Source organism: Vibrio sp. 10N.261.46.A3, assembly GCF_041472995.1.
Taxonomy (GTDB): Bacteria; Pseudomonadota; Gammaproteobacteria; order Enterobacterales; family Vibrionaceae; genus Vibrio; species Vibrio coralliirubri.
In genome coordinates, this window is record NZ_JBFRRH010000074.1 from 57,672 (window position 1) to 109,962 (window position 52,291).

Here is a 52,291-nt window from a genome sequence, read left to right on the forward strand (position 1 = left end):
CGTTTGACCATCTTCATTTTTGTAGATGCCAACACCAAGGTTGATTTTCTCTGCACGAGAGTCTTTTTTAAACTCTTCAGTAAGGCCGAGGATAGGATCGGCGGGAGCAGCTAACACTTTTTCAAACATAATCTTCATCCATGTCAATTGAGAGGGGATAGTATCTATGGGTAGTTATACCTGTATGGAATTTTTAAGACAATACGAAGTGAACAGAAAGGCTAAAAAAAATCCATTTCAATCAGATTTATTGACTAAAGAGGGTATTTGATAACAAAACACCCTACGGATTAACCTATAGGGTGCAAGAAGTTAGTGGTTTTTGAATAGATTACGCTGGTTGAGCAATAAAGCTTTCGCGCTCGAGTTCGCTGGCGATATTTTTGCCATCTTTGTAGGTCGCGGCAATTGAAACAAACGCTTGTTCAACCGCTAGAAAAGCTTGGACGACTTGCGGATCAAAATGCGTCCCATTGCCCTCTAAGATGATCTGTTTAGCTTGTTCATGAGTAAAGGCTGGCTTGTAGACTCGCTTCGAGATGAGCGCATCATAAACATCAGCTAATGCCATTAAACGGCCAGATAACGGGATATCTTCACCAGACAACTGATTAGGATAACCACTGCCATTCCATTTCTCGTGGTGAGTCAGAGATATCTCTTTTGCGACTCTTAAGAAAGAGCTACTTCCCAACTGCTTTTCTGCAATAGATAACGCCTCAGCCCCAATCGCGGGGTGACCTTTCATTATCTCAAACTCTTCGTCCGTCAATTTACCCGGCTTCAATAGTACGCTATCAGGCACACCGACTTTGCCCACGTCGTGTAAAGGCGCAGATTTGTAAAGCAACTCGATGTAGTTTGGTGTTAACAAGCTTGAGTGGGTTTCTGATTTGCTGAGCTCTTGAGCGAGTACTTTGACGTACTCTTGAGTTCTTAGGATATGTGCGCCCGTTTCATTGTCTCGAGATTCAGCCAATGCCGATAAGCTCACAATGGCCACGTCACGTGTGGTTTTGACTTCGTTTTGCGCGGTTTCAAGGCTATCAAGCATGGTATTGGTCATAGATGCCATTGAGCCAAGCTCGTTGTAACCGAAAATGGGTAAGCGAACGCCTTGCTCGCCATTGGTGACTTTGTTTAATGCGTGCTCTTGGCTTAAGAGAATGCGCTTAATTAGCTTGCTCCAAAGCGTCATGATGGTTATCGCGTAGCCACCCAGTACCACAGCCAAATAAATGAACTCTTTGATCACGCTGATCTTGCCGGTGCCATCCAATAAGCGGTCAGGGTTGTGTTCTAGCCAGAAGATGTCTTTAACGGCAATCATCGTCAACATAGTCGTCAGTGTTACCAGAAGCACGATAACCAAACCAATCATTTGTTTAACCAGCGAACTCCTTTCACCAACCAGTTGGAAATCAAATTGACCAGTCGTCTCCATTTTATCCATTTGGCTGAGCTTGGCGTTCAATTGAAGAATGGTCCCTGTAAAGAAGCCAAATAGGCTCATGCCAAACAGCACCTTCAAATTACTATCTATGGTGAATTCATAACTTAAGTTGTAGTAGAGCGCGAAAGGCACACTTGCAGCAAAAAATAGCAGGGTATCGAGTTGCGCGAATCGGCCTTGCTTGACCAAGGTATGTTGCGCCAATAGGTAACGACGCGAGAGCCATAATAAGACAAACACAATACTGACCTGTGTGAAAATCTCTAACGTCGTTAAGCTCTCGAGCATAGGACACACCCGACTGCCATAGGTGCCAAACAGCACGCCAGCAATGACGTATAACTTAGTCGTTAGCGATTGATTGTAATTTGAAGTATCCATCGATAAGCCTTTGTTCTCATTCTTATTAGATTCACGCATTCATTGATTCACGACTTTAGAATTACGAATGATTAGCATAACTGACGTGAATAAGACCGGAAATTCTATCGATAGCTTTCGTGGATTGATACAAGAAACTGGTTTGTGTTAGAGATTTGTTAGCTAGGTGGGGGTTATTGCAGCATTTTTATGAAGATACTTGAATAGCCTCGGTCGAGGTTCGAGGCTATTCAGTCTGTGTACTGGGTTGGAATCGCGAGTGATTGAGTTCGCTATCTACTTTAACCCGTTACTTTTTGAGATTGATTTCAGCTTCGATTGAGCCGGTTTCAATCTCAGGGTGAGATGCTAGTTTGTCTGCAGCCCATTGGTTGATGTGTTTCAGAATAGCAGACACCGCGTGTTTTTCCGTTGGTGCTTGGTCTTGTTCGACATCGATCTTTTGCTTTGGATGTGAGCCTGTCGCATCTTCAGCAATATGGAGCCAATCTGGGTGCCAGTAATATGGCTGGCCGCTCGGTGTTGTCCAACTGTGAACACCGTTTGACTCTCCTTTATAACTTAATTGGTCTGCTTCTATTTTTTTCATTGTTATCTCGCATGTTTTTGGGTTACATCAAATTATTGAGGTAGAAAGCCAACTTAGCTCCTACCTTGGATACAAACTTAGCAAAGCTTACAAAGTTATCTGTGAACTAATTCACACTATTGTGGAAATTAGGTGCGATCATATGGATAGCAGCAATAGTTGCTGGCGTAAGTGATAAAATCACCGGCTCACAGAATTTCTCTAGGTAGTACAATTAGATGGCGCGTTATGAAGAGCTTGCAAAGGATATTCGAACTCAGATAGCCAACAATACGTGGCGATCCGGAGAGAAGATCCCTTCGGTACGCATGAGTTGTCGAAATTACAACGTCAGCAATAGTACTGTGTTACAAGCCTACCAGTTGCTAGAAAGCGAAGGGTGGATCATCGCTAAACCTCAGTCGGGCTACTTTGTAGCGCCAAGGCTGGACGGCGTTGATTACGCACAGCCACTCGTTAGTGAAAAGAAAGCCATTAATGACCGCTTATTTGATTTCTTGAAGTCGAGTTCAGCCGAAGGTGTGATTCCTTTCGGCTCTGCATTCCCCGATCCCGACCTGTTCCCGTTACCTACCTTGACTCGAAACCTTGCCAGCGCGGGTAGGAAGATGACTGGCGCGAGTGTGATAAATAACTTACCACCGGGCAGTGAGTCCTTGAGAAGGCAAATCGCACAGCGTTATCTGCAGCAAGGGATTACGGTTAATCATCAAGACATCGTGATTACGTCGGGTGCTATGGAGGCGCTCAACTTGAGCCTGCAAACGGTCACCAAGTCGGGTGATAACGTCGTGATTGAGTCTCCCGCATTCTATGGTGCTCTGCAGGCTGTCGAGAGGCTTGGGCTGAACCCTATTGAAGTGGATGTTTGCCCAATCAATGGACTGAATATAGAGCAGTTTGAAAACGCGCTACAAAACCAAGATGTAAAAGCGTGTTGGCTGATGACGACTTTTCAAAACCCAACGGGAACCAGCTTGTCGGAAGAGGCGAAGCGCCGTGTGGTAGAGATCGCAGAACAACACGAAACCTACATTATTGAAGATGACGTGTATGGTGATCTTTATTACGAAGGGCATAAGCCGAAGCCACTAAAGGCCTTCGATAAGACCGATTCCGTCTTGCTTTGTGGGTCGTATTCAAAAAGCCTATGTCCGGGTTATCGAGTAGGGTGGGTTGTGAACACGCGTTTTAACGATGCGATTCAAAAGTTACAGCTTCTTTCTACGTTATCGAGCAGCGCTCCTGTTCAACTTGGTGTCGCCCATTTTTTAACACATGAAAGCTACGACAATCACCTTCGTAAACTGCGTAAAAACCTTGTCGTCAGGAAAGAGCGATTTATCGATGCCATTAAGCAGTACTTTCCGCATTCAATAGAGATTGAAGAACCGGCTGGTGGCTACTTGATATGGATTCGTTTCTCTGAAAAATTCGACAGCCAACAGTTTCATCAACTGGCTATCGAGCAAGGTATTAGTGTCGCATCTGGTGATCTTTTCAGTGAGCAGGGCAGCGTAGATAACGCGATACGATTGAACTTCTCTTATGAACTGACAGAAGAGAAAGAACAGGCTCTCATCTGGCTTGGCAAACTGGCACATCAACTTACGCACTCGTAAAACCTTAAGTCCCTCATAAAAAAGACAATCATTCCAACTGTACGGGTTGTTTGTGGGGTAACTGTACGCCTAATTGACCAGAGAGTTGTGATTCAATAACGGTAGACCAAATATTGGAGATACCGTTATGTTGAAAATGACTATGGGAAATGAAGTTAAGCTGATTATTGTCGCGATTGTGTGTGCGCTTCTGCTTATTCTCGGCCACGTACTGCTGGCAAAAGCATTCGCTGATATGGCGTGGGCGGAATACACCACTGCCGCGATCCCATTCGTTATGATGGCAATCTGCGGTCTCGCAATAAAATACGCTATCGACCAAGATGTGGATTAGCTTATTGAAATAATGAGTCTAGATGGTAGTACGCAGAAACAGCCGTCGTCTCGTTTTATTCCGAACATAAAAAAACCTCCGCAAGTGCGGAGGTTTTTATTTGTTCTTAACTTTTAATATCGAATAGGTTTCGAATTAGAAGTTTGCAGAGCGTGGTGTACGTGGGAATGGAATCACGTCACGAACGTTGCCCATACCTGTTACGTAAGATACTAGACGCTCGAAACCAAGACCGAAACCAGCGTGTGGCACTGTGCCGTATTTACGTAGGTCGCGGTACCAGCTCATGTGCTCAGGGTCGATACCCATAGCAATCATACGCTCGTCTAGAATGTCTAGACGCTCTTCACGTTGTGCACCACCGATGATTTCACCGATGCCTGGTGCAAGTACGTCCATTGCTGCAACTGTTTTGCCGTCGTCGTTTAAGCGCATGTAGAAAGCTTTGATGTCTTTCGGGTAGTTCTTAACGATAACAGGAGCTTTAAAGTGTTCTTCAGCTAGGTAACGCTCATGCTCAGAAGACATGTCGATGCCCCACTCAACGTCAAACTCAAATTTCTTACCAGAGTCTAGTAGGATTTGGATTGCGTCAGTGTAGTCAACTTGTGCGAAGTCAGCGTCAACGAATTGTTCTAGACGAGTAATTGCTTGCTTGTCGATGCGAGAAGCGAAGAACTCAAGGTCGTCGCGGCGCTCTTCAAGAACAGCAGCGAAAACGTACTTAAGCATGTCTTCAGCCAGTTTCGCTACATCGTTAAGGTCTGCAAACGCAACTTCAGGCTCTACCATCCAGAACTCAGCTAGGTGGCGGCTTGTGTTTGAGTTTTCAGCACGGAACGTAGGACCGAACGTGTAAACCTTGCTTAGTGCACAAGCATAAGCTTCAGCATTAAGTTGGCCAGATACTGTTAGGAACGTCTCTTTACCGAAGAAATCTTCGTTGAAGTCTACGTCGCCTTTTTCAGTGCGTGGTAGGTTTTCCATGTCTAGCGTAGAAACACGGAACATTTCACCAGCGCCTTCTGCATCAGATGCAGTAATAAGCGGAGCAGAAGTCCAGAAGAAGCCTTGCTCGTGGTAGAAACGGTGAATCGCTTGAGATAGACAGTTACGTACACGTGCTACTGCGCCAATCACGTTTGTACGTGGACGTAGGTGAGCAACTTCACGAAGGTATTCGATAGAGTGACGTGTCTTAGCCATTGGGTAAGTGTCAGCGTCTTCAACCCAGCCTACAACTTTAACGTCAGTTGCTGCTAGTTCGAAGTCTTGACCTTTCGCAGGAGACTCAACAATCTTACCCGTTACTTCAACAGAGCAGCCAGTCGTTAGCTTTAATACTTCGTTTTCGTAATTATTAAGATTATTAGGAACCACGGCCTGAATCGGGTCGAAACAAGAGCCGTCATAAATGGCAAGGAAAGAGATTCCAGCTTTGGAATCACGACGTGAACGGATCCAGCCGCGAACAGTTACTTCACTGTCTACCGCTAGCTTGCCGCCAAGTACGTCTGTTACAGGCGCGTAAGTCATGTTGATTTCATTCTCCATTGAGGGACAAATTCAACTCAAAGTCTCTGGCATTGCTGCAAATAAACATACATTTGCACAATAATTAGCCGAAACATCAAGTTGTATAAACTTTTTAAATCGATTGAACATATTACCTGTCATACCGACAGCTTCAACCTTTATTCTTGCTTGGTGAAAGAAATATTGTGTCTACTGACGATAAATAGGTTTGAGGGTGTGTTTTTTGTTCGATCTTAGCGTCTGTCTTACCTTTCAACCTATGTGAGCTGTTGAACGAGCAAGACGTAATCGAAACCTTTGTTTTCAATAATGGGAGTGTGATTGTGTTGATACTCACTCTATATTGGCGCGGATTCAGTCATTTTCGACTTGATCACCTTCTTATTTCCCCGATAAAGCAACAAGAGGAGTTTAATATCTACGTGTTAATTACGCCGCCTTAGCCCCTGCATTCTCTCTACACCCGCACTTTTCGAGCGCTCGCTCATTCAAGAAAAACAGTCGATCAAATTATGTCTCAACAAGGCAGGACTGGCTGTACAAGTAAAAGAGAATTACATGCTTAATTATTTAAAAAAACACTGGTTATCAAACGTTAAAGGAGATTCATTATCTGGGATTGTGGTTGCACTCGCATTGATCCCTGAAGCCATCGCATTTTCAATTATTGCAGGCGTTGACCCTAAAGTAGGGCTCTATGCCTCGTTCTGTATTTGTGTCGTCACTGCTTTGGTTGGCAGTCGTCCGGGAATGATTTCCGGTGCAACAGGTGCTATGGCGTTATTAATGGTCACCTTAGTGAGAGAGCACGGATTAGAATATCTACTCGCCGCTTCATTTCTAGCTGGCGTCATTCAAATCGCGGCTGGATACCTAAAGCTTGGTAATCTGATGAATTTCGTTTCCAAATCGGTGATTACTGGGTTTGTTAACGCGCTCGCCATTCTAATTTTCATGGCCCAACTTCCTGAATTAATCAACGTTCCTTCAAGCGTTTACGTGTTAGTCGTTTTGGGTTTGGCGATCATTTATCTGCTTCCTTATTTTCCCAAGTTTGGTCGCGCAATACCTTCTCCACTGGTCGCGATTGTTACTCTGACAATCATTAGTTTGCTGTTCGGCTTAGATGTGAGAACGATTGGCGATATGGGCAAACTTCCCGATTCACTGCCTGTGTTTTTGATCCCTAATATTCCATTCACGTTTGATACGCTTGCAACCATCCTTCCATATTCGATTGCTCTGTCTCTGGTTGGTTTATTGGAATCATTGATGACGGCGACCATAGTCGATGATCTGACAGATACTGAAAGCAATAAAAACAATGAGTGTAAAGGGCAGGGAGTAGCGAACATCGTGGCCTCACTATTTGGTGGTATGGCGGGGTGTGCGATGATCGGTCAGTCGATCATTAACATCAAATCAGGTGGCTTAACCCGATTATCCAGCATGATCGCTGGAGTGGTTTTGTTGTTAATGGTGGTGTTTGTTTCTGATTGGTTGAAGCTGATACCGATGGCCGCTTTAGTGTCTGTGATGATCATGGTTTCAATTGGCACATTCTCATGGCGTTCTATTGTTGAGCTAAAAGACCACACACTGCCAACCAATGTAACCATGCTAGCAACCGTGGCGGTGGTGGTGTTTACTCATAACTTAGCGATAGGTGTTGCGGTTGGCGTGGTGCTGTCGGCTCTGTTTTATGCACATGCCAGCAAATCCATGGTGTTTATATCCGATGAAGTCGTGACCAACGAAATGCACACCATTCACCGAGTAAAAGGCCATGTCTTCTTTGCTTCGTCAGATGCGTTTGTCGACCTATTTGATTATGACAACGCGACCTCTTTAGTGACGATCGATATATCGGATGCGTCATTCTTAGATAATACCTCGGTCGAGGCGCTTGATAAGGTTGTGTTCAAGTTCCGTAAAAAAGGGGCTTACGTTGAAGTGTCAGGAATGGATAGCGTGAGTGCGAACCTGATAGTCAAACACGCGATGTATCACAAGCATAAAGACTTAACCGCGGTTTCTATTACGCACTAATCTTGGTTTAAGGTGCTTTTAAAGCCTGAAAGCCTGAACTAGACATTGTTATGAAGATAAAGCGCTCATTGTTGAGCGCTTTTTTGTTGTAGACGATTTATGACTTCTTCTTTGTACTCGACAAAGTAAACTGATTAATCAGTGACTCAAGGTGATCAGACAGTTCTTCTAAGTCATTGCTGATGTTGCGAGTTTCAGCCGCAGATTGCGATGTGTTGTTGGCGTGAGAGGTGATGGTTTCAACCTTTTGTTGAACATCTTGAGTCGCTTGTGTGGTGGATTGTGTTTGCTGCTGAATATTCTGTGCGTGAGCCAAGACTTGTTTCATCTCTTCGACCACACCATTCATTTCAATTGAAAGTGCGTCGATATCGGTTGAGCTTTGATGGGCTTGTTCGCAAACGCGATCGGCAGAAGTTAGCGACTCTTCACTGCCTTGCTGGAATTGATGAATGATTGACTCAATGCTGCCTGTTGCTTCTGCGGTTCGCGATGCAAGATGGCGAACTTCATCAGCCACTACCGCAAACCCACGCCCTTGTTCTCCCGCACGTGCCGCTTCAATTGCTGCATTCAAGGCCAGAAGATTGGTTTGGTCGGCAATGCCACGAATCACACTCAATATTGAAGAGACCTCTCCGGTTTGCTCATTGAGTGTCAGTATTTTGTGTTTCACTTCTTCTATGCTGCTAACGAGGTTTTTTATCTCACTGCTTGCGTCGTGTGCTTGGTTGGCACTCTTACACGCCACATCGGCGGTGTGGTTGATAAGCTCTGAAGCCGTTAAAGTCGCTTGTTCTACATTGACTTGCTGTGCCTGTATCCCTTCGACATTGTGTTGCACTTCAGCGGTTTCACTTTGCTGGTCGCTGGCAGCTTGCTCGGTAATTTGCGCGACGCTAGTCAATTGGTTAGCCGAGGCATTCAACTTGTGCGAGGTGCTTTGTACCTTTTCTAAGCTGTCAGATACGGTTCCCATGAACGAGTTGATGGAGTTAGCCAGCGTGCCAATCTCATCCTTGCTTTGTTCCGGCAGGCGAGTGGATAGGTTTTTATCGTTGCTGACTTGGGTCATAAAGCGAGAGGTCTGTTGCAGCGGGCGTACGATAATCTTACGAATTAATCCCATCGTAAGCACGAATCCGGCAAACGATATCACCGCCATAATGCCAATAGCAGCCATGGTTTGAGTGTTGATCAGCGAGTTAACATGGTTGAGGTTATATTCGAGGCGAATTGCACCCAAGACTTCACCTTCTGGTGCCATATGACAGGCGACACAATTGGTTCCTCGGTAATCTTCACTCGACTTCATTGGCAGAGCAATAACCAAGCCTTTGCCCCAATCAGCAGAAAAAGGTTCGATAACGGTTTCGCCCGCTAGCGCTCGTTTATCAATATCGTCAACCGGTGTTTGGTTGTCATTACCTGGGCCATATAACTCGCTGACAGCGTCGGCGCGTAAAACACGAACGTCTTCAATGCCTGCTTGAGCCAGTGCTTTCTGACGAAGGGTCTCTTTTTGTGCCATGGTGCCGGTGAGCATCATCATATTGAGGCTATCGAAGTAGTTACTTGCTTTGTCGTGAAGCTGCTCACTTAACACTGAGTTTACAAGTTGCTTTTGTTGCGAATATTGGAAATAGGTCGATATTGCCAGTAAAAAAGTGAACACGATGGCGAGGGCCACTAGGATTTTAAAGGTGATTGTTGAGCGCATAAGGTGTTTGTTTTTATTAATTATAATGACGCAAATACTGTACTAGTAAGAATTCCTACCACCTATGGGGTATAACGAATTGTGTGACCACACTCCGGTTGTGGTTATGTTTCTGTGATGTAGCGAGTTTGTGTTGTGTCTGATGTTGAAATGGAACGCGCTTCAAGCTCGTCACTGTTCTCAAAACATAGTGTGGTTCTTAAAACATCGTGTTGTGAAAAATACAGCTTTTATTGAAACAGACTGCTGTTTTGGGAATAGAGCGCTGTTATTGAAGTGCAGCAACGGGCTGTGAGTCTGCTGATAGTTAGAAAAGCCTTGGTTGTTGATTAGCTCGATGTATTTGTCAGCTTGTCTTTTATCAATAAAGACTATTATTTTAGATGGCTTAGTGGTTAATTTATATCCAAACGGCTGTTTTGTTCAATTTAATAGCAAAAATTGTGGTTATAGCATTGTGTTTCGAGGCTCATTCGATAAGATGAAAAGACCTCTATGATAGAGGTAGGGCAGCAACGGATACGCTGCTTCAAATACTATGGAATGTGACTTATTGGACACATACATGAAATTCAAGATTACATCGCCGATTATTGAACCTACGGAAGGTTCACCACATCAGTTAACGCTTACTCACGCTTCTCGTTTTACCTTTCTTAAGACAAGCTCTCCTTTGAACGCCCTGTTCGACAACGTCTCTGCACGCTTCTTTACCGCTTATCGCTCCTATTGTTATTCGTTTTATAACTTTATTTCTATCTGAACTCCTTTGTCATCCGCTCGATGAACGAAGACTCACATCTATAAAAACTAAACAAATAAGTTAAAAACAATGAATATTAAAATGATGGGTAGCTCCCTAATTATCGCTGGTACCGCTCTCGGTGCTGGTATGCTTGCGATCCCAATGGTATTAGCTCAATTCGGATTGCTTTACGGCACACTGCTTATGGTACTGATCTGTTTCGGTACGACTTACGCAGCATTACTACTTCTAGAAGCGACCATCAAAGCGGGTGGCGGTCTAGGATTAAACTCTATTGCCCGAAAAACCTTGGGTAAACAAGGTCAGTTGCTTACCAACGGCTTGCTATACGCGTTGTTGATCTGCCTATTAATGGCTTACATTCTGGGCGCAGGTGACTTGCTGAGTAAGTTACTGTCTAACTTTGGCGTCGAAATTACCGCGACTACCAGCCAAACCGTGTTTACCTTGCTTGCTGGCGCAGTAGTCGCAAGTGGTACTGGTGTGATTGATAAGCTCAATCGAGCATTGTTCTTCGTGATGCTTGCTAGTTTGTTTGCAACCATGGCTTTCTTGGCGCCGAGCATGACTCAAGAAAACTTGATGCAGGTAACCAGCCATGACCACGTTGATCTAATCAAAACCAGTGCCATCCTGTTTACGAGCTTTGGCTTTATGGTGGTGATTCCAACCTTGGTTTCTTACAACCACGAAGCGACAGACAAACAGTTGCGTAACATGGTGATTATCGGTTCTCTGATCCCATTAGTGTGTTACTTGTGTTGGTTGTTTGCGGTAGTGGGTAACTTGAGTGAAGAGCAATTCAGAAGCTTTGAGAACGTATCAGATTTGATGGCGGCGTTTGAGGCTCAGTCTCCTTGGGTGGGTAACGTTCTGTCTACCTTCACTGGCTTGGCGTTGTTGACCTCTTTCTTTGGTGTGGCGATGGCGTTGTTCAACCAGAACAAAGACATGTTCAACCAAAATACAGCGGTAACGTACTGCATTAGCTTTATCTTACCGTTGGCGGGTTCATTGCTTGCTGCAGACAAGTTCCTACAAGTGCTGAATTACGCAGGCATCATCTTGGTATTCCTAGCGGTGTTTGTTCCTCTGGTTATGGTCCACAAACAGCGTTTCATGAAAGTTGCTGATGACCGATACCGAGCAGAAGGTGGCAGCGCAATGATGTTGTTCTCACTGCTGTTTGGTTGTTTCCTGCTTATCTCACAAGTGATCTAGTTCTTTGGTCCATTATCTAAGATGTAAATCGAGCATCTTAGATATAAGTGGCCGGAATTCAGATACAAAAAAAGGAACGCATCGGCGTTCCTTTTTTATTATTTGCTCGTTACCAAGCAAGCTGTGTTAGAGGCTATTAGCAAACTAATGCTAATTAACAAACAACCTTAACAGCCAAACCACCTTGAGAAGTCTCACGGTATTTAGCGTTCATGTCTTTGCCTGTTTCTAGCATTGTTTCGATAACTTTATCTAGAGAAACAGTAGGAGCAGAAGAACGACGAAGTGCCATACGAGTCGAGTTGATTGCTTTAACTGCAGCAATACCGTTACGCTCGATACATGGTACTTGTACTTGGCCAGCAACTGGGTCACACGTTAGACCTAGGTTGTGCTCCATGCCGATTTCTGCAGCCATACATACTTGCTCAGGGCTACCACCCATAAGCTCAGCAAGACCAGCCGCAGCCATAGAACATGCCACACCAACTTCACCCTGACAGCCAACTTCAGCACCAGAGATAGAAGCATTACGCTTGTAAAGACCACCGATCGCGCCAGAAGCAGCGAAGTAACGGATGTAATCTTTCTCTGTCACTGTTTGGATGAACTTATCGTAGTAAGCCAATACAGCAGGGATGATGCCACATGCGCCGTTTGTTGGTGCCGTTACTACACGACCGCCAGCTGCGTTTTCTTCATTTACTGCGAAAGCAAACATGTTTACCCAGTCAACAACCGTCATTGGATCATTGGTTGTTTTTTCTGAAGTAATTAGCTGTTGGCGAAGTGCTGCTGCACGACGAGGCACACGCAGTGGACCAGGCAGGATACCTTCAGTATTCATACCGCGATCCATACACTCACGCATCGTTTTCCAGATGTTAGCGAAGTAAGTGCGAGACTCTTCGTCTGAGTGGAATGCTGCTTGGTTTTTCATAACCAGTGTACTGATAGAAAGACCGCTTTCTTTACACTGATTAACCAGCTCTTCAGCTGTTGTGAATTCGTAAGGTGCTTTGATTGGGTTTTCTTCTTCTTTGCCGAAGTTCTCTTCGTCAACGATGAAACCGCCACCAATTGAGTAGTACGTTTTTGAGTATGCAACTTCGTCACCAACCCATGCATGAATGCTCATGCCGTTCTCGTGTAGAGAAAGGTTGCTAGTGTGGAAGTTCATACCGCCATCGCGTGGGAACGATACTGTATGACAGTGCATGCCAACAGGAAGGCGCTCAGTTTCTTCTACGCGAGCAATGAAGCCAGCAATAGAATCGATATCAACACGCTCAGGAGTATTGCCAGCAAGACCCATGATGATTGCGATATCTGTGTGGTGACCTTTCCCTGTCAGTGATAGTGATCCATATACGTCCACGGTGATTTTAGTGATGTCGCGCAATTTTCCCATTGAACGTAGGTCATCAATAAATTCTTTACCCGCTTTCATTGGTCCAACTGTGTGTGAGCTCGATGGACCAACACCGATTTTATAGATATCAAATACACTAATCATAGCGATTACCTCAAAAAGAGAGCCTCCCAAGGGGAGTAGGGAGGCTCATTTATTATCATTATATTTTTTGTCTAATCTCGCGATATAAGATGGATGCCATCTTATAAAAAGGGCTTGAGATTAAAGAGCGCCGTAGATTACAGAACTAATAGCCGCTAGACCACATAAAGCTGTAAAGATTTGCACAGGTGCTGAAGTTTTGTACTTAGCCATAGCTGGTACTTTCTGCATCGCGAATACAGGCATTAGGAACAGGATAGCTGCAATCATTGGAGCACCCATTGTTTCAATCATACCTAGGATGCTTGGGTTAACTACCGCAACAATCCAAGTTGTAACAACGATGAACGCTAGAGATGCTTTCTCAATCTTAGAGATTGAAGAACCAGAGCGAGACTTGATTAGACCAACAAGACCTTCGTGAGCACCTAGGAAGTGACCGAAGTAGCTAGAAGTGATCGCTGCGAACGCTACAAGAGGACCCATGTAAGAGATAAGTGGAGACTCGTGAACGTTAGCTAGGTAAGAAAGTACCGAGATGTTTTGCGCTTGTGCTGTTGCTAGTTGCTCTGGAGATAGAGAAAGTACTACAGAGAATACGAAGAACATTACAAAACCCATCAGCATCATTGCTGCACCACCAGTGATTGCGTCAGTTTTCTTAACTGCGTCTTCACCGTATACACGACGTTGCTCTTTAGAGAACTGTGAAATGATTGGGCTGTGGTTGAAAGAGAACACGATGATTGGAATAGCAAGCCAGATAATAGAAGGCATTGTTGACCATTCTGGGCTTACGTCCATCATTGAAGTGTTCCAATCAGGAACTAGGTAAAAAGATAGCGCTAGTAGGATGAATACTAGTGGGTAAACCATTGCTGAAGTTGCTTTAAGCATCAGCTCTTTACCGAATACAACACCTGCTGTCATAGCAAGGATAAGTGCACCAGAAAGAAGAGGACGTGGAATAGATTCCATACCCATTTGGTTTACTAGGAAAGAATCAACCGTGTTTGTGATACCAACACCGTAGATAAGAACGATCGGATAGATAGCGAAGAAGTAAGCAAAAGTAATAATGTTTGCGCCAGTCTTACCGAAGTGCTCTTCAACTGTGTCTGTAATGTCAGCTTCAGGGTTTTTAGCAGACAGTACGAAACGAGCTAGAGATTTGTGTGCGAACCAAGTCATTGGTGCCGCAATTAGAGCTAGGATAACTAATGGCCAAAAACCACCCGCACCAGCTTTGATTGGAAGGAATAGTACGCCAGCACCAACTGCTGTACCGAATAGTGATAAACACCAGGTAAAATCTTTATAGTTAAACTTGCTTGAATCTTTAACGGCATTTGCCGAAGAAGTTGTTGTGTTCATGTTAAATTACTCATTTTTTGGGAACAGGAAATAAGTCGGGGCTAATTCTGCAGAATTTTCTTCTGCAAAAAATAGATCTAAATCATGTAATGAAACGGCGTGTCACATGATATGCGAAAAACGGATTTTTGATCACGAAAATAGCGTGCCACAGGTGATTTATGTTTATGCTTGGTATTAGTTTTATTTATGCGAAAGGCGGGGTTGTATAGATTTATACCAGGGAAACGTTTGCGTAAAATTGCATTAATAAATCTGTTCCATAGAAAGTCTGGATTTTGTTAACAGAGATTAAACAAAACGTAGTTGCTATGTAATTCGTTGCACTACATGTTGTTGCAGTGATTGGATGATTTGCGCCGTAACGCCCCAAATTAGGTGCTCTTGGAAAGGCATCGCAAAAACACGATGCTTGATTTGTTTGAAGTTAACAGTGTGGCTGTGTAACTTGGCTTGGTCTAAAACATAGGTGGCAGGCACCTCAAAAATAGAGGCAACTTCGTTCTCATCGATGATGGCTTCATAGTCAGGATCGACCATAGCAACAATCGGCGTCACAGAAAATTTACTAATGGTACTCAAAGCGGGTAATTGCCCAACAACTTTAACTTGATCCGATCGAATTCCTACCTCTTCATGGAGCTCTCTAAGTGCGGTGAATTGCATAGAAGGGTCAGAGAGTTCGTGTTTACCGCCAGGAAAACTGACTTGGCCAGGATGATGCTTTAAATGAGCCGCTCTTTTAGTAAAAATGACATGTAAACCATCTTCTCTTTCCACTAAACCGACCACCACTGCCGCTTTACGTAATTGATCGCCACTGATATGCGAAACACGCTCTACTGACTCTGGGTGATAGCCAACGGTAGGGTTTAGTTGGAATTGTTGAAGGAAGTTTTCTTTATTCATATCAAGCCAATATATTGATTATTATGATTTTAAGTATAGACATAACCGTGGGTTGATTACCAATATTGAGTTTTTCTTCATTCACTTTCCCTCTTTTAGTTATCAATTGGGCGTCATGAGAGGCTGTTTACCGATGAATCTCCTCAAAATGACGATTTTTGCTATATTCAACATGTGCATACAGGCGAGTAAGCGTTACCCATGTCATAAAATTGGGTGACGAAACGTAGATTTTTTGTTTAAGAATTTGATAACAATAACTTAGTGGACCATTCTAAAAAGAAATAGAAGAAAAGGTATGAGATGAAAGGAATCATATTCACCGAATTTTTAGAGCTTGTTGAAGACAAGTTTGGGCTAGAGCTTTTGGAAGAAGTTCTAGAAATGTCAGAAGACGAAGGGATCTATACGTCGGTCGGCAGTTACGACCACAAAGACCTTGTCAGGTTGATTATCAACTTGAGTAAGAAAACCGATATTGATGCGGCAAGCTTGCAACGCGTGTTTGGGCAGTCTGTATTTAAGAACTTACTGGCCTCATTACCGAATAAAGCGAGCCTTGCTCATAGCACGACCACCTTTCAATTTATTCAGCACGTAGAGCGCTACATTCACGTTGAAGTGAAGAAGCTCTATCCAGATGCTGAGCCACCTGAATTCAGTTTTATCACCACGACCGAAGCACAACTTGTTTTTGACTACAAAAGCGCAAGGTGTATGTCTCATGTTTGCTTAGGACTTATAGAAGGATGCGCTGAATACCACGGTGAATCTATCGCGGTGGAGATGACGCCACAAAATGATGACCAAAGCGTGGTTAGGTTTAATCTCAAAGTAGAAAAGTAATATGGATCTGGCATCTGCCCTAGAGAAGAAGCTCAAGCGTCAAATCGCGGCAAGAAAAGCGGCTGAAGGATTGTTGGAACAGAAGAGCCTCGAGCTGTTCGAGGCTAACCAACAACTTGAGCTTGCTTTGCGTCAGTTAGAAAAGCGCTCCAACGCGAATATACGCCGCATTGAATTCCAAGAACAAATCGACAACCTGTTGATTGATTTTGGGCGCGCGTTTCTAAGAAATGATCTCGATGATGTCATGCTATCTGAACTAACGACGAACGTGACTAACAGTTACTTAATCGAAGCCAGTCGTTTGATTCTACCTCCCAAGCTCATCCCTCAGTTACACACCTATGATTATGGCGATGAGACTGTCGAGGTGTTAGAGCAAGACATTCAAGAACCTCATTGGCAAGACGACCTGCTGACCGTGCCCTTAGAGGTTGAAAAAGTCATAGTCGGCGCGTTAATCGTCAGAGTCAGGTTGTTAGACCAAGACTACGAGTTTATACAAAGCCAACTGCTGTTAGTAACGGACCTTATCTGCAGTGCCTTAACCCATCAACTAGCAATCAACCGAAATATTGAATCACGTAAACGAGCGGAAGAGTCCGAAAGGGCAACGCGTGACTTTGTGGCCATGATTAACCATGAGTTAAGAACTCCGCTTAATGGCTTGTTAGGTAGTGCAGAATTGATCAGTGATACCGAACTCAACAGTTCTCAGCGTGAAATTGTGAACAACCTGAGCCAGTCTGGAGAGTTTCTCAGAACCATCATTAATGATCTATTGGATTACAGCAAAATCAATGCAGGGATGTTGGATCTTATTCCTAAGAAATTTGCGTTGCATGATTTGAGAAACACGATTGAAAGCATCTTCGTCAATCGAGCAATAGAGAAGCAGCTTGAATTCAATATCAGTGTTGCGTCAAATGTTCCTTCCCATTTTCAAGGCGATTTAGAGCGCATCACTCAGCTGTTTGTGAACTTAATCGGTAATGCGATTAAATTTACAGAAGAAGGGCATGTGAATGTTGATATTGAGTGGGACAAAAACCAATTTGTTTTCTCTGTAGAAGATACCGGAGTCGGAGTTGCTGAATCGGCGCATAAGACGCTGTTTGAACCTTTTACGCAGGCAGATAACTCAAGTAGCAGAAACTATGAGGGCACCGGGCTTGGGTTAGCGATTTGTCGCAAACTGGTGGCTCTGATGAATGGCGATATTGGGGTGACCAGTGTTGTTGGCTCAGGTACGACGTTTACCATCTCGATTCCTCTTCAAGTTGTCGATGTTCCAGCTGAGAGTGATAGTGTCGCCAAGGGCTTCGAGTCTGAAGCGGAATTGTCACTACTTAAAGTGCTGGTGGTTGATGATATTAAAATGAACCAGATCATCATCCAACAAATGCTTCGTAAACATGAGATTGAACCGGCTATCGCAAGTAATGGTGTTGAAGGGTTTGAGCTCGCGTCAGACAATGAATACGACATTGTATTCATGGATTGCAGAATGCCCGTTATGGACGGCTTTGAAGCGACAGAGAAACTAAGAGAGAACGGTTACGTTAAATCTATTGTGGCACTGACCGCCGGAACGACACTTGAAGAACGCGAACGTTGTATTCAGTGTGGAATGGATGACATTTTGAGTAAACCTTACACCGCCAATGATCTTAAAGAGATGCTTAAGAAGTGGGGTGTCTCTGCGGTGAAGGTTGCGTAAACAGGCCAATAAAGCGTTGTGAGTTATGTACTCTATATTAAAGACAAAAAACCGAAGTAATCTTGCGATCCTTCGGTTTCTTCTTATATAGAGCTTTTGCTGGCCGTTAAGCTGCGGAACTCGTCATTAAGTCGCGGAACTAGCAGTTAATGACACTAGGTTTAGCAATCTTCAAGTACCGGTAGAATTCGACTTAGCTTATCCAGTGTTTCTTGGTATTCAGAAGCACAATCACTATCAAATACCACACCACCGCCAGCCCATGCATAAAGCGTGTTGTTCTCTGCGACCAAGGTACGAATGGTGATGCTGGTGTCCATTCTGCCATTTCGGCTGATGTAACCAATACTGCCGCAGTACGCTGAACGTCGATGCGGTTCTAACTCTTCAATGATCTGCATCGCGCGAACTTTTGGTGCGCCAGTAATCGACCCTCCAGGGAAACACGCTCTCAGAAGGTCAGTCGCAGAATATTGAGCATCAAGGTCTGCTCGTATCGTGCTTACCAAGTGGTGCACGGCAGGAAAGCTCTCAATATCAAACAATTTTGGTACATGCACCGTGCCCGGTTTGGCTACTCGGCCAATGTCATTACGAAGTAGGTCGACGATCATCAGGTTTTCCGCTTGATCTTTATCGGCGCTTGCTAGGTCCTGCGCGTTAGCATCATCAATCATCGGGTCCTCAGAACGAGGTCGTGTGCCTTTGATTGGCTTGGTTTCAATGACGTTGTCTTTGAGTTCTAAGAAACGCTCTGGCGAAACACTGATGATTGCGCAGTCGGCCAAACGGATGAAACCAGAAAAGGGCGCTGAGTTGTACTGTTCTAATTTGTCATAAGCCAGCCATTCACTGCCTTGGTATTGGGCATTGAAGCGCTGAGCTAAGTTAATCTGATAGCAGTCGCCGGATAACAGGTACTCTTGAACGCTATCGAACTTAGTGGCGTAGCTCTCTTCGCTCATATTGGACTGCCATGGTGTGGTTAATCCAAAGGGTGCATGTGTTAGGTGTGATTGAGCCATTTGCTGCATCAGCCAATCATGATGTTCATCGATATTGCAACCGACAATACACGCCGTTTTCAATTGGTGGTCTACGATAACTGCCCATTCATACAAGCCAACCGCCATATCAGGTGCTTCAATATCACGCGTTGCGAGTGATGGAAGTGTCTCGACTCTGCGCCCTAAATCATAGCTAAAATAGCCTAAAGCGCCGCCAACGAATGGCAACTTAGAGTGCTCTTTAGTCGCAGGCAATAACTGTTGCTGATATTGGTCGAGTAGTTCGAAAGGATCGGAGTCTGAAACCTCGCACGTCTCATTAACATTAACGGTCGTTTTTGCACCGATTGTTTCGAAGGTGGCGATGGGTTGAGCAACTAAAATATCGTATCGACTATCAACGTGGCTTTCTGAAGCGGAGCGTAATAGCATTGCCCACGGCAGGTTTTCAATATGGGAAAACAGCTGTTTAGCTAAAGTTGATTGATATTCAAGCGGCTTGATTTGGATAGAGCGAAATTCGTTGTTATTCATTTGTTTAATTTGTGACAAAGAGTTCGATCACTGCATGGCGTGTGAGAGGAAGCAAGAGTATCATAAATTGAAAATAAAATGGGTTCTTGATTAGAACGGAGTAATCCAAGTGGTTTAGTTTAAAGCTATGCAAGCGATTGCTAAAGCAACTAAATACAGCTCAACACAATAAAAAGCTAAACCACCTAATTCGATTTGGTATAGATAGCCAAACTGTGAACCCACATGGAACCAGAACAATAAAGAGGCATGCAATGACGGTTATTCGTAAGCAAGATGTGATCAGCAGTGTCGCTGACGCACTTCAGTACATTTCTTATTATCACCCTTTAGACTTTGTCCAAGCCCTAGAAAAAGCGTACGAGAAAGAAGAGAGCCAAGCAGCTAAAGACGCAATTGCTCAGATTCTTATCAATTCGCGTATGTCTGCGGAAGGCCATCGTCCAATTTGTCAGGATACGGGTATTGTTACTTGTTTCGTGAACATCGGTATGGATGTTAGGTGGGAAACGGATCAAACAGTACAACAGATGGTTGATGAAGGCGTTCGTCAAGCTTACAACAACCCAGATAACCCATTGCGTGCATCTGTCCTAATGGACCCGGCAGGTAAGCGTATTAATACCAAAGACAACACACCAGCGGTTGTCCACATTAATATGGTTCCAGGCAACAAAGTTGAAATTCAAATCGCGGCGAAGGGCGGCGGTTCTGAGAACAAAACCAAGATGGTTATGCTGAACCCTTCTGATGATATTGCAGAATGGGTAGAGAAGACGTTACCAACAATGGGTGCAGGCTGGTGTCCACCGGGCATGCTAGGTATAGGCATCGGCGGTACGGCTGAGAAAGCAGCGGTGCTAGCAAAAGAATCATTGATGGAACACATCGATATTCAAGAGCTTATCGAAAAAGGCCCTGAGAACGCAGAAGAAGAGCTTCGCCTAGACATCTTCAACCGTGTAAACAAGCTGGGTATTGGTGCACAAGGTCTTGGCGGTCTAACGACTGTGGTTGACGTGAAAATCAAAACAGCACCAACTCATGCTGCATCTAAGCCAGTTTGCTTAATCCCGAACTGTGCGGCAACGCGTCACGTTCACTTCACGCTAGATGGTAGCGGCCCAGCAGAGCTAACGCCACCTAAGCTAGAAGAGTGGCCAGACATCACTTGGGAAGCGGGCGCAAACACACGCCGTGTTAACCTTGATGAAGTGACTAAAGAAGACGTACAAGAGTGGAAGACAGGCGAAACGGTTCTTCTGTCAGGTAAGATCTTAACCGGTCGTGATGCGGCTCATAAACGTATTCAAGGCATGCTAGAAAGCGGTGAAGGCTTACCAGCTGGCGTTGATTTCAAAGGCAAGTTCATTTACTACGTGGGTCCTGTTGATGCCGTAGGTGATGAAGCGGTAGGTCCGGCAGGTCCAACAACTTCAACACGTATGGATAAGTTCACTGACATGATGCTGAACGAAACTGGCATTATGGGCATGATCGGTAAAGCGGAACGTGGCCCTGCAACGGTTGAATCAATCAAAGAGCACAAAGCGGTTTACCTAATGGCGGTTGGCGGTGCAGCTTATTTAGTCGCGAAAGCAATTAAAAAAGCACGCGTTGTAGCGTTTGAAGATCTCGGTATGGAAGCGATTTACGAGTTTGAAGTTGAAGATATGCCTGTAACGGTAGCGGTTGACTCTAATGGCGTGAACGCACACCAGATCGGCCCTGACACGTGGAAAGTGAAGATTGCTGAAGCTGAGAAAGCGTAATTAACCGAAGCCAAAAAATCGTAATTGTCGCTAACTTCAGCGTTTGAATTGCAATTTTTGACAGAAAGTTAAAGACAAAAGTGCAGCATTATCTGCACTTTTGTCATATTATCAATGATATAGTGATAAACACATAGTTTGATATAAGAACATAGGAGAGAGGAATGCCTCGTTTTATTCAGATCCTACAGATTATCTTGGCAGTGGTGATTGGTGCTTTTGTTGGCTACGACCTGATCTTGAAAGGGATCAGTATCTTTGATAATAAATACGTGACGATTACATGTGCGCTTTGGCTAATTGCAGAGATTGCGCTGTTTGTTATCTACAAGTTGATTGAAGACGATTAAACGTCGGATATCGTGCAAAAATTCTAAAGCCCCTGATTATGAATGTAGTCAGGGGCTTTTATTCATCTAGCATTAAGAATGTGTATTGCATACTCACCACTATTAGCAAAAGAACAAACAAAAGCATACAAACTATCCCAACTGGGAAAGAACATAGGCTTGCCTCTCTATTATCATAACCAGCTAGCCTAACTATCACGGAGTCGTTCAAATGAAACACCTAACTCAAGAAATGAGTGACTTTATAAGCAGAGGAACGGATTCTCATATTCGAGTAGCGGTCACGGGGCTCTCTCGTGCGGGTAAGACAGCATTCATTACTTCGCTGGTTAATCAGCTTCTTCATACGTCTACCCACAAAAACTTGCCACTGCTTGCATCGGCGAGAGATGGAAGAATTATTGGCGCAAAGCGCATCCCGCAACACAACATGATGATCCCACGCTTCTCTTACGATGAAGCGATGGAGTCGTTGAATGCACAGCCACCAGAATGGCCGGTGCCAACGCGTGATGTCAGTGAGATTCGTCTAGCAATCAAATATAAGCCTGCGAAGGGCGCGAAAAAGCTGCTGAGTAAAAACAGCACCCTTTATCTCGATATTGTCGATTATCCAGGTGAATGGCTGCTTGATTTACCTCTACTGGACATGGACTTCGATACCTGGAGCCAATCTCAGTTTGCCGCATTAAAAGGCGACAGAGAAACTTACTCGCAACAGTGGAACGCCATGCGTGGTGATATCGATTTGCTAGCAGAAGCGGACGAAAAGAAACTGGTCGCGATTGCCGATAGCTACACCCAGTACCTTCATACTTGTAAAAGTAACGGGTTGCATTGGGTACAGCCGGGTCGATTCGTATTACCTGGTGAGCTTGAAGGCGCGCCTGTACTGCAATTCTTCCCGTGTATCGCACCTGAGGGTAAGTTCTCAAAAACAAGTAACTATGCGGTACTGAAAGCGCGTTATGAAGAGTATCAACAGAAGGTCGTCAAAGCGTTCTACAAGAATCACTTCGCGACGTTCGACAGACAAATAGTGCTAGTGGATTGCTTACAGCCACTTAATGCGGGCTATGACTCTTTCATGGATATGCGTGGCGCGTTAGAACAGTTACTTAAGAGCTTTAAGTACGGTCGAAGCAATATCTTAAGGCGTCTGTTTGCACCGAAGATCGACAAAATCTTGTTTGCAGCCACTAAAGCTGACCATGTGACACCGGATCAACATCCGAACTTGGTGTCACTGTTACAACAGATGGTGCATCCGGCTTGGCAACAGGCGGCATTTGAACACATCGACATGAGTTGTATGAGTATCGCGTCTATTCAAGCGACCAGCGCAGGTTATATCTCGTCTGGCTCAGACAATGTTCCGGCGTTGCAAGGTGTGACTTTGGATAATGTCCCTCAAACCATGTATCCGGGAGAGGTGCCGCGTAAGTTGCCCAACAAACAGTATTGGGAAACCAACCAGTTTGATTTCACGAGCTTTAGACCGATGGAGCAACATTCCGATGAACCTTGCCAACATCTAAGAGTCGACAAGGTTTTAGAGTATCTCATTGGCGACAAGTTGAAGTAATTGAGGCAATCAAAATGAGTGAATTAAAAACAAAGCAGGTCTTTAATGAGCCGTTGAAGACCTCTTTTGATGAGCAAGACAAGAGCGAAGTTGGCCCGGATTTAGGCGCTCAACAACTGTTCACAGAACAAGAGAAATTTGTCCCTGTTGCACCGAAAGTGGAAGCCGAACTTGATGGCGAAGCTGAGCAGCAATTGGAACAAGTGATTCGACCGAGCAAAAAGAAGAAATGGTTTGGAACGGGTTTATTGGTCGCTTTCTCTGGCCTAGTTGGATGGCAGGCAATTGATTCGGTGATTACCGCGATTCAAACGGCTGACTGGCTTGCGTTAGGTTGGGCTGGCTTTATTGCTGCCATTGCTTCATTGGGTTTAGGCGCAGTAGGCAAAGAGCTGTGGAAACTGCGCTCGCTTAAAGATCACTTTAGTGTGCAAGAGCAGAGTGAAGAACTACTCCAAAGCCAAAGTGTCGGTAAGGGCAAAGCGTTCTGTGAAAACATCGCCAAGCAAGGCGGCATTATCGCTGAGTCTCCTTCGTACGATAAGTGGCGAAACAGCATTAATCCAGCGCACAGTGATGCAGAAGTGTTGGATATGTACGATGCGTTAGTCGTGAGTCAACAAGACAAAGTAGCGACTCAAATCGTCACTAAGTTCTCGACCGAATCGGCGGCTTTGGTTGCGGTGAGTCCATTGGCCGCAGCAGATATGTTGCTGGTGGCGTGGCGAAATTTCACCATGATAGACAAGCTTGCAGATGTGTATGGCATTGAGCTTGGCTACTGGTCTCGTATTAAGCTATTTAAACTGGTGTTAATCAACATGGCAGCTGCGGGAGCCAGTGAGCTCGCAATTGATGCAAGTATGGATCTCGTCTCGATGGATCTTGCAGGCAAAGTCTCAGCTCGAGCAGGTCAGGGGCTAGGTGTCGGTATCCTTACCGCGAGACTGGGTCTAAAAGCCATGACATTGCTGCGTCCTATGCCTTGGCATAACGAACGAAAAGTAAAACTGGCAGATCTCCGCAAAGCCGTCCTTTCTGAAATAAAGCGTATCACTCTCAAATAAAGCATTTGAAGCTCAATAGTTTGAGAAGAAGAGTAAACATATGTTTACTCTTCTTCTTGACTGAACTCAGAGCTTAATCCACACTACTGTCAACTTATCCTGACACCTATAATAGGACTATTTGTGCGTCTTGAAGTATTGTGTGAAGACAGACTCGGCTTAACGCGTGAGTTGCTCGATATCTTGGCCTCAAAAAGCATTGATTTAAGAGGAATCGAAATTGATGTTAAAGGTATTATTTACCTAAACTGCCCTGATATCGATTTTGATGCTTTTAGTGAACTTATGGCTGAAATTCGCCGAATTTCAGGTGTGAAGGATGTACGTAAGATCCAATTTATGCCAAGCGAAAGGCATAACACAGAGCTGATTGCTCTGCTGGCAAACCTACCTGATCCCGTGATTGCGATTGACCTTAAAGGCTCAGTCGATATGGCTAACCACGCTGCATTGAACCTCTTCAATAAACAAGAAGACGAAGTCATCGGTGAACCGCTAGCGACGTTTGTGCCTAGCTTTAACTTTGCTCGCTGGATCGAAGGCGATGTAACGCGTCATCGTGAAGTTGTCGTGTTGGATGGTTTAGATTTCTCTATTGAGATCCTGCCGATTTACCTTGGTGGTGATGTCAACGAAGCGGTACTGGCAAGCGCAGTAATGACGATTCGCTCTTGTAATCAAGAGATGAACTCGCCAGATTCAATCCCAGAACAGAACAACCTAGGTTTCGAACACTTTGTTGGTGTCTCTAATCGCCATAAAGCCTTGATCAGCCAAGCTAAGAAATTGGCTATGCTGGATCAGCCTCTATTAATTGAAGGCGATACGGGTACAGGTAAAGAGATGTTGGCGAAAGCGTGTCATAACCGTTCAAATCGATCGTCTTTCCCATTCTTGATTCTAAGCTGTGCATCGATGCCTGATGACGTAGCGGAAACGGAATTGTTTGGTCATGCGCCGGGTTCATTCAACCATGAGCAAGGTCATAAAGGTATTTTCGAACAAGCGAATGGCGGTACCGTATTTTTAGATGAAATTGGCGAGATGAGCCCGCATCTACAAATCAAATTACTGCGTTTCTTACAAGATGGTTCATTCCGTCGTGTTGGTGAAGAAGAAGAGATGCACGCTGATGTTCGTATTATTGCATCAACGCGCCACCGTCTTTCTGAATTAGCCGACTCGGGTTCGTTCCGTGAAGATTTGTTTTACCGCTTGAATGTACTGACTCTGTCTATCCCTGCATTGCGTGAACGCTCAAATGACGTAGCACCGCTGTTGGAACTATTCGTTGCAAAGTACGCGCAGCAGTTAGGTATGTTAAAACCAAAATTGACTCAAGAGTTAGTCGACCAGCTTGGTAATTACCAATGGCCGGGCAACATTCGCCAGTTAGACAACATGGTTCTACGTGCACTAACAGAGCTAGATTCAGACACACTAACGGTTGAGCAATTCCATTTGCCACAGCTTGAAACAATGACGGCTGGAATGGCGAACCTGAGCTTAGACGGCTCGCTCGATGAAATCATGAAAGACTATGAATCTCAGATTCTAGAGAAGCTTTATCAGTCTTTCCCATCAAGCCGTAAGCTAGCAAAACGTTTGAATGTATCTCATACCTCAATTGCGAATAAGCTTCGTGATTACGGTATCAGAAAGAACTGATCGAATAAGAACAAGATTATGGAAGATTTGAGTACACCAGAGCGCATTTATAAGCATGATGGTAATCTGATTCTACGCACGGCTGAAATTGATGACGCTGGCATGATCAGCGAGTATTTTCAGGTTAACAGAGAGTACCTGAAACCTTGGGAGCCGATACGCGAAGATGCGTTCTTTGATAGAGCGAGTTGGGCGCAGCGACTGATCAAGTTAAACGAGCTTCATAAAATGGGGCTAGGCTATTACTGTTTACTGATTAACGCTGACTCTAATGAAATGTTAGGCACCATATCGTTCAGTAATTTGTCGCGTTTCCCGTTCTACGCTTGTAATGTCGGTTACTCATTGGCTCAAAGTGCACAGGGCCACGGCTACATGCGCAGAGGTTTGAGCATGGCCAAAGACTACATGTTTGATGTGCAGAACATGCACCGCTTAATGGCGGGCTACATGCCTCACAACGAACGCAGTGCGGGTGTATTAGAACATCTTGGTTTTGTCCGAGAAGGTTTTGCTAAAGACTACCTACAGATTAACGGTAAATGGGAAGACCATATACTGACGGCATTAGTTAACCCGAATTGGGAAGATAGGCGCGCTGTATAGAGACCAATAGTCATTAGGCGTAAGTATCAATTAAGCGTAAATACAGAGTTAGATGCAGTGACGACATAGATAAAATGAAACCGTCACTGCATCAAAAAGAACAGATAGGCATGGTAAATCCATCAGCCTGAGAAGATATTTGAGGAATTTTGATGTCATACACAACTTTGGACGAATACCAAAGAAAATGGATTTTCACACACCAGTCAATGCCGCTGCCGGCAGAGGACTTGGAAAAGATTAAGCCAATGACACAGGCGAGAGCATCACAGTTCTGGAAAGAGAACGTTAGCCCTCAAAGCCCAGACGCAGAACGACTGAGCTCGCAAGACTGGCCAAGCAAAGCATCGAACTGGAATGAAGAGATCAGCTGGATGGCGCATTGGGAAGCGGATGAGCCAGAAATGCCAGAAGAGATTCTTAACTTTATTGATTGGCAAGATGACGTAACTGTTTATTTTTGTTATGAAAAGTACAATGTTCTTGAAACCAAATGGGCGATTTTCAAGAAGCATTGGAAGAACTTTTTGTTCTACGATGATGGCCCGATTTTAATCGGTCGTCGTCGTTCAGAAGCCCTTTGGTTTGCTACCAATGGCAAGGTGAAAATCGGTAACCGTGCTTAACCTCGGTGTGATTTAATCGAGCTAGTGCTGGTAATCCGAGCAACAGATAGATAAACAAAAAGCGAGCATTGAGCTCGCTTTTTTTGTGCCTCATGATCTTCGAAGATCATGGAGAAGTACCCACTATTTGAGTGCTGACAAAGATGACCATTTTCACTCGTTCAAAGTGGGTAAATTACGAAATTGAGATCGCTATCTCATTGGGTTAGTTGAAGTTTTATGGGGTTGGGCTATCTTTATATTACTGCCTTAGTGGAGGTGAAGTATTATGATTTGGGATACTCTCGAACGTGTAAATAAACTTCGCAAGGAAGCAATGGAGGATCCAGAGTTTTTGGATTCAGCAAAAATGCATGAGGAATGGCTTTTAAGCGAAACTCATAATCAATCAAACAAAGGAGCAAAAGAGAAGAAACCGAAAAAACTATCTGACATTTATGAAAATACGGATTTTCCTATCAACCCAACTGGAACCAAACATTAATAATGATGAACTGCAACACGGCTAAGGCTCTTAACCAAAAAGCTATAAGTCGATTACACATACCAGCCTTAAGCCACCAATAAAAAAGCCACTTTCAACGAATCGAAAGTGGCTTTTTCTTTTCTTGCTAGCTTCTTTACCATTAGCAACGAAAGCTAATCGTTTTCAAACCTAGTTATTGATTAGGCTTAATCCGCTTGGTAACGCATCACCAAACACACGCTTAGATTCACTCTCAGAAAGCTCAGTCACTTCACTCACTAGTGTTAACCATGAATCAGGTACCTTGCTTTGCTTGAGCTTCTCAATCACTTGATTACGATAGTCGTCAGAGATATCAAACTGACGGTCACCGGTTTTGCGACAAATCATCACTGCGGCAAAGGCGATCATCTGCTCTTTATGCCAGTTCTGCTCAAGCAGTTTCGGTAACCATTGTTCAGCTTGTTCTCTAGGAATCACGCTGTGTTGGCTACCATACAAAGGTGTTCTTGAAGCCAATCGACCTAGCGCCCACCAGTGCGCTTGCTCAAACTGATTATGGTTAATCGCCTTGCTTAAGAACCAACTTGCCAGCAGTACTTTGTCTTCAACCTCAAGTTGCTCAAGCGACGCTGCTAAACGAACCATGGCTTCATAACCATTGTCTTGCGCATCTTTGGCCGTCTTAGGGTTCTTCATTGCACCTGGGTGAAGGTATTTAGCGATGTCCGCCAAGATACTCTCTTGCTGTTCTTGGTTTAATCCACCAGCGACACGGCGCCAGAATACCCACCAATCTGTCCAGCCTTGGTGGTTCTTAAACTGAATGTTCTGTTGGTAAAGGCCCCAAATTTGTTCGATACGCCATGAGTCAGTCGGATCGCCAAAGCCAGGACGTAGCGAGTACCCCGCCAAACGCAGCCAGTTCTTCTCGTGTGCTTCTGAGCGGCGACGACGTTTACGACCTAGTGAGAAGGTATCAAACAGATGACGAAGGGTCGTGAAATCCCATTCATCGCGTTTACCTAGTCGCTTCTCAAGATCTTTCGATAGCGTTTTGATCTCTTTCGATTCAGCACTCTTCTTGTTGCCGCTGTAGAGGCGAGAAATCAATTCCTTACACTCTTCCAATCTTGGGTGAAGCGCGGAGGTATCAGATTCATCGCCTTGCTTGTTTCTTACTTCAAACTCGAGCAACCAACGCTTAGAGTCATCTTCTGTACTCACACACTCCATTTTCAGTGTGCCGACTTCGGTTAACTGACAAGCGAGCAGCACTTCAACACGCTCTTTTTGGTTGGCTTGAAGTTCTGCTGTACCTGAGCCTTCCAACGTAGAAATATACGGTGGGAGAGGGGAGAACAAGTCGGCATCCACATTGACCATCACACCGTTTTGAATGGCGGTGTCGTGAGCTATTTGATCGTGTGTTGAAGTCAGTAGATTAAATCGTACTGGCTCGCCTAAAGTCAGCGAGAAACGACGGCTGTTTAAGCGTATCTCTTGTCCTTCCTCAGTACCTTTGGCAAGCAGACAAAGCGCTTTACCCATCTTGTTCTTCTCTTGTAGATGCAAGAAGTAAGAACGAGCGGCACCACCACCGATTTTCAGTTGTGCACCACGGCGGGCTTTACCAAAGGCGACCGCGCCAAGGGCAACAGACCAATCTGGATGAGGGTTATCAAGCACTGTGATTGGAGAGCCGTTCCAGTTGCCAAGTAGCTGTGTGATTCGTTCAGTGACCAATTCACTGTTAAACACACCACCATTGAGCAGCACGCCAACTGGAATTGCAGGTTTGGTGTCATCGAACTCAATAGAGTCTGAGTTTTCTAATGCGGCTTTAGATACTTGTTGGTGTGTTGCTAGGAATTCTGCAACGTGTTTACTCACCGCAGGGTCAGCCACGTAAGGCAGACCAAACTCAACCACAGCACTGCGGCGTTTGTCGGGTGTTTCAGTAAACTCAGAAAGCGGGAAGAAACCTTCCAATGCGATTTGATGAACTTCTTGTTTGGTTAAGCCAATACTCTTAGTACCGCCAAGCAGTTTAGAACCGCTGCCCAGCATGGTGATCTTCACATCATCGGGTGCATTGGCAGAAAGTAGGCTCTCTTTTGCGGCGCGAGTCTGCTGAATCAGTTTGGTTAGGCTAGAAGCATTCAGCTTTTTGTTTTGATTGAAGCGTTGCTCAGCGAGGTGAGCAAGTGCTAAATCGAGGTTATCACCACCTAGCATCAAGTGTTCACCAACGCCAATACGGTCGAGTGCGAGCTCGTTATTGCCGTCGCTATTCGCATCGAATTTGGCTTCAATTAAGCTTAAATCGGTGGTACCACCACCAACATCACACACTAGAATCAGCGGGATTTGTTGAAGTTCATCTGCTGCGGTTTGTTGGTGACGGGCATACCAGTCATAACAAACGGCTTGCGGCTCTTCGAGTAATAGAATCTTACCTAAGCCCGCCAGTTCTGCCGCTTCAAGTGTCAGCTTACGTGCGGTCTCATCGAAGGAAGCAGGAACGGTAACCACAACGTCTTGGTCTTCCAGCTTGTTGCTCGGGTTACGGTAGTTCCATGCTTGGCGAATGTGGTTGAGGTAGCTTGCACTCGCCACAACTGGCGAGACTTTATCGACATCAGCTGCGCCAGCCCAAGGCAGAATGTCGGAGTTACGATCAACCGCTTGGTGTGATAACCAACTCTTAGCACTCGATACTTGGCGGCCTTCAACCTTAGCGCCTAATTCACGAGCCCATTCACCGACGATAACGTTCTTAATATCGCCTTCAACGGGGCTTGGTTCCCACGGCATTGTCAGGTCTGAAGGGGAGATTTGACCTTGTGCTGGGTGGTAACGAAAGGATGGAAGTAGGGGCTTGCGAACCACTTCACCGGGGCCGATGAGTTGGTCAATATCGAAAAGAGAAACGGGAGCATGTTGTAGGTCGTCGTTGATTTCACAGTAAGCGACAACCGTATTGGTTGTGCCTAAGTCAATGCCGACTAAAAAACGAGGAGTTGCCATACAAAACCTTATTCTTCCAGAGTGATGACCAGTTTTTTGATAGCTTTGGTCTTATTGTTGTTATTCGTAAACGTCATTCCTGAGAAACAGGCAGGACTAGGTTGAGAACCGTATTGATAAAGAAACGGCACCCGCTAAGGTGCCGTTGATTCATTATGCTTGTTCGTTTGAGTCGTTATTCGAGTCTTCACGAACGTCGAACTCAACGTGCCATTTCTGACCGTTGTCAGTAGCAATCGCTTCTAGGTATAAGGTACCTAGCTCAGTAACGCGAGAAGCCAAAGTTACTGGAACGACTTCACCTTCGCGACGGCCTTCAGAAACCGGCAGTGTCACTTGGATTTCAGGAAGCTCATCAAGCTCTTCAGGCGCCCAGTGATCAAGGTGCGTACCCGCTTCATCTTCACGACGAATGGTTGAACCGAAGAACTGGAAGTGAACTGGCTGACCAATCACTAGACCGAACTCTTGGCTAGGTACTTGAACGCTTGAACCTTCTTCCATACCAAATGGGGCAACACACAGTGCTTCCATTGGAGGAGCCATCCCCGGGATTGCTGGCATCGCGCTTTCAATTCCTACGTAGTAAGAAGAAGCGATACCGCCACGGATACGAACGCCTTGGCCACGACGAACTGCGCCGTAGTATGAAGCGCCGCTTGCAACTGCTAGGTCTAGATCTAGACCTGAAAGCTGTTTTGCGAACTCTTCGTCAGCATTGATCAACCATTCGTTGATCGTATCTGAAAGACGATCAGCAAGTAGGTTCGATTTTAGAACACCACCATTGAACAGGATTGCTGTTGGTTTGATGAAGTCTGCCGCTGGCGCTTCTGCACCTGGCATACCTGGCATGTTTGTAAAGGGGTTGAAATCTTGCTGAGCCGTTTCGCTGTTTCCAGAAAGCGCGTTCGCTTGCTTAGAAAGGAATGCGGCAATGTGACGAGTAATACCTGCGTCTTGAGCGTAAGGCAGACCCATTTGAGTCAGTGCGCCACGTGTCTTTTGAACTGGGTGTTCAGTCACGGCCACTTTCGGGAAGAAGCCATCAACCAATGTTTGTTGTACTTCTTGCTGAGTCAGTTCTGTTTTCAGTGTTGCGCCAAGCAGTTTAGAACCACGGCTTGGAACAACGATAGGCACAGATTGCAGTTCAGCATCGTTTAGCAGTGCTTCTTTTGCATCACGACATGCGTGAGTCATAGCTTGAACCTGCCAAGGAGCCAGCTCTTTGCCTTCTTGAGCCAGTTTCATTTTCAGACGGTAAGCGAGTGCTAAGTCCATGTTGTCGCCGCCAAGTAGGATATGTTCACCTACTGCGATACGGTTCAGGCTTAGGTTGCCGTCATCTTGTGTTACTTCAACCAACGAAAGGTCAGTTGTACCACCACCGATATCGACAACAAGAACGATGTCACCAACGTTTACTTCATCACGCCATGTGTCGTTGCTGTTATCAATCCAGCTGTAAAGAGCAGCTTGTGGCTCTTCAAGAAGCGTTAGGTGAGTGAAACCAACATTACGTGCAGCTTCTGCTGTTAGGTCACGAGCCGCAGGATCAAACGAAGCAGGAACCGTGATCGTTACATCTTGGTCTGCCAGTTTGTGTTCTGGGTTTGCGTGGTTCCATGCGTCTTTAAGGTGCTCAAGGTACAATTCAGTTGTCTTAAGCGGAGAGACTTTTTCAACTTCTTCAGGGCTGCCTGCAGGAAGGAAAGCATCGCGACGGTTAACACCACCGTGGCATAACCAAGATTTTGCACTTGCCACCAAACGGATAGGGGTTTTAGAACCAAGGTTACGAGCAATTGCACCCACTAGCGCTTTCGGCTCTGAAGACCAAGGAAGAACGCGAGAGCCCGCATTCATTTCATGTTCGTGTGGTTGGTAAAGGAACGAGCCAAGTTGGCTGCGAGTTTCTACTGTACCTGGCGCCGTCAGTTGAGGGATTGGCATTACCTCAACGCGAGCGTCTTCATTGCTTGTGTCGATGAAAGACAAAACGCAGTGTGTAGTACCTAAATCGATACCAACACTGAACTTAGGTGCTTGATTTTGCTCTTGAGAAGATAGCTCTTGAGCTGAATGACTTTGGTGTTCCATTATAGCTCCACCTCTGCCGGTGCAATTACAGATGCATCGTAGTTTTCAGCAAGCTTAGGCAGGTTCATGTCAGTTGCTTTCCAACCTTTGTGAACCAGTGTGCCGTTGAACGGTGCATTGCCCGTTACATTACCTGTTAGGCGAATTTCTTGAGGGTTGAAACCTTCAGCGATAGTGATACGTGTTTCTTCATCTTCAGTGCGGATGTGAGACAGCGTTACGTAATCGGCTAATACTTTTTGACCGCCAGTGTGAATAACACGAGCTGCTGCGCCAACTTCTTCATCAGAGAATGACGTCAGGTCTTCTTTTAGGAAGTCAATTAAGCGTGCTTCTTGCTGCATGATAGACAGTAGTTGCATTGCTGAGTCTGTTGGTGCTGTAGCAAGCTTAGATTCAACTTCGACTACTTTTTCGATCACACGTTCAACTTCTACTACTTTCTCTACTTCGACAATTTTCTCAACTGGCTTTTCAACTTCAACGATCTTTTCTACTGGTTTTTCTACGACTTTCTCAACCACTTTGGTTTTACGAGAAACGGCAATTAGCAGTAGTAAAACGCTTGATGCAGTTAGGCCTGCGTGAAGCATATCAAACGTTTGTGGGATTAGGTTCAAATCAACGATCATAGTGATTTCTCTTTAAAATTGATTTAACGGTATATTCGTCGGTTCAAAGGAATATACAGGTTGGAAAGAAACTCATTGGCACTAAGCCGAAACGGTCACTTTCAAGCTATAAATATGGATGGATACTAGCATATTCAAGGCTTAAGAGTGGTATTTAATGTTTTTAATCAAGTGGGTTTTTGGTGTGTTAGCTTGAAATTTAGTCGAGATTCGGTCGAATATTGGTCGCCGATGTAAGGGCGAGGTAAACAATGCCCATTATATGTCATTTTTAAAACCAAACTTAAATGGAGCATCATTCCCTTCCGTTATATACTTTTAACTCATTAAAGCCTATTTGGAAGCAACATGCCCCACACAACCGACCCACTAACCGGGTTGAAGAGACGAACTCTCCCATTGGTCGTATTTTCGGTCAGTTTTTTGATTACTGTGTTGTGTTTTATATTAGTCGCACTCAACCAAAACCGTGCGCTAAATATGAATCTGGATAGCTTTGCTACTCACCAGACATTGAGCTTGGAAGCGTTTATCGCCAATGATGTGGCTTATATCGGTTCAGGTGCTAATTTTTTCTATTCTAACGAACCTGAAAACTGGGATAAATTTGACCGTTTTGCTCAGCAAACGATTAATGACTCAAAAAGCTTAATCGGCTTACAGTGGATGCAAAAAGTGCCGGCAGACGAGATTGCCGAGCATACCGCTAAGATGAAAGAAAAATACCCGTCTTACGAACTGTTCACGATTCCAAAACATGAAGCAAAAACCTTTGGTTACATCTTAGATGGCGAGCCGGCGTTCATTGCTAGTGACCTGTATCCAAACACACAAGCAAACGACAATGTTCTTGGCTTTTACTCTTCTCGTGAGCGCTTCAAGCTGGTTTTAGATAATATTAAACAGACGCGTAAAGCGAATATTTCAGACAAAGTTCGCTTGCTTCAAGACGGCTTAGATCAAGACACACCAAAGACAGGTATGCTGGTTTATCACCCTGTATTTGAGGGGGAAAGCGACAACCTGCTCGGCGTTGTGATTGGTGTGGTTCGCACGACTTATTACTTTGAAAACTTACTGGCTTCGGCAGTGGGCGACATGGATGTCTATATTCGTGTTACTGATACGGGTTTCGAAGCAGAAGACTCCCCAATCCTGTTTGAAACCGAGGGTTATGAAGCTGTTTCTGGCCACCACATAACAAAGACAATTGAATTGACTAACCGTGATTGGAAAGTCGATTACAAAATAGATTCATGCATCTCTTTCTATGGCTATTTGGTATTAACCGGAATTGTTTTGGTGGGGACAACCATCTCTTTGTTGTTGGCGTATATCGTTAACATGCAAATCCGAGAGAAAGAGCGTTTGTATCAAATGCTTGATAAAAGAACAGAAGAGCTTCGTTTTCTAGCCAACCATGACAGTCTTACGGAAGTTTATAACCGACGCGCTTTTAATAAGATGTTAGATAAAGCGATACAGCGAAATGAACCCTTTAGTCTTATCGGATTTGATGTCGATAAGTTCAAAGGCATTAACGACCAATTCGGCCACCCAGCTGGGGATGCTTTACTCATTCATGTGATTAAGTTGATTTCAGTGAGCCTGAAAGAGGGTGATAACCTGTTTCGTATAGGTGGAGATGAGTTCTGTATCATTTCTAGTATTACAAACCATGAAGCCCTAGACCGATATTTACAATGCATTCTAAGTACAGTGAGCCACTCTCATTGTGAGCACAAAGGTCGGCAGCTAAGTTGTACTTTGAGTATTGGTGCTGCCATTCGTGCCAACGAAAACACGGAAGAGATTCTGCAAAAAACAGACAGCATGCTCTATCAAAGTAAGTCGAATGGCCGAAATCGAGTGACAATTGCAGGCTAAATGAGCACTTGATACAACTAGGGTCGAGTTCTGTATTGGGCTCATGTACAATTTCACGAAATTTTTGACGAGAGAATTAGGCGACGTATGAATCACAATCGAGTGGTGTGTTTCGATTTGGAAATGTGCTGTTGGAGCGAAGACGGTGTGGGAACAACAGGGGAGATCATTGAAGTTGGTCTTGCTGAGATTGATCTAGCATCCGGCACTATCGTGAAGCGAGCACAATACTACGTTAAGCCAGAGAAAGACGAAGTCTCTCTATTCTGTGCCGAGTTAACGGGCATTACACCTCGCAAAATCGAAAAGCAGGGTCGCCCATTAGAGTCTGTCATCAAGTCGATGATTAAGAACTTCGGTGGTCCAAAAAAAATCTATGCAGCGTGGGGACGTGACGACCTCATTTTACACAAAGAGTGCATTGAAAAAGGCATCGAACCTCCGTTCAGCGAGTTCTTGAATATCGCGACGCTTTATCGAGTTCAGAATCGATTGAAAGACAAACGTATTGGTCACCGCGCCGCTCAAGAAGCGAAAAACATTGAGTGGGAAGGTCGTCAGCACTCGGGTTATGTCGATGCTTATAACTTGGCTAAGCTAACGCTGACGATGCTGTAGTCGTTTGCATTAAACGGCGCTCGGTTAAAAACTGAAACCAGCCAGATTGTTGTGAGTTATCCAAATCAAAGCCACCTACTTATTAGGTGGTTTTTTTGTGCCTGTAATTCAAGGAAAATTCCGTTCAAAAGAAAACTCATTTCAGCGAGTGGTTTATCAATAGTGAATGGCTACATCGCTTATTTTACGAGTGAATAATATTGGTTTGAAATTTAGCTTTTTAATTAATATTAAATCGCAGGTTGCAGCCTTGATTGGGCAGAGCTAGATGATAGCGTTAGCTCACCCAAACAAGGAGATTAGGATGAAGAACATAATTAAGTATGGTTTAGTACTGGGGGCACTAAGCGTAAGTGCGTTGGTTTCGGCACAACCCGTTGTATTGATTAACACTTTTTCAGTCGAGCCAGCCCATGAAGCCGCGACATTAACGTATTGGGAAGATGCGCGAGATGTATTGGTGAAGCAACCCGGATATATCTCTACCAAATTGCACCGCTCTTTAAGCTCGGACGCGACATACCGCTTTATCAATGTTGCTGAATGGGAAAGTAAGAAGCAATTCCATGATGCAATACAAGTGATGAGAAAAGAGCTACCACCTTTAAAAATCGAAGGGGTTTCTGCTGACCCTAACTTGTATGAAATTATTCGCGACTAATTAGGAAACCACATAATGAAAACAATTCGAGGAACCTTTTTAGCTATTTTTAGCTTTCTATTTTCAGCGATTCTATTCTCTAGCTATAGCCATGCTGCGGCATACGGCGTGTCAGTGGCTTGGAAAACCGATGACGCTCAAGCGGTATTTGAGGCAATGCCTCATCAGCAAAAAGCCTTTGCTAACTTAGTTGATGCAGGCTTGGTCCACGACATGTTCGTATCAGAAAGCTTTGTCGGAGATAAGAAATTTCCGATCATCAAGTTTGTGATTGAAGCGGACAGTGAACAGCACGTTCGAGAGTTGATTGGTAACTTACCATTCCAATTTAAAGAGCTTGTCGAGGTGACTGAAATCAGAGACATCGGTAATAAGTGGTTAAACACTGAAGTCGCTTTCAAAAACTACGCAGTCGAACTCGCTTGGACAGAGCCTGAGAATCAATTCATTGTCGATGAGATTATCAGCCAAGATTTACAAATGGTTGTCGATTGGAGCGCTCAAGGCGTGATCACGTCTGCTTACTTAAAACATCAAGAAATAGCCCAAGAGAAGCCAAACCAAAAAGCGATGATCAGACCAATCTACTCAATGGCAATATTGGCTAAAAATGAACAACAAGCTCGCGAAGTTGCCAGTCAGTTGAATGCAGTAAAGCTAGGCTTTGCTGAAGTCATGGTCAGTGAACTGGGCTTTAAACTAGATCTATAAATAAATGAGATCTATAGACAATAAGAACTAGAGAAAATGAAAGCTATCGAAAACGAGAATTATCAAAATCAATCGATATAGCTTTCTTTCTATAGACCTCATTAGTTGTTTTAATGGCTAGGCTTTGTACTAAGGTGAGTGAGTCTGCGTGACTCACTCACCTTATTGTTATTTTATTCTTGTTACTTGCTGAGCTTATATTTGGCTTAATTATTGGCTAAACTTATCACTATTCTTTTCTATGTATGGCTTGGCATTAGCTCGACCAAACAAACACCTTTTTGATGACCTTTTTATTTATGAACACCTCGCCGAAATGAACGCCAGTAGCCCTGAAAAAATCATCTTAGACGCTTCGGGTATCGAGATGATTAACAACACACTCATTGATTCGAACTTGGACAAGCGGGTGACTTTGTCTCCCTCAGAAGCCTTGATTCTTGAGTTCCTAGTGAAGAACAGCCCCAAAGCTGTGGGGCGCGACTTCTTGCTTGAGCATTGTTGGCCGGGCAGGGTGGTGACGGGCAGTTCGCTTAATGTTGCAGTGAAGAATATTCGTACAGCATTAAGTTCACTTGAGTGTGATTGCAAAATTCTAACGGTGCAAAAGGAAGGGTACAGTTTTAGTAGACCTCAACAGATCGGTGGCTACCTATCTACACCCACCTCGGCTATTCAAGTTGAAGTACCTCAATATGAAGCGCCTAAAGGTGAAGCGCTTAACGTAACCTCAGCATCAAAGAGCTCGAGTACTGAACGTGGCGACGATGAAAATGAGCCAGCCTTAACGAAGCAACCAGACTCGTATAAACAGCGTCAGGTGCAGCATTTTGTCGCGCGTCATCGCTCTCGTATCGCCGGAATATTAGTCAGCGCGTTTCTTCTCATGCTGTTTTATCAGTTTGCTTTTTTTATGGATAAGACGAGTTATCACGGCATGGATGTTTATCACGACAGTTTGAATTTTGATCAAGAGCTTTTAACTGAGTTGAATACTGTGTCAGAACTCGGTGTTGAGTCACTCTACCTGCATCGCATTGGCGTTGGGTGTCAGAACATTCAAGCTGTTGCTTTGATAAACGGGCGCTGGAAAGAGATGAGCCATCAGTTTAAATCGCTCTCTTGTGATGACGACAATGACGATGAGCGAGGATAGCCGATATGAATCGTAAGTTTTGGATGCCTATCTTGTTGACGCTTTTTGTGATTCTAAATGTAGGCTTAATTTCTGGGCTCGCAACCAAAAGTACTTATAAATTCACCGCAGAATACCCGATGATAGGCTGGGAGAAAATCTCACTTCGATTGGAAAATGGTCGAGTTAAAATGCAGTACATTGGTTACGACATGGATGGGAATGTCGCTCAAACCAAGCAAATGTTTGGTGTGTTCTTACGCTGGGGGAATCACTATTACCTTTATCAATTGGATCAAGAGCAGGCCCAAGATAAACAGACATTCAATATCAAGCACTTATATATTCAACAAACCCAAGGTAAGCGCAGTGTGTTGGTATCGAATCAGCGCGGCCTTTATGTAACGAAAAAAGGCGCGCCATTAGAACTTAAAGGCATCATGCATGGTGATAGATTACGTTAATACATAGGCTTAACGTGAATAGAAAGCCTGTGGTTAGCTTTTACCGAGGACGTTCAGCTTAGTTTTGATAAAGTCACTGTGGTCGACGTAGAGCAGTTCTGCTGTTTTACGGATCACAGAGTCTTCTATAGGGTCAATTTCCCCGTCGGCATGCGCCACTTCCCACATCGCTTTGATTAAGTCGATTCGCACCGGCTGAGATAGGTCTCTAAGTTGCGATGTAAAGTCATACAGCGATACTGATTGCTCTACTTTCGGCTCTGCTTGCGCGAGCAGCACCTTTGCTTGTTCTTCATCTAAATCCAGCAAACGCTGCAGAAGCTGTAGCTTAGCGACTCTTTCTGATTCATTGATCTGATGGTCGGCTCCCGCCACTTCACACAACAAACTCGCGATGGCGATATTAGGTGATGTGCCTTGGTTTTTGCTTAGGTCCTGGCCTTCAATCAATTGTTTAAACATTGATGTGAGAGAATTGAACATAACGAGCTCCAGTTAAAATTTGTATCGGGTTCCGTAACGCTGATAGCTATCAACTATAACCATAACTATTGGGTCTACAGAGTGTGATCGCAAGCGTCTTTACTAAAAACTGACATTACGGATACGCGAGCGATAAGGAGCATTTTATCAATCGGGCTCTGGGAAACGGGTAATTTTACCGTCGCCACTGAGTGTCGTGATCGATTGCGGTTTCCCATCAGTGTCTAGCCTCAATTCTCCAATCGCACTGCGGTTTGAAAGGCGATAGAAGGTTTGATTGTCGGGGCTTCGCTTTTCGATCTTCAAGCGTTTACGCTTAGTGAAGTAGTTCAAAACTGAGCGAGGGCTGTATAACAGACGGTCCCATACATCGCAGAATTTGAGCAGCGGAGCAGGGAACTGATTTTTAATACCACTACAGGTGATTTGATAGATGTTCGGGCTGTTGCGACGATACCTAAGCTTGATGTCATAAGCGAAGGAGTAGTGAACGTCACCAGAAAGCACCACGAAGTTGGTTGGTGTTTTGGTATGGGTAAAGATGCTGATCAGCGTATTAGCACTGCCCGGGTGTGCCATCCAGTTTTCAGCGTCAATCACTAATGGTTTGCCGATTGTGGTCGCCATCTTTTGCAGTGTTTCAATAAACTTCACGCCAAACATCGGCGCAGCAGAAACGATCACCACTTTATCTTGATTCATTAACTGATGTTGAAACTCAATCAGGGCTTCCCAGTCCATCAAACCTGAAGGTTTATTCATGCGTGATTCTGAACGCCAACGACGCGTACGAGTATCTAACACAATGACTTTGGGTGAGGTATCTATTGTGTAATGCCACTCTTCAAAGCGACTCAGCATCTCAATAAAGGCTCGATGCTTGTCTGGCTCGATGTTGTCAATAGAGTGAGTAGTCGCTGTATTGCCGGTTTCATTATGAGTTTGTTTACTAATGCGCGGTTGTTTAGCAATGAGCGGTTGAGCGACAAAAAGCTGTTTTGCTTGCTCGATAAACGTTTCGTCGAAGCTCTCCGGTTTGTTACCCCAACCCTGACACATCCAGTAAGCCGCAAGGCCGTTACCAATGACTTGGGTCGCGAACTGATTTTGGTCGACGGCATGCTCCCAACCCACGGTAAGGTTCCAATCATCCGTCACATCGTGATCATCGAAGATCATGTACGTTGGAATATGCGCGAACAGACGTTGCACTTGCGGTAAGCCAGCAATGAAATCATCCATGATGACGCTTTCATCACGCCATTGTTGCTGCTCAGTCGGTGTTAATTGGCGTCCACCTTGAGTGAAGTTATTCTCAATTAAACGTTCTCGATTGACGCATTGCCAAAGTGTCGGAGACCAAACCAACAAGTACATCGCGATAAACTCAGACAGCGTGACTAAGTGGTTTTCACAATCCGTAGAACTAAAAATCGGCACGCCACGATTCGGGAAGAACTTGTCGAGCATGGATTCTGAAGCTGTGTGGTGCGGCAAATAGTAATGACGCTGGTATAAGTGGTATTCACTGTTATACAGAGCGTCACTGCTGTTGATTTGTTTAATTTGCGAGTCAGTCGGTAAGCTCTCACCGACAAGGCCAAGCAGTTGAATCACTTGCTGAATAGCATCAAGTGTTGGGCCTGCCACATGATCGGCGTAGATCTGATCGCCGCTCATCATCAGCATATCGGGTCTTTCTGCAACGGTTTGCTCGGCCATCTTGTTGTCGGCTGCGACTAGGCTGTCTTTGCTTGGATGATGCGGATTACGGCAAGATCCATGCAGAATGTAATCAGCCGAGGTCGATATCTTAAACTCAACGCGAGATTTACCGTTGTAAACAAGGTGAGGGGCGAGCTCTTTTAGTGAACCTGACTCTGTGTGAATGTCATATTCAAGCCGCGTATTAGTCGGAAATTCACCTTGTAAGCGAATTAGTGTTACCCACGCATGCGTACCGACTTGAATCGAATCATGCTCTTCAAGCGATGAGGTATAAAACGGCTGGTCTTGTTCTGCTTCAGAAATGTCTGTTTCTTTAACATGAAGCTCGGCTCTGCCTGTAAGGGGCGAGCTGGTGGCTAACCAAAGTACCACTTCAGTCGCGGTGGTTTTTCTTAAAATGGGTCCGGCGAGTAACAGGGGAAGAGATGATGTCGTAGAGGGTTTCAATACGGTACCTAAAATCGTTGGTGGTTAGTCGTCGTGGTGCTCTTTTGTTTCGAGCTTATTCGTGTCTGGCTTTGTGGTTTCAAGCGTTGATACTTCAAGTTCTACTGAGTCAGATTCTGTTGATTCAAGTATTTCGATAACTTCCGAGCTAGAAAGTTCATGGCCCATTAGAAATATTGCCAATAGGGCATCGGCTTTGGTCTTGGTATCGGAAGGCTCGTCTAATAACAGTTCGAGCTTTTCACGAATCATAGCAATCTCGTGTTCAACAAAACCACGGCCTTCTTCATCCCCTTGGTTGTCTTCAGGGGCATTATCGAATTCAAGAAATAGCATGTCACCGTCTAGGTTGGTATCCACCAAACGCTCGGGCAACCACGCCTCACCCATAACAATATCTGGATCGGAATCTTTGGGTAAGTGATCTATAATGTTTTGTAATTCGGAGACTTTCACAATACTTTCATTTAACCGAGAATATTCTACATTGTAACGGTCAATGCCGAGCAAACCTAAAAATAGTTAGCCGTCATGGTTAATAAATGTCTATTCAGTAACACAATATTTATTACAAAGAGTTATTAGATAAGAATGAAGCTCAAATATTTACCGACTCTCCCTTTATCTGGGATGGTTTTACTAGGTAGTGCTTTCCTAAGTAGCATTTTCTTAAGTGCTAATGCGTGGGCCGCTGAAGAGCAAGAGTGGGGCATCGCTGCAATGTTCCGTACTGCGAGCATCCCTTATGACACGTCTGGTGGTGACCAATCGGTTAGCTCATTCGTACCGATGCTGTTTTTTAAGAACGATTATGTGTTCATTGACGGTACCGAGATGGGGGCATACCTCTATCAAACTGACGATGAAAAGTGGTCTTTCAATGCTATCTCTCGCATGCGCTTTATTGATATTCCTGCATCTGAGCAGAACGCGATTGAAGGCGACACGGCGGACTTTGGTGCTCAACTGACCTACCAACTTGATGATTCTTGGTCTGTCGAGACGGAATTAATGAGCGACAGTGAATACAACTTCCACGGTAACTTACGAGCTAAAGCTAAGTATGAAACCGGAGATTGGGAGTTTTACCCGAGCGCGACACTTCGTTATAAAAGTGCTGACTTCAACAGTGAGTATTACTCTGCGTCTAATGAAACCATCGGTGCCGGTGTGGACTTAAATGTTGGTGTTGAAACGCGTTACCATGTGGTTTCAAACTTGTACTTATTGGGTTCAACCAGTGTGACCCGATTGGACGATAACGCTTACGACTCGTCGATTGTTGAAGATCGTTATCAAGGTGAGTTGTACCTTGGCTTTGGCTTCTTTAACGACAAAGAGAAAGCGCCGAAACCTAAGCTGAGCAATGCGCCGTATTTACGTGTCGCACACGGCTGGGCAACGCCATCCAATATTGGCGACATCATGAAGTTCAATACAGAGAAAGACGAATACAATAACCAGCTGACGTCATTCTTCTATGGACACCCGTTAACCGATGAGATCTTCGGCTTCCCATTGGACATCTATTTGACCCCAGGTATTGCGCATCACTGGAGTTCAGACGTTCAATCAAGCAGCACTGAATACATCATCGCAATCAAAGCGTACTATACCTTTGATTGGCCAACTCAGTGGCGTGTTGGTGTGGCAGAAGGAATGTCTTACATCGATTCGATTACGTATATCGAAGGCTCTGAGATGGACCGCAAAGGGTACACCGCCAGCCATCTGTTGAACTACTTAGACTTCTCATTTGATGTCAACGTAGGCGACTTGGTCGGTAAGAATGACTTGAACAATTTATGGTTCGGTTACTCATTGCATCACCGTTCTGCAATCTTTGAAAACGCATCCCAGTTCGGACGAATCAAAGGCGGCAGTAACTACAACACGGTTTACTTCCAATATGAGTTTTAACGACAACCTGTAGTTTAAAGTTCAGTTTAACGTCATACAAGCCAACTTCCGTTTACGGGGTTGGCTTGTTTTGTATGGCTTTCACAAAAGTGGTGTGATCAATGTATTTTCTGCTTTTTGTATAAACGACTTATGTATCCTTTTTATTTGTAACCTTGCCGTAACAGCGATATTGCCTCACTCGCTCTCTATTTATCTACAGAAAACATGATAACTCTCTCACATGTTTAGCTTAAATGCTTAAAGGTTTAAGCATTAAATTTTGTTCGGGTAATCCCATAATCACAAAAGGTAAATGACCACATTGCTGACAATGTTACTCAGGTGGGAATATCCGTTGTGAAACGTTTATACACAAAGGTCGATACGAGAAATGATAAAAAAAAGCCTTTTAGCTACCTGTACCCTCATGGCTAGCATGTCTGCGTTCGCTGATGTCACAATCACCGAGCTTACCGTTAATCCACAGCTCTACCCAGTAGGGTTTGAACAACATTTACAAAGAAACTTGGACTTCTTTGTTGATGGCGTAGGTGTTGATCAAAAAGCCAAAGTTCCATACGACACGATTTTCGTCGATAAAAATGGCCAGATTGAACACGACTATTATGTCAACACAACAGAGATTGGCCTGTACCTAAATGTGCTTGTTGAAGCACATAAAAACGGCAATGCTGATGCACTAATACGTATCCATGAAACACTGGATGCGTTGGCAGGGGCTCCTACTTGGAAAGGTCTGTTCTTCTGGCCTTACGATATTGAGGGAGAGCAACTGAAACCAAACAAAGATGGCATTGTTCCCGCCGTAGATAACGCAAACTTAGCATTTGCTCTTGCTGGTGTAGCCGGCGCTTATCTTGACTCAAAGCAATCCGACGAAAAAGAAGTCGTTGCTAAGGTTGAGTCTATTCTTAAGAGCCAAACAGATGGTTGGTCAGCACTCTATGATGAAAGCCGAGGTCTGCTCTATTCTGGGTGGTCAACGAAGAAAGAAGCGCCACTATCATATCATATAGATCGTAAAGCAAATGAGAGTCGATTAGCCCCAGTCTGGGCTCACTTAATTACTCAAAACTCAGAAAATACGGTCCCGAAAACTGCGTTCAATGATATGGAGTTATATACGCAAGACTACTACCTCGATGGCAAAAAATATTCGCCTATGTTGACTTGGGATGGCGCTTATTTCCAAGGCATGCTTTCAATGATCTGGTTGGAAGAGCGAACATTGATTCCTGATTTCTCAATGATTGAAGATATGACTGAGATTCAGAAGTACCACGCGATAAAGCATCAAATTCCTTTTGTTTCTTCAGCCGCAACTGTTGACGATGGTTATGCTGCGTTCGGAGTTCCACAGTTATCAGAGTCTAAAGTCCGTTTTAATAACACAGACCTTGCAGGTGGTGAAACTGGTACGCCTCATGCGCTAGCCCTTTCTTACATGGTGAACCCATTTGAAGCTGTCAGTCTGTTAAACACAGTGATTGATTACTACCCACAACTAGAAACGCCATATGGATGGTATGACGCGATTAACGGCAAAGGTGAAACCTCGACAAAAATCTTATCTCTTGATCAAGGGATGTTCGTGGGTGCTTTCCTTTCACCTGCGATCAACAAAGATGTGCGTAAATACCTAGAAAGTAAAAATTACTACGCAGCCATCGTGGATATGTACGAGACCTTTGAACCGAATAATAAATAGAAAAGGATTTGAGTCGTGAATTTTGAAAAAGCAGTGAACATTATCAAAGCAGCAAGCATTATCCCATTCATGGCAATTGCGATTCCATCCGTTGCTTATGCTGATGAAGCGCAAGAAGAGGTGGAAGTGGGTTTGTGGAGTGACCATCAATACCGCGAGTTGATTCTGGAAACGGAGTCGGCCAAAAGTAGTAATGCGCCACCTCGAACGCGTGCACTAACGGGTATCGAATATGAACATATTGATAATGAAAACCAACCAAACGAAGAGCTTTTGCACTACATCTACGCCGATGGTTTTACGCGAGTGACAGATACCTTCAGCATGGGGTATGTATTTAAAGAGATACATCACAGTCGTGGAGGCGAAAGTACTGGATTGAGTAATTATTCAGAGCTGATTCCAAGTTTTTACTGGCGTCAAAATGACAACGTTGCATACAACCTGATGTTGTCGTACGAAAAAACGATCGGTGAATGGCATTATGACAAATACATGGCAAAACCGGGTATTGACCTGAGCTTTGGACGTCACTTTTTACACCTGAGTGCGGAGTTTGGCTACAAAGATGAAAGACAAGGCCCGGGTAGCCGTGGTGCGTTTATTGAATCTGAACCTTTGTATCTTTACCGCTTGGATAACGGCATTAATATCGGTGCAAAGGTGATCTATGTCGAGGAGCATAATGACTTCAACTACGTTGAGTTTGCCGTTAAGCCTCTAGTGCAATTTAACTTTGATAACGGCAATTACTTAGAGCTGCGTTATGAAAGAGGTACGTTAGATATGGGAACAGATCCAAGTAATCGCGACCATTATGACTATGATGTTTATGCGCTATACACCGATTTACCAATCAATGAACATTTCTCCTTATTGGCAGATATTCAGGTTAAAGATCGCCACGCAGATACGGCACCTTGGACTGGTGACCAACTAGTGTGGTTCTCCAAAGTCGGGATTGTTTGGAAGTTCTAACGAGCAACTTTAGTTACCGTGGGATTACTGATTCGCTACAAAAGACGCAAATTGGATAATCCCACACTTAACCACTTGCACTATTGTTTGGATATACCGCGAAGGAAGGTGTGACCTAAATAGTGAACGCATTTACAAATAGGAATGCAGAATCATGGCGAAAGTAACGCTACAAAATGTAAATAAAGTCTATGACAACGGCTTCCACGCTATTCACGATGTGAGTTTAGAGATCAAAGATGGTGAATTCATGGTGCTTGTTGGTCCATCTGGCTGTGCTAAATCCACGATGCTGAGAATGGTGGCGGGTTTGGAAAGCATTACCGATGGGCAGCTTGTGATTGGTGACCGAGAGTGTAATGACCTGCCGCCAAAAGACCGTGGCATCGCGATGGTATTCCAGAACTACGCTCTGTACCCGCACATGACCGCTTACGAAAACCTAGCTTTTGGTTTGGAAACGGCAAAGAAATCAAAAGCAGAAATTAAAGAACGTGTCACCAAAGCAGCCGAGCTTCTTGAAATCACGGATCTGCTAGATAGAAAGCCAAAGCAGATGTCAGGTGGTCAGCGTCAGCGTGTTGCCTTAGGGCGCGCAATGGTACGTAACCCAGATGTATTCTTGTTTGATGAGCCGCTATCCAACCTAGATGCAAAGTTGCGAGTGTCGATGCGTCGCCGAATCATTCGCCTGCATAACCAGCTTCAAGAGTCGGGTAAGCCAGCAACCATGATCTACGTAACCCATGATCAGGTTGAAGCGATGACCATGGGAGATCGTGTCTGCATCCTTAATCAAGGCCAAATCATGCAAGTCGATACACCAATGAATGTGTACCACAACCCAAAAAACAAGTTTGTTGCTGAGTTTATTGGCTCTCCAGCCATGAACATGCTTGAAGGCACTCTATTGGAACAAAGCGGAAAAGTGTGCGTTCAACTCAATGAACACACCATCGAACTGTCGCAAGCGCATCAAGATAAAGCGAAGGGGTGGGTAGGGCACCGCGTTCATCTTGGCATTCGTCCAGAGCACTTGTCGGTATCTAATCAAGCTAATCACAACACGCTACCTGCAAAAGTTGAGGCGAAAGAAGAGCTAGGGTCTGAAGTCTACTTACATGTCACCATCTTCGATAAACCGGTGGTTTGCAAATTACTCGATACAGAGCAAACACCTGATGTCGGCACTCATTGTCACATTCAACTTCAAGTCGAGAAATGCCACGTCTTTGATGACGCTTCTCAAGAAAACATCCACTACACAGAATCAAAATAAGTTTGGAGTAAAACTTTATGCACCACATTCAACCTGGATCACAAATGAGCGTTGGCAATGAAAGCCTAAACCTCACGTTCAACGCAGATGGCGTACTAGGCGCAATTCGCAGTGATCGTTTAATGGTGTCTTTGTTCGATACGCCTGACTCAGAAATGGCTATCTCGAATGTATTTCTTCGCGTTAAAGGTGAAGGCAAATTAAATGTCACACCATTACTTTTTTTTAATAACAAGATTGAAAGGTTTAAGCAGAGCGATGGTTCATTACAGTGGGTAACAACAACGGAAGACTTCGAGGCCGTTATCTCGATTAAAACTGTTGACCATGCATTTTTCTACGATGTAAATATTACGAATCTCTCTTCACAGCCACTGACTTACGACTTGATTTACGGTCAGGATGTTGGCCTCGCGGATGAAGGCGCGGTTAAAACTAATGAATTGTACTGTTCTCAATACCTAGATCATCAAATTTTTGAAAACCAGATGGGTTATGTGGTTTGTAGCCGCCAGAACTTGCCTCAATCTTCAGGCAACCCGCGCATTCAACTGGGTTCTCTTTCTCCTGTCGTTGGCTACAGCACCGATGGTTTCCAGTTCTTTGGTAAGGAGTTCAAGTTAACAGGTGAGGCCGTTGCATTAGGCGCACCTCAGCTAGAAAACCATAAATATCAATATGAGATGGGCTATATCGCGCTTCAAACTGAAGAAGTCATGCTTACAGCAGGCTCGTCTAAAGAAGTGGTTTTCTATGGTGTTATCACTCCTAATTTCCCGAAATCAAATTCAGGTGAGCCTCTGGAACTTGACGAGATTGCAGCCAAGCACGCTCAACTAACGCTGTCTGAAGAGATGGAACGTGAGCCTCTATCTTGTGTACACAAACCTAAGGGAGCCTACCTGCAGGGTAAAAAGCTGAGCAAGGAAGAGATTGCCGAGTTCTTTGGTGATACTCAGACGTTCGCCGATGTTAAAGACGGTGAGCTACTTTCATTCTTTTATGGCGACAACAAGTACGTGACCTTGCCTGAAAAAGAGAAGCATCTAGAGCGCATGACAGGCCATGTGATTGCATCGGGTAACAACCAAGATTACCAGCAATCTATTATGAGCTCGACCCACTACATTAGCGGCGTTTTCAACTCACAGCTGACGCTTGGTAATACCTCATTTAACAAACTCTTGGGTGTGTGCCGAAACCCGCTAAACCAATTCACTCATGCAGGGCAAAGAGTGTGGGTTGAAGTGGAAGGAACCTGCCGCGTATTGGGCATGCCTTCGGCTTACGAAACTGGCCAAAACTATTCGCGTTGGATCTATAAACTACTTGGCGGCTACCTAGAGATCGTTTCGTTCTCAAGTGCACAAAACCCAATGATCCAGCTGGATATCACTAAGCATGGCATCGAAGCGCCACTTTCAATCAAAGTATCACACCAACTTGTTTTCGGTAACAACGAAGGCGAAGGCTGTGTAGATATTGTAAGAGATGGCGACCTGTTCACAATGACAGGCAAAAACGAGCTGATTGAGCAATTCATGCCGCAGCTGAGCTATGGCCTTACAGTGTCAGGCATAGATGTAACGGCGGAAACGATCGGGCGTGTGGATTCTGATTCAGTGGAGTATCTGGTACTCAACGGTTCCCTTGAAAGCCGTTGTTCCATTGCGATTGGCGGAAAAACCGATGCGCTAGATACTACAGCACAATTTATGGTGTTTGAGGCGGAAAGTGATCAATACCAAAAAGGTATTCAATCCTTGACCAAAGGATTCAGTGTCGATTTCAGCGAAGATAACGGAAATAGTCAGCGTATTAATACCTGTTTGAACTGGTTCACTCACAACGCGTTGGTTCACTACTCAACGCCACACGGCTTGGAGCAATACTCTGGCGCTGCATGGGGGACGCGCGATGTGTCTCAAGGTCCATTCGAACTGTTTATGTCGATGCAGGAATACGCAAAGGCAAAAGCGGTACTAGAAGAGATCTACAGCCACCAGTATCAAGAGACGGGTACTTGGCCTCAATGGTTCATGTTTGACCAATACGCGACTATCCAACAAGAAGAAGCGCACGGTGACATCGTTGTATGGCCGCTCAAAGCTCTAGCTGATTACCTAAATACCACGGACGACATCAGTATTCTAGATGTTGAACTGCCCTACACGTTAGCAGAAGAGGGCTTTGTAAAGAGCGAAAACAACTTCACTTTAATGCACCACGTACAAACTCAAATTCAGCATATGCTTGATAACCTTGTACCGGGTACATCGCTCTCTTGCTACGGTGATGGCGACTGGGACGATACGTTACAACCAGCGAATCAATCACTGCGTGAGAACATGGTGAGTGGGTGGACAATTCCACTAACGCTACAAGCGCTTAAAGGTATGTACCAAGCACTTAAAGGCAGCGCACATCAAGACTACGCCGTTTCTTTGATGGAATTGGCAGACAAGATGGAAAGCGATTACCACCACTACTTGATTAAAGATGGTGTGATTGCTGGCTTTATCCACTTCGATCGCGATGAAGAGGGTAGCGTTAAGCAAATCGAACACTTGCTGCACCCATCGGATCAAAAAACGGGTATCAGCTACCGACTATTGCCGGCAAGCCGCTCAATCATTTCAGAAGTGTTTGACCCAGAAATGGCAAGCACTCACATGGACATCATTAAGCAAAACCTTGTTCACCCTGACGGTGTTCGCTTGATGGATAAAATGGCCGAGTACAAAGCAGGTAAGCAGAGCTACTTTAAGCGCGCAGAACTGGCAGCCAACCTTGGCCGCGAAGTCGGTCTTCAATACTGCCACGCACATATTCGATTCATCGAAGCACTGTGTAAGTTGGGCGATGCGGAAGCAGTATTCGACAACCTATACAAGATTATCCCAGTAGGTATTCAAGACCACGTGCCAAATGCCGAGCTTCGTCAGTCGAATGCGTACTTCTCAAGTTCCGATGCGAAGTTCAATGACAGACCAACGGCATACGACAACTTTGATCAAGTGAAAAACGGTGACGTTGCAGTGAAAGGCGGCTGGAGAATCTACTCAAGTGGTCCAGGTATCTACGTGAACCAACTTATCTCTAATGTATTTGGTGTTCGATTCGCGCACAACGATCTCATTCTTGATCCAGTTATCTCTCCGCGAGTTGGTCAAGCGAAGATCCACTTCGAGCTTGATGATAAGCCTGTGACCTTAGTTATCGATTTGGTTGAAGGTTCACACACTCCAAAAACTATTTCGATAAATGATGAAGTGGTGCCATTCGAACTTACTGAGAACCGCTATCGCTCTGGTGGTGCGAAGATCTCACGCGAATGGTTGCTTCAGAGATTGAGTAGTGAAGAAAACACCCTTCATATCTCCCTTTAATAATCTGTTGGGCTCAGCGATGGGCCCAACCCAAAGGCTGAGTATGAGAAAAATGCAAGGTGTGAAGAGCTGGGCTCTTAAAGGAAATAAGTGAAATGAAAGTGACCATTAAAGACGTAGCTAAAAAAGCGAATGTTTCCATCGCAACCGTTTCGTACGCAATGAATGACTGTAATCGCGTCAGTGAGAAGACGCGTCAGCATGTTCTCAATATTGCTAACGAGATGAATTATGTCGCTAACACCAATGCCAAGCAGTTGAAGCAGCGTCGTAGCTATGCCATCGGCCTGTTTTTAAACAACTGGTTTGGCCCGATTTACAGCGAGCTTGTCAAAGGTATCGAGAAGGTCTGTCACCAGCGTGGCTATGATGTCGTGGCTTGTAGCATGTATGGAAACGAAGACTCTACGGCCCACAAGTACATTCGAGATCGCGTCGTTGATGGGGCGGTGGTGTTGACCAATTCATTTGATACGGAGTTCCTAAAGTCGGTCGCGGGCCCGGATTTTCCTATGGTGGTTTTAGACCGAGAGTTAAGTGCTCCTGGCATCTACAACATCCTAATCGACAACTTTGGTGGCGCGTTCAGTGCAACCAAAGAGTTGGTGCTCAAGGGCTGCAAGGACATCTACTTCTTTACTGGACCTGACGACTCATACGATAGCAAGAAGCGACTGGATGGCTACATCTCAGCTTTGGGCTATTTCAATATGCCAGTTAAAAGCCACCATTTGATCAAAAGCGATTTCACAGAAAAAACCGCTTACAAGCAGATGAAAGAATTATTGGAACAGGGGCGGAGACCCGACGCCGTATTTGCGGCCAATGATGAGATGGCAATTGGCATTATTCGCGCAGCGAAGCGTTATGAAATAGACATCCCGAGCGAAATGAAGCTTGTCGGTTTCGACAATATAAGAATGGCAGAGTTAATGATTCCGAGTCTAACCACCGTTACCCATGAGAAAGAGGGAATGGGGGAGCTTGCAGCATCAACATTAATTAATGCGCTTGATGAAAAAGCAAAAGACTCACAAGCATTAACGATTTTGCCAACCTCATTAATTTTACGTGAAACTCTGTAGGATAGTTATGAAAAAGTGGTTGATTGGATGTGTGCTTGCGCTGAGTTCGCAAGTGTCACTCGCAGATAATACCCGTATCGAAGTCATGACCCCAGTGGGTAACTACATGGACTTTGTCCGTTCTGAGTTAGTTCCTGAGTTCAAAAAAAGATATCCCAATGTAGACGTAGTCGTATCAAACGATGAAAACCTAGAAACCCGCATGGCAGCAGGCGATGTGCCAAACCTATATGCAGGTGTATTTGGTTATCAACCAGCGAAATACGCAAAGATGGGTAAGCTCGCTTACTTAGAGCCTGTCTCTTGATCATAT

General features: G+C 44.7%; 43 protein-coding genes (1 of these 43 running past the window's edge). 28 read left to right on the forward strand and 15 right to left on the reverse strand.

What is annotated here, in order from left to right; all coding sequences use genetic code 11:
* The 3 genes from AB4484_RS17945 to AB4484_RS17955 all read right to left on the reverse strand — a co-directional run.
* Positions 1-129: the beginning of an amino acid aminotransferase gene (locus AB4484_RS17945; protein ID WP_050650150.1), read on the reverse strand. The gene continues 1,062 nt to the left of window position 1, outside the view; 129 of the gene's 1,191 nt are visible here — the first part of the coding sequence; it begins with the start codon at positions 127-129; the stop codon falls past the left edge of the window.
* Positions 130-331: 202 nt separating this feature from the next.
* Positions 332-1,873, reverse strand: coding sequence for an HD-GYP domain-containing protein (locus AB4484_RS17950; protein ID WP_372079579.1), 1,542 nt, complete (start codon positions 1,871-1,873; stop codon positions 332-334).
* Positions 1,874-2,123: 250 nt separating this feature from the next.
* Positions 2,124-2,423 carry a hypothetical protein gene (locus AB4484_RS17955; RefSeq protein ID WP_017060414.1) on the reverse strand — a complete coding sequence of 100 codons (300 nt, stop codon included), beginning with the start codon at positions 2,421-2,423 and terminating at the stop codon, positions 2,124-2,126.
* Positions 2,424-2,641: 218 nt separating this feature from the next.
* On the opposite strand from AB4484_RS17955, the gene AB4484_RS17960 reads away from it, so the two are divergent.
* Positions 2,642-4,045: a PLP-dependent aminotransferase family protein gene (locus AB4484_RS17960; RefSeq protein WP_372079581.1), complete on the forward strand. Its 1,404-nt coding sequence runs from the start codon at positions 2,642-2,644 to the stop codon at positions 4,043-4,045.
* A gap of 127 nt (positions 4,046-4,172) precedes the next feature.
* Positions 4,173-4,379: a hypothetical protein gene (locus AB4484_RS17965; RefSeq protein ID WP_004734707.1), complete on the forward strand. Its 207-nt coding sequence runs from the start codon at positions 4,173-4,175 to the stop codon at positions 4,377-4,379.
* A gap of 135 nt (positions 4,380-4,514) precedes the next feature.
* Here the strand turns inward: AB4484_RS17965 and asnS are convergent, their stop codons facing one another.
* Entirely contained in the window at positions 4,515-5,915 is a 1,401-nt protein-coding gene (gene asnS / locus AB4484_RS17970; RefSeq protein WP_017060416.1) for an asparagine--tRNA ligase, read from the reverse strand.
* Between the two features lie 558 nt (positions 5,916-6,473).
* On the opposite strand from asnS, the gene AB4484_RS17975 reads away from it, so the two are divergent.
* The gene (locus AB4484_RS17975; RefSeq protein WP_050634570.1) at positions 6,474-7,964 is read left to right on the forward strand and encodes a SulP family inorganic anion transporter; all 1,491 of its coding nucleotides are present in this window, start codon (positions 6,474-6,476) and stop codon (positions 7,962-7,964) included.
* Positions 7,965-8,061: 97 nt separating this feature from the next.
* On the opposite strand, the gene AB4484_RS17980 is transcribed toward AB4484_RS17975, so the two are convergent.
* Complete coding sequence (locus AB4484_RS17980; protein WP_372079582.1) at positions 8,062-9,684, reverse strand: methyl-accepting chemotaxis protein; 1,623 nt, start codon at positions 9,682-9,684, stop codon at positions 8,062-8,064.
* A 565-nt stretch (positions 9,685-10,249) separates the two neighbouring features.
* Between AB4484_RS17980 and AB4484_RS17985 the strand changes: the two genes are divergently transcribed.
* Both AB4484_RS17985 and AB4484_RS17990 read left to right on the forward strand, forming a co-directional pair.
* Positions 10,250-10,447, forward strand: a complete 198-nt coding sequence (locus AB4484_RS17985) for a hypothetical protein (RefSeq protein WP_372079584.1) — start codon at positions 10,250-10,252, stop codon at positions 10,445-10,447.
* Between the two features lie 81 nt (positions 10,448-10,528).
* Complete coding sequence (locus tag AB4484_RS17990) at positions 10,529-11,671, forward strand: amino acid permease (protein ID WP_017060419.1); 1,143 nt, start codon at positions 10,529-10,531, stop codon at positions 11,669-11,671.
* Between the two features lie 154 nt (positions 11,672-11,825).
* Here the strand turns inward: AB4484_RS17990 and AB4484_RS17995 are convergent, their stop codons facing one another.
* From AB4484_RS17995 to AB4484_RS18005, 3 genes are all read right to left on the reverse strand, one after another.
* A complete protein-coding gene (locus tag AB4484_RS17995) occupies positions 11,826-13,187 on the reverse strand; it encodes an L-serine ammonia-lyase (RefSeq protein ID WP_048609201.1) in 1,362 nt (453 codons plus the stop codon).
* A 120-nt stretch (positions 13,188-13,307) separates the two neighbouring features.
* A complete protein-coding gene (locus AB4484_RS18000) occupies positions 13,308-14,561 on the reverse strand; it encodes an aromatic amino acid transport family protein (RefSeq protein WP_052878186.1) in 1,254 nt (417 codons plus the stop codon).
* Positions 14,562-14,870: 309 nt separating this feature from the next.
* Positions 14,871-15,470, reverse strand: a complete 600-nt coding sequence (locus tag AB4484_RS18005) for a CoA pyrophosphatase (protein ID WP_052878187.1) — start codon at positions 15,468-15,470, stop codon at positions 14,871-14,873.
* A gap of 303 nt (positions 15,471-15,773) precedes the next feature.
* Between AB4484_RS18005 and AB4484_RS18010 the strand changes: the two genes are divergently transcribed.
* Together AB4484_RS18010 and AB4484_RS18015 are read left to right on the forward strand one after the other, a co-directional pair.
* Complete coding sequence (locus AB4484_RS18010) at positions 15,774-16,316, forward strand: heme NO-binding domain-containing protein (RefSeq protein WP_017080579.1); 543 nt, start codon at positions 15,774-15,776, stop codon at positions 16,314-16,316.
* Position 16,317: 1 nt separating this feature from the next.
* Complete coding sequence (locus AB4484_RS18015; protein WP_372079587.1) at positions 16,318-18,036, forward strand: ATP-binding protein; 1,719 nt, start codon at positions 16,318-16,320, stop codon at positions 18,034-18,036.
* A gap of 161 nt (positions 18,037-18,197) precedes the next feature.
* Here the strand turns inward: AB4484_RS18015 and pabB are convergent, their stop codons facing one another.
* Positions 18,198-19,577: an aminodeoxychorismate synthase component I gene (pabB, locus tag AB4484_RS18020; RefSeq protein ID WP_372079589.1), complete on the reverse strand. Its 1,380-nt coding sequence runs from the start codon at positions 19,575-19,577 to the stop codon at positions 18,198-18,200.
* A gap of 254 nt (positions 19,578-19,831) precedes the next feature.
* Between pabB and AB4484_RS18025 the strand changes: the two genes are divergently transcribed.
* The 8 genes from AB4484_RS18025 (at position 19,832) to AB4484_RS18060 (ending at position 27,735) form a co-directional block, all read left to right on the forward strand.
* Complete coding sequence (locus AB4484_RS18025; RefSeq protein WP_017068776.1) at positions 19,832-21,349, forward strand: fumarate hydratase; 1,518 nt, start codon at positions 19,832-19,834, stop codon at positions 21,347-21,349.
* Positions 21,350-21,513: 164 nt separating this feature from the next.
* Positions 21,514-21,699, forward strand: coding sequence for a hypothetical protein (locus tag AB4484_RS18030; protein ID WP_004734731.1), 186 nt, complete (start codon positions 21,514-21,516; stop codon positions 21,697-21,699).
* Positions 21,700-21,910: 211 nt separating this feature from the next.
* Entirely contained in the window at positions 21,911-23,284 is a 1,374-nt protein-coding gene (locus AB4484_RS18035; protein ID WP_017067718.1) for a YcjX family protein, read from the forward strand.
* Between the two features lie 14 nt (positions 23,285-23,298).
* Positions 23,299-24,351 carry a YcjF family protein gene (locus AB4484_RS18040; protein ID WP_268670576.1) on the forward strand — a complete coding sequence of 351 codons (1,053 nt, stop codon included), beginning with the start codon at positions 23,299-23,301 and terminating at the stop codon, positions 24,349-24,351.
* Positions 24,352-24,474: 123 nt separating this feature from the next.
* Positions 24,475-26,019, forward strand: a complete 1,545-nt coding sequence (gene tyrR, locus AB4484_RS18045; protein ID WP_048611644.1) for a transcriptional regulator TyrR — start codon at positions 24,475-24,477, stop codon at positions 26,017-26,019.
* Positions 26,020-26,037: 18 nt separating this feature from the next.
* Entirely contained in the window at positions 26,038-26,625 is a 588-nt protein-coding gene (gene rimJ, locus AB4484_RS18050) for a ribosomal protein S5-alanine N-acetyltransferase (RefSeq protein ID WP_017060432.1), read from the forward strand.
* 152 nt (positions 26,626-26,777) lie between these two features.
* Positions 26,778-27,251: a DUF2947 domain-containing protein gene (locus tag AB4484_RS18055; RefSeq protein ID WP_017060433.1), complete on the forward strand. Its 474-nt coding sequence runs from the start codon at positions 26,778-26,780 to the stop codon at positions 27,249-27,251.
* Positions 27,252-27,519: 268 nt separating this feature from the next.
* Positions 27,520-27,735 (forward strand): hypothetical protein, encoded by a 216-nt coding sequence (locus AB4484_RS18060; RefSeq protein WP_012604204.1) that lies wholly within the window; start codon positions 27,520-27,522, stop codon positions 27,733-27,735.
* A gap of 171 nt (positions 27,736-27,906) precedes the next feature.
* On the opposite strand, the gene AB4484_RS18065 is transcribed toward AB4484_RS18060, so the two are convergent.
* The 3 genes from AB4484_RS18065 to AB4484_RS18075 all read right to left on the reverse strand — a co-directional run bounded on the left by AB4484_RS18065 (position 27,907) and on the right by AB4484_RS18075 (position 33,482).
* Complete coding sequence (locus tag AB4484_RS18065) at positions 27,907-30,747, reverse strand: Hsp70 family protein (protein WP_048617464.1); 2,841 nt, start codon at positions 30,745-30,747, stop codon at positions 27,907-27,909.
* Positions 30,748-30,900: 153 nt separating this feature from the next.
* Positions 30,901-32,850, reverse strand: a complete 1,950-nt coding sequence (locus AB4484_RS18070; RefSeq protein WP_372079592.1) for an Hsp70 family protein — start codon at positions 32,848-32,850, stop codon at positions 30,901-30,903.
* Positions 32,850-33,482: a DUF2760 domain-containing protein gene (locus AB4484_RS18075; RefSeq protein ID WP_017091262.1), complete on the reverse strand. Its 633-nt coding sequence runs from the start codon at positions 33,480-33,482 to the stop codon at positions 32,850-32,852. Before AB4484_RS18075 ends, AB4484_RS18070 begins: the two co-directional genes overlap by 1 nt.
* 348 nt (positions 33,483-33,830) lie before the next feature.
* Between AB4484_RS18075 and AB4484_RS18080 the strand changes: the two genes are divergently transcribed.
* The 6 genes from AB4484_RS18080 (at position 33,831) to AB4484_RS18105 (ending at position 38,958) form a co-directional block, all read left to right on the forward strand.
* Positions 33,831-35,369 carry a diguanylate cyclase domain-containing protein gene (locus AB4484_RS18080; protein ID WP_372079595.1) on the forward strand — a complete coding sequence of 513 codons (1,539 nt, stop codon included), beginning with the start codon at positions 33,831-33,833 and terminating at the stop codon, positions 35,367-35,369.
* An 87-nt stretch (positions 35,370-35,456) separates the two neighbouring features.
* A complete protein-coding gene (locus AB4484_RS18085; RefSeq protein ID WP_017068784.1) occupies positions 35,457-35,987 on the forward strand; it encodes a 3'-5' exonuclease in 531 nt (176 codons plus the stop codon).
* 304 nt (positions 35,988-36,291) lie between these two features.
* On the forward strand, positions 36,292-36,648 hold the full coding sequence (locus AB4484_RS18090) for an antibiotic biosynthesis monooxygenase (protein ID WP_050650137.1): 357 nt from the start codon (positions 36,292-36,294) through the stop codon (positions 36,646-36,648).
* 15 nt (positions 36,649-36,663) lie between these two features.
* Complete coding sequence (locus AB4484_RS18095) at positions 36,664-37,359, forward strand: hypothetical protein (protein ID WP_019822538.1); 696 nt, start codon at positions 36,664-36,666, stop codon at positions 37,357-37,359.
* A 451-nt stretch (positions 37,360-37,810) separates the two neighbouring features.
* Positions 37,811-38,515, forward strand: coding sequence for a transcriptional regulator (locus AB4484_RS18100; protein WP_372079615.1), 705 nt, complete (start codon positions 37,811-37,813; stop codon positions 38,513-38,515).
* Positions 38,516-38,520: 5 nt separating this feature from the next.
* Positions 38,521-38,958 carry a hypothetical protein gene (locus tag AB4484_RS18105; RefSeq protein ID WP_019822532.1) on the forward strand — a complete coding sequence of 146 codons (438 nt, stop codon included), beginning with the start codon at positions 38,521-38,523 and terminating at the stop codon, positions 38,956-38,958.
* A 33-nt stretch (positions 38,959-38,991) separates the two neighbouring features.
* On the opposite strand, the gene AB4484_RS18110 is transcribed toward AB4484_RS18105, so the two are convergent.
* The 3 genes from AB4484_RS18110 to AB4484_RS18120 all read right to left on the reverse strand — a co-directional run bounded on the left by AB4484_RS18110 (position 38,992) and on the right by AB4484_RS18120 (position 42,126).
* Entirely contained in the window at positions 38,992-39,441 is a 450-nt protein-coding gene (locus tag AB4484_RS18110) for a TerB family tellurite resistance protein (protein ID WP_048609171.1), read from the reverse strand.
* A gap of 147 nt (positions 39,442-39,588) precedes the next feature.
* On the reverse strand, positions 39,589-41,616 hold the full coding sequence (locus tag AB4484_RS18115) for an alkaline phosphatase family protein (protein WP_372079600.1): 2,028 nt from the start codon (positions 41,614-41,616) through the stop codon (positions 39,589-39,591).
* Positions 41,617-41,640: 24 nt separating this feature from the next.
* A complete protein-coding gene (locus tag AB4484_RS18120) occupies positions 41,641-42,126 on the reverse strand; it encodes a hypothetical protein (protein ID WP_081228689.1) in 486 nt (161 codons plus the stop codon).
* A gap of 81 nt (positions 42,127-42,207) precedes the next feature.
* Here AB4484_RS18120 and AB4484_RS18125 point away from each other — a divergent pair, with 81 nt between their 5' ends.
* The 7 genes from AB4484_RS18125 to AB4484_RS18155 all read left to right on the forward strand — a co-directional run bounded on the left by AB4484_RS18125 (position 42,208) and on the right by AB4484_RS18155 (position 52,285).
* Entirely contained in the window at positions 42,208-43,536 is a 1,329-nt protein-coding gene (locus AB4484_RS18125) for a MipA/OmpV family protein (RefSeq protein WP_372079603.1), read from the forward strand.
* A gap of 418 nt (positions 43,537-43,954) precedes the next feature.
* A complete protein-coding gene (locus tag AB4484_RS18130) occupies positions 43,955-45,247 on the forward strand; it encodes a hypothetical protein (RefSeq protein WP_231717422.1) in 1,293 nt (430 codons plus the stop codon).
* Between the two features lie 15 nt (positions 45,248-45,262).
* Positions 45,263-46,225 carry a hypothetical protein gene (locus AB4484_RS18135; RefSeq protein WP_372079605.1) on the forward strand — a complete coding sequence of 321 codons (963 nt, stop codon included), beginning with the start codon at positions 45,263-45,265 and terminating at the stop codon, positions 46,223-46,225.
* A 154-nt stretch (positions 46,226-46,379) separates the two neighbouring features.
* Positions 46,380-47,504, forward strand: coding sequence for an ABC transporter ATP-binding protein (locus tag AB4484_RS18140; RefSeq protein WP_372079607.1), 1,125 nt, complete (start codon positions 46,380-46,382; stop codon positions 47,502-47,504).
* Positions 47,505-47,521: 17 nt separating this feature from the next.
* Positions 47,522-50,893: a GH36-type glycosyl hydrolase domain-containing protein gene (locus AB4484_RS18145; protein ID WP_372079609.1), complete on the forward strand. Its 3,372-nt coding sequence runs from the start codon at positions 47,522-47,524 to the stop codon at positions 50,891-50,893.
* A 95-nt stretch (positions 50,894-50,988) separates the two neighbouring features.
* On the forward strand, positions 50,989-51,978 hold the full coding sequence (locus tag AB4484_RS18150; protein WP_333010468.1) for a LacI family DNA-binding transcriptional regulator: 990 nt from the start codon (positions 50,989-50,991) through the stop codon (positions 51,976-51,978).
* Between the two features lie 7 nt (positions 51,979-51,985).
* A complete protein-coding gene (locus AB4484_RS18155; RefSeq protein ID WP_372079611.1) occupies positions 51,986-52,285 on the forward strand; it encodes a hypothetical protein in 300 nt (99 codons plus the stop codon).
* Positions 52,286-52,291 lie beyond the last annotated feature (6 nt).

Bases quoted from the DNA above. Each gene is read 5' to 3' on its own strand.
- AB4484_RS17950 (WP_372079579.1), bottom strand. From the start codon at position 1,873: ATGCGTGAATCTAATAAGAATGAGAACAAAGGCTTATCGATGGATACT.
- AB4484_RS17955 (WP_017060414.1), bottom strand. From the start codon at position 2,423: ATGAAAAAAATAGAAGCAGACCAATTAAGTTATAAAGGAGAGTCAAAC.
- AB4484_RS17960 (WP_372079581.1), top strand. From the start codon at position 2,642: ATGGCGCGTTATGAAGAGCTTGCAAAGGATATTCGAACTCAGATAGCC.
- AB4484_RS17965 (WP_004734707.1), top strand. From the start codon at position 4,173: ATGTTGAAAATGACTATGGGAAATGAAGTTAAGCTGATTATTGTCGCG.
- asnS (WP_017060416.1), bottom strand. From the start codon at position 5,915: ATGACTTACGCGCCTGTAACAGACGTACTTGGCGGCAAGCTAGCGGTA.
- AB4484_RS17975 (WP_050634570.1), top strand. From the start codon at position 6,474: ATGCTTAATTATTTAAAAAAACACTGGTTATCAAACGTTAAAGGAGAT.
- AB4484_RS17980 (WP_372079582.1), bottom strand. From the start codon at position 9,684: ATGCGCTCAACAATCACCTTTAAAATCCTAGTGGCCCTCGCCATCGTG.
- AB4484_RS17985 (WP_372079584.1), top strand. From the start codon at position 10,250: ATGAAATTCAAGATTACATCGCCGATTATTGAACCTACGGAAGGTTCA.
- AB4484_RS17990 (WP_017060419.1), top strand. From the start codon at position 10,529: ATGATGGGTAGCTCCCTAATTATCGCTGGTACCGCTCTCGGTGCTGGT.
- AB4484_RS17995 (WP_048609201.1), bottom strand. From the start codon at position 13,187: ATGATTAGTGTATTTGATATCTATAAAATCGGTGTTGGTCCATCGAGC.
- AB4484_RS18000 (WP_052878186.1), bottom strand. From the start codon at position 14,561: ATGAACACAACAACTTCTTCGGCAAATGCCGTTAAAGATTCAAGCAAG.
- AB4484_RS18005 (WP_052878187.1), bottom strand. From the start codon at position 15,470: ATGAATAAAGAAAACTTCCTTCAACAATTCCAACTAAACCCTACCGTT.
- AB4484_RS18010 (WP_017080579.1), top strand. From the start codon at position 15,774: ATGAAAGGAATCATATTCACCGAATTTTTAGAGCTTGTTGAAGACAAG.
- AB4484_RS18015 (WP_372079587.1), top strand. From the start codon at position 16,318: ATGGATCTGGCATCTGCCCTAGAGAAGAAGCTCAAGCGTCAAATCGCG.
- pabB (WP_372079589.1), bottom strand. From the start codon at position 19,577: ATGAATAACAACGAATTTCGCTCTATCCAAATCAAGCCGCTTGAATAT.
- AB4484_RS18025 (WP_017068776.1), top strand. From the start codon at position 19,832: ATGACGGTTATTCGTAAGCAAGATGTGATCAGCAGTGTCGCTGACGCA.
- AB4484_RS18030 (WP_004734731.1), top strand. From the start codon at position 21,514: ATGCCTCGTTTTATTCAGATCCTACAGATTATCTTGGCAGTGGTGATT.
- AB4484_RS18035 (WP_017067718.1), top strand. From the start codon at position 21,911: ATGAAACACCTAACTCAAGAAATGAGTGACTTTATAAGCAGAGGAACG.
- AB4484_RS18040 (WP_268670576.1), top strand. From the start codon at position 23,299: ATGAGTGAATTAAAAACAAAGCAGGTCTTTAATGAGCCGTTGAAGACC.
- rimJ (WP_017060432.1), top strand. From the start codon at position 26,038: ATGGAAGATTTGAGTACACCAGAGCGCATTTATAAGCATGATGGTAAT.
- AB4484_RS18055 (WP_017060433.1), top strand. From the start codon at position 26,778: ATGTCATACACAACTTTGGACGAATACCAAAGAAAATGGATTTTCACA.
- AB4484_RS18060 (WP_012604204.1), top strand. From the start codon at position 27,520: ATGATTTGGGATACTCTCGAACGTGTAAATAAACTTCGCAAGGAAGCA.
- AB4484_RS18065 (WP_048617464.1), bottom strand. From the start codon at position 30,747: ATGGCAACTCCTCGTTTTTTAGTCGGCATTGACTTAGGCACAACCAAT.
- AB4484_RS18070 (WP_372079592.1), bottom strand. From the start codon at position 32,850: ATGGAACACCAAAGTCATTCAGCTCAAGAGCTATCTTCTCAAGAGCAA.
- AB4484_RS18075 (WP_017091262.1), bottom strand. From the start codon at position 33,482: ATGATCGTTGATTTGAACCTAATCCCACAAACGTTTGATATGCTTCAC.
- AB4484_RS18080 (WP_372079595.1), top strand. From the start codon at position 33,831: ATGCCCCACACAACCGACCCACTAACCGGGTTGAAGAGACGAACTCTC.
- AB4484_RS18085 (WP_017068784.1), top strand. From the start codon at position 35,457: ATGAATCACAATCGAGTGGTGTGTTTCGATTTGGAAATGTGCTGTTGG.
- AB4484_RS18090 (WP_050650137.1), top strand. From the start codon at position 36,292: ATGAAGAACATAATTAAGTATGGTTTAGTACTGGGGGCACTAAGCGTA.
- AB4484_RS18095 (WP_019822538.1), top strand. From the start codon at position 36,664: ATGAAAACAATTCGAGGAACCTTTTTAGCTATTTTTAGCTTTCTATTT.
- AB4484_RS18105 (WP_019822532.1), top strand. From the start codon at position 38,521: ATGAATCGTAAGTTTTGGATGCCTATCTTGTTGACGCTTTTTGTGATT.
- AB4484_RS18110 (WP_048609171.1), bottom strand. From the start codon at position 39,441: ATGTTCAATTCTCTCACATCAATGTTTAAACAATTGATTGAAGGCCAG.
- AB4484_RS18125 (WP_372079603.1), top strand. From the start codon at position 42,208: ATGAAGCTCAAATATTTACCGACTCTCCCTTTATCTGGGATGGTTTTA.
- AB4484_RS18130 (WP_231717422.1), top strand. From the start codon at position 43,955: ATGTCTGCGTTCGCTGATGTCACAATCACCGAGCTTACCGTTAATCCA.
- AB4484_RS18140 (WP_372079607.1), top strand. From the start codon at position 46,380: ATGGCGAAAGTAACGCTACAAAATGTAAATAAAGTCTATGACAACGGC.
- AB4484_RS18145 (WP_372079609.1), top strand. From the start codon at position 47,522: ATGCACCACATTCAACCTGGATCACAAATGAGCGTTGGCAATGAAAGC.
- AB4484_RS18150 (WP_333010468.1), top strand. From the start codon at position 50,989: ATGAAAGTGACCATTAAAGACGTAGCTAAAAAAGCGAATGTTTCCATC.
- AB4484_RS18155 (WP_372079611.1), top strand. From the start codon at position 51,986: ATGAAAAAGTGGTTGATTGGATGTGTGCTTGCGCTGAGTTCGCAAGTG.